General features: G+C 38.5%; 35 protein-coding genes (1 of these 35 only partly in view). 16 read left to right on the top strand and 19 right to left on the bottom strand.

From position 1 onward, the window contains the following. Window positions 1–85: 85 nt before the first annotated feature. From H7U17_RS11865 to H7U17_RS11835, 7 genes are all read right to left on the bottom strand, one after another. Window positions 86–1828: a RagB/SusD family nutrient uptake outer membrane protein gene (locus H7U17_RS11865; RefSeq protein ID WP_186756938.1), complete on the bottom strand. Its 1743-nt coding sequence runs from the start codon at window positions 1826–1828 to the stop codon at window positions 86–88. A gap of 11 nt (window positions 1829–1839) precedes the next feature. Continuing rightward, entirely contained in the window at window positions 1840–4989 is a 3150-nt protein-coding gene (locus H7U17_RS11860) for a SusC/RagA family TonB-linked outer membrane protein (RefSeq protein WP_186756937.1), read from the bottom strand. A 53-nt stretch (window positions 4990–5042) separates the two neighbouring features. Beyond that, a complete protein-coding gene (locus tag H7U17_RS11855) occupies window positions 5043–5471 on the bottom strand; it encodes a hypothetical protein (protein ID WP_186756936.1) in 429 nt (142 codons plus the stop codon). Window positions 5472–5673: 202 nt separating this feature from the next. Next, window positions 5674–8382: a hybrid sensor histidine kinase/response regulator transcription factor gene (locus tag H7U17_RS11850; RefSeq protein WP_230981376.1), complete on the bottom strand. Its 2709-nt coding sequence runs from the start codon at window positions 8380–8382 to the stop codon at window positions 5674–5676. Between the two features lie 547 nt (window positions 8383–8929). After that, window positions 8930–9448 carry a peptide-methionine (R)-S-oxide reductase MsrB gene (gene msrB, locus H7U17_RS11845; protein WP_186756934.1) on the bottom strand — a complete coding sequence of 173 codons (519 nt, stop codon included), beginning with the start codon at window positions 9446–9448 and terminating at the stop codon, window positions 8930–8932. A gap of 36 nt (window positions 9449–9484) precedes the next feature. Then, complete coding sequence (msrA, locus tag H7U17_RS11840; RefSeq protein WP_222439201.1) at window positions 9485–10066, bottom strand: peptide-methionine (S)-S-oxide reductase MsrA; 582 nt, start codon at window positions 10064–10066, stop codon at window positions 9485–9487. A 170-nt stretch (window positions 10067–10236) separates the two neighbouring features. Further along, window positions 10237–10821: an RNA polymerase sigma factor gene (locus tag H7U17_RS11835; protein ID WP_186756932.1), complete on the bottom strand. Its 585-nt coding sequence runs from the start codon at window positions 10819–10821 to the stop codon at window positions 10237–10239. A gap of 214 nt (window positions 10822–11035) precedes the next feature. Between H7U17_RS11835 and H7U17_RS11830 the strand changes: the two genes are divergently transcribed. The 4 genes from H7U17_RS11830 (at window position 11036) to H7U17_RS11815 (ending at window position 18302) form a co-directional block, all read left to right on the top strand. Then, the gene (locus tag H7U17_RS11830) at window positions 11036–12061 is read left to right on the top strand and encodes a FecR family protein (protein WP_186756931.1); all 1026 of its coding nucleotides are present in this window, start codon (window positions 11036–11038) and stop codon (window positions 12059–12061) included. 140 nt (window positions 12062–12201) lie between these two features. Next, window positions 12202–15723 (top strand): SusC/RagA family TonB-linked outer membrane protein, encoded by a 3522-nt coding sequence (locus H7U17_RS11825; protein WP_186756930.1) that lies wholly within the window; start codon window positions 12202–12204, stop codon window positions 15721–15723. Window positions 15724–15735: 12 nt separating this feature from the next. Then, window positions 15736–17493, top strand: coding sequence for a RagB/SusD family nutrient uptake outer membrane protein (locus tag H7U17_RS11820; protein ID WP_186756929.1), 1758 nt, complete (start codon window positions 15736–15738; stop codon window positions 17491–17493). Window positions 17494–17624: 131 nt separating this feature from the next. Then, complete coding sequence (locus tag H7U17_RS11815; RefSeq protein WP_186756928.1) at window positions 17625–18302, top strand: 3-keto-disaccharide hydrolase; 678 nt, start codon at window positions 17625–17627, stop codon at window positions 18300–18302. 62 nt (window positions 18303–18364) lie between these two features. On the opposite strand, the gene H7U17_RS11810 is transcribed toward H7U17_RS11815, so the two are convergent. Together H7U17_RS11810 and H7U17_RS11805 are read right to left on the bottom strand one after the other, a co-directional pair. Then, window positions 18365–18544, bottom strand: coding sequence for a histone H1 (locus tag H7U17_RS11810; protein WP_186756927.1), 180 nt, complete (start codon window positions 18542–18544; stop codon window positions 18365–18367). A gap of 388 nt (window positions 18545–18932) precedes the next feature. Then, the gene (locus H7U17_RS11805) at window positions 18933–20240 is read right to left on the bottom strand and encodes a DUF6600 domain-containing protein (protein WP_186756926.1); all 1308 of its coding nucleotides are present in this window, start codon (window positions 20238–20240) and stop codon (window positions 18933–18935) included. Window positions 20241–21603: 1363 nt separating this feature from the next. Between H7U17_RS11805 and H7U17_RS11800 the strand changes: the two genes are divergently transcribed. The 10 genes from H7U17_RS11800 (at window position 21604) to H7U17_RS11755 (ending at window position 40562) form a co-directional block, all read left to right on the top strand. Next, a complete protein-coding gene (locus H7U17_RS11800; RefSeq protein WP_186756925.1) occupies window positions 21604–24744 on the top strand; it encodes a SusC/RagA family TonB-linked outer membrane protein in 3141 nt (1046 codons plus the stop codon). A 26-nt stretch (window positions 24745–24770) separates the two neighbouring features. Beyond that, window positions 24771–26309, top strand: coding sequence for a SusD/RagB family nutrient-binding outer membrane lipoprotein (locus H7U17_RS11795; RefSeq protein ID WP_186756924.1), 1539 nt, complete (start codon window positions 24771–24773; stop codon window positions 26307–26309). 178 nt (window positions 26310–26487) lie between these two features. Continuing rightward, window positions 26488–27531 (top strand): LacI family DNA-binding transcriptional regulator, encoded by a 1044-nt coding sequence (locus H7U17_RS11790; RefSeq protein ID WP_186756923.1) that lies wholly within the window; start codon window positions 26488–26490, stop codon window positions 27529–27531. A 451-nt stretch (window positions 27532–27982) separates the two neighbouring features. Beyond that, entirely contained in the window at window positions 27983–31141 is a 3159-nt protein-coding gene (locus H7U17_RS11785) for a SusC/RagA family TonB-linked outer membrane protein (RefSeq protein ID WP_222439193.1), read from the top strand. A gap of 19 nt (window positions 31142–31160) precedes the next feature. Continuing rightward, window positions 31161–32750, top strand: a complete 1590-nt coding sequence (locus tag H7U17_RS11780) for a RagB/SusD family nutrient uptake outer membrane protein (protein WP_186756922.1) — start codon at window positions 31161–31163, stop codon at window positions 32748–32750. A gap of 260 nt (window positions 32751–33010) precedes the next feature. Beyond that, on the top strand, window positions 33011–35305 hold the full coding sequence (locus H7U17_RS11775; RefSeq protein ID WP_186756921.1) for a GH92 family glycosyl hydrolase: 2295 nt from the start codon (window positions 33011–33013) through the stop codon (window positions 35303–35305). A 57-nt stretch (window positions 35306–35362) separates the two neighbouring features. Beyond that, window positions 35363–36241 carry an ROK family protein gene (locus H7U17_RS11770; RefSeq protein WP_186756920.1) on the top strand — a complete coding sequence of 293 codons (879 nt, stop codon included), beginning with the start codon at window positions 35363–35365 and terminating at the stop codon, window positions 36239–36241. Window positions 36242–36277: 36 nt separating this feature from the next. Further along, a complete protein-coding gene (locus tag H7U17_RS11765) occupies window positions 36278–37684 on the top strand; it encodes a sugar MFS transporter (protein WP_186756919.1) in 1407 nt (468 codons plus the stop codon). A 3-nt stretch (window positions 37685–37687) separates the two neighbouring features. After that, on the top strand, window positions 37688–40000 hold the full coding sequence (locus tag H7U17_RS11760) for a GH92 family glycosyl hydrolase (protein WP_186756918.1): 2313 nt from the start codon (window positions 37688–37690) through the stop codon (window positions 39998–40000). 49 nt (window positions 40001–40049) lie between these two features. After that, window positions 40050–40562: a cupin domain-containing protein gene (locus H7U17_RS11755; RefSeq protein WP_186756917.1), complete on the top strand. Its 513-nt coding sequence runs from the start codon at window positions 40050–40052 to the stop codon at window positions 40560–40562. Window positions 40563–40613: 51 nt separating this feature from the next. Here H7U17_RS11755 and H7U17_RS11750 read toward each other — a convergent pair whose 3' ends face one another. From H7U17_RS11750 to H7U17_RS11705, 10 genes are all read right to left on the bottom strand, one after another. After that, a complete protein-coding gene (locus tag H7U17_RS11750) occupies window positions 40614–41978 on the bottom strand; it encodes a vanadium-dependent haloperoxidase (protein WP_186756916.1) in 1365 nt (454 codons plus the stop codon). A gap of 2 nt (window positions 41979–41980) precedes the next feature. Continuing rightward, the gene (locus H7U17_RS11745) at window positions 41981–45292 is read right to left on the bottom strand and encodes a VCBS repeat-containing protein (RefSeq protein WP_186756915.1); all 3312 of its coding nucleotides are present in this window, start codon (window positions 45290–45292) and stop codon (window positions 41981–41983) included. Between the two features lie 124 nt (window positions 45293–45416). Beyond that, entirely contained in the window at window positions 45417–46292 is an 876-nt protein-coding gene (locus tag H7U17_RS11740) for an ROK family protein (protein WP_186756914.1), read from the bottom strand. Window positions 46293–46375: 83 nt separating this feature from the next. Beyond that, window positions 46376–48703, bottom strand: coding sequence for a PIG-L family deacetylase (locus tag H7U17_RS11735; RefSeq protein WP_186756913.1), 2328 nt, complete (start codon window positions 48701–48703; stop codon window positions 46376–46378). 67 nt (window positions 48704–48770) lie between these two features. Further along, entirely contained in the window at window positions 48771–50009 is a 1239-nt protein-coding gene (locus tag H7U17_RS11730) for an ROK family transcriptional regulator (protein WP_186756912.1), read from the bottom strand. A gap of 331 nt (window positions 50010–50340) precedes the next feature. Beyond that, complete coding sequence (locus H7U17_RS11725; protein WP_186756911.1) at window positions 50341–51945, bottom strand: toxin-antitoxin system YwqK family antitoxin; 1605 nt, start codon at window positions 51943–51945, stop codon at window positions 50341–50343. Between the two features lie 88 nt (window positions 51946–52033). Continuing rightward, on the bottom strand, window positions 52034–52600 hold the full coding sequence (locus H7U17_RS11720) for a hypothetical protein (protein WP_186756910.1): 567 nt from the start codon (window positions 52598–52600) through the stop codon (window positions 52034–52036). Window positions 52601–52606: 6 nt separating this feature from the next. Then, window positions 52607–53605: a beta-ketoacyl-ACP synthase III gene (locus H7U17_RS11715; RefSeq protein WP_186756909.1), complete on the bottom strand. Its 999-nt coding sequence runs from the start codon at window positions 53603–53605 to the stop codon at window positions 52607–52609. 129 nt (window positions 53606–53734) lie between these two features. Then, window positions 53735–54433: an SOS response-associated peptidase gene (locus tag H7U17_RS11710; RefSeq protein ID WP_186756908.1), complete on the bottom strand. Its 699-nt coding sequence runs from the start codon at window positions 54431–54433 to the stop codon at window positions 53735–53737. 26 nt (window positions 54434–54459) lie between these two features. Next, complete coding sequence (locus H7U17_RS11705) at window positions 54460–55419, bottom strand: YheT family hydrolase (protein ID WP_186756907.1); 960 nt, start codon at window positions 55417–55419, stop codon at window positions 54460–54462. Between the two features lie 124 nt (window positions 55420–55543). Here H7U17_RS11705 and H7U17_RS11700 point away from each other — a divergent pair, with 124 nt between their 5' ends. Next, complete coding sequence (locus H7U17_RS11700; RefSeq protein WP_186756906.1) at window positions 55544–57208, top strand: pyruvate dehydrogenase complex dihydrolipoamide acetyltransferase; 1665 nt, start codon at window positions 55544–55546, stop codon at window positions 57206–57208. A 131-nt stretch (window positions 57209–57339) separates the two neighbouring features. Then, a protein-coding gene (gene hslV / locus H7U17_RS11695) for an ATP-dependent protease subunit HslV (RefSeq protein ID WP_186756905.1) crosses the window boundary here: on the top strand, window positions 57340–57671 show its 5' portion. The gene runs 208 nt beyond the window's last position; the window shows 332 of its 540 coding nt (coding positions 1–332); its start codon is at window positions 57340–57342; its stop codon lies off the right edge, out of view.

Below are 57671 nucleotides of genomic sequence, written 5' to 3'. Positions count from 1 at the left end.
CACAATTCCTCTATAATTCTTTTGGGATGGGCGCTTGCTTGTTTAAAAGGGCAGACCGAATTACCGGTCCGCCCAAACAACAGGTTTAATAGCCGGGGTTTTGCTTATAAAGCCCACCCGTAAAGTCAATTTCTCTTTGTGGAATTGGATAGTATTCATCCCTGCCAGCAGTAAATTCAGCACTTGACAAGAAATCCCGTTTGGTTTTTTCTTCATCTAAATAGGCATTCAGTACTTGGGCTGCTTCTCCCCATCTCACCAGGTCAAAGAATCGATCACCTTCCATGGCAAACTCTAATCTTCTTTCAAATTTTAATGCTTTCCAAGCATATTCTTTACTTGGGAAAGAAGTATAAAGTCCGACATTATAGATGTCCTCTGCTCCGGCATTAAGTGGCCTCGCGGTACTGGCAGCCGCTCTGGCTCTTACTTCGTTGATTAGTGGAAGGGCTTCATTCCATCGGTCCAATTGGATTAATGCTTCAGCTTTCCATAGCAATACATCTGCATAACGGATAAAATCTATGTTTTTGGAAGTTCCGATGAATGGGCCTTCTTTTTTGTAGCAAGAACAATCGGGCGCTTGCTGCTCTTTCATGTTTCCAAAATAGCCATATACTCCGGGATCTCTGGCCCAACTGAAATTATATACCATATCACCGCTTGAGTTCACTGTATTTCTATATTTAAACGGTCTGCCAGGAATGCCTACAGTGTGGTCTAGTCTGGGATCAACAGTAAGACCTGTAGCAGGTGGAGTAGTGCCATCAGGCAACAAATTATTGAAAATGTCCTCACTATTGAATTCGTCCAATAAAGGAAGGCCATTAGCATCAGTTTTAAAGGCGTTGACCATATTTTGGCTAGCAAGATGGAATCCACAGCAACCATAAAGTCCTGTGCCATGAGGGGAGTTAAGTCCGGTTACAAAACTTAATCTACCAACCGTAGTACCATCATTGATGGAAAACTGCACTGCCCAAATTGATTCAGGACCATTATCAAAACCATCTAAGAAATTATTGCCAAAATCATCTTCCAAATTGCCCGTTACCTCATCAGCATATTGAATTACCTCCTGAAGTCTTGACTGGTTGATATTGGTTACTTCATGTTGGTCATTTTGTTCATAGGCTTGATATAACCTCACCTTGGCCATATATGCAGCAGCTGCATTTCTATCAGCTCTACCAACTTCATCTTGGGATTGGGGTAGGTTTTCATAAGCAAATAGAAAATCATCCGCAATTTTGTTCCAAAGCTCATCATTGGGGATGTCATTGGTCACCTGAGCGATTTCTTCCTGACTCAGCTCTTCGGTGATATACGGGATTTTCTTGAATAGTATTTTTAGCATAAAGTGGGAATGAGCTCTCAAAAATCTCAATTCAGCTTGCCTGATTGTTTTATTGGCATAATCAGCGTCAGGAATTTCATTGATCACTTGAAGGGCAAAATTAGCCCTAGAGATAGCTTTATAGTAATTGGTCCAAGTCCTTGGAGCCATAAAGTCTCCTTGGTCAGGAATAGTCAAATTATATTGCTCATACCGATCAATTTCGCCAACATCAGAACGCCCACCACCTCCTTTGTAGGCATCATCTGAGCGAACGCTTCCAAAGACCCACATATGGGTAAGTGGACCAATCATTTCATCGTTGCCGATCCCGGCATAGGCAGCTATTACCAAGCCTTCTGCATTTTCTGGAGTAGCCACATTATCACTTGAGAGTACACCCTCAGGTTCATATTCAAGGAAGTCCTCAGAACAAGAAACCAAAGAAAGCCCTAGAATAATAGCTGTAATATAATATTTGTAATTTTTCATGATTTCCAATTTTAGAAGTTTACATTAAGTCCTAGTGAAAGCGTGGTAGGCACCGGAATTCTGTTTGAATCGGTACGCTCTGGATCTGAGCCGATATAGCCACTAGGTGTAAAATACAATAGGTTCTCACCTTGGAAATAAACCCTCAATCTGGACATCCCAGCCCATTTGTTAATGATGGATTCAGGTAAAGAGTAACCGATTTGTAGGTTTCTGATTTTGAAATACGAATTGTTTCTGAATAAATAGTCAGAAGTTCTTTGATCATTGAAGGCTAGGGATAAAGAAGGAATATCCGTATTAGTGTTTTCAGGGGTCCAAGCATTCAAAACACCTAGACCTGCGTTTTCCCGTCCTTGGACGAAGTTGTTCCAGAAAATATAGGGGTCTTGTCCAATTCTTCCAGTAACACCTGAACCAAAAATGGAGAAATCGAAATTTTTATAGGAAAGATCTATACCTACACCGTATTCCAAGGCAGGAAGTGTGGTGCCGATGAAGTCCCTATCATCAGAATCAATTACCCCATCGTCATTGATATCCTTAAACTTCAAACCTCCTGGTCTAGCACCTACTTGATCTGGGCTATTGTCAACATCTTCTTGGCTTTGGAAAAGTCCATCATACTGGTAACCAAATATTGAAAATTGAGAATGGCCAATGATCGAGTTTTGTGCAGTTCCTGGAAAAGCTGCTCTTACTTCTTCAGGTAAATACGTTATCTCATCATTAAAGGCCCCAAAATTGGTATTGATTGTAAAGGTCAGGCCATTATCAAAGTCTTTGGCATAGTTCAATGCAAGCTCCCAACCATTGGTTTTAGTAGTTGCGCCGTTTAATACACGCTGTTGTCCTTCTCCTATTACCGAGGCAATTGGAGGGGTAGTTAGGATATCGCTGGTTTCTCTGGTAAAATAGTCAAAGGAGCCATTGATGGCATAATTGAACAGGCTGAAATCTAAGCCAAAGTTCCATTCTTTGGTGGTTTCCCATTTCAAATCAGGGTTTTCAGCTTGTATGGATACGAAGCCTGAAGGAAGGTTTCCTGTATTGTTCCCGTTAATATCATAGGCTGTTCCTACATTATAGTAGATTTCAAAAAAACCACCGATATATTGGGCTTGGTTGGGGCCATATCTGGACTCATATAGACCAAACCTGGCCAAGTCTCCAATTTCCTGATTACCAACTTCACCATAGCCAACTCTTAATTTCAAATCAGAAAGAGTAGGGTTGTCTTTAAGGAACTCTTCGTTACTTATTCTCCAACCGACGGTAGCAGCTGGGAATACACCATATCGGTTATTGCTACCGAATCTGGAAGAACCATCACGTCTAAGCGTGAAAGAAGCCAAATAACGATCGTCAAAAGCATAGTTCAGTTTTCCGAACTGGGATAATAATCGATTGCCTGTTGACCGGCCATTGGAAGTTCTTGCTCCCGTGGCAGCATCCAGGACAAAATAGGATTCAGTTTCAACCGCAAAACCATCTGCAGTGGCAATTAGACTATTGAAGTCATCTTTAATGGATTCAACTCCTAAAAGTGCTTCAAATCTGTGTGGACCTTTAGTTAGTTGGTAGTTTAGGGTATTGGAAAATACCAAGCTGGTGAACTTATTGGTGTCCCATATTAGCCTGTTATTACTTCTGGTAATAAAGCCATTATTGACTTTAGGCTCAATATCTTTTTTCTGGAAATCACTATAGTCAAGCCCCAAGCTGGTACGGAATTTCAGGTTTTCCAAAATATTGATTTCAGCAAATACATTACCATAAAAATTATTCTTTCGAGTGTTGTCCCATCTGTTGATGTACTGCATTAGTACAGGGTTATTCCTATCGGAATATCCAGCTCCAAGAGGACCAGCAAAATTACCGTTGATGTCATAGACTGGGATAGTAGGAGCCATATAAATGGCCAATCCCGGGGTAGGAGCACTACCTACATCAGGGGTAGCCAGTGTTTCATTTGATGAGCTAAACTGGGTGTTGATTCCAAATCTCACAACATCCTCGAAGAGCCAAGTATTGGCATTTATCCGGGCTGTATTTCGTTCATAATTGGTGTATTTAAGCATCCCTGTATTTTTGTAATTGCCTAAATTGACCATTAGGGATGATTTTTCTGAATTGGTTGCTACTGTCAACTCATTATTGAAAGCCCAGCCTGTTTCATAAGTAGCGTCTTGCCAATCGGTATCTCCAGCAGGGACGGTTTCGTCTCCACCTACGAAAGGTTGAACTGTAACACTGTTCAAAACTGGATTGTCAAAATCCCCATTCCAGTCAAAATTGTAGATTTCTCCATAACCACCTGCCGGATCAGCCCCGTCATTGACAGAAGCGCGCCAAAGCACTTCACCTCTTTGAACTGCATTTAGCATGTCGTACCGTTGTGGCTTTTCAGATAGTCTTGAAACATTGGTGTTAAAGGTTACGCTAAACTTATCTCCACCAAGACTTTTGTTTTTAGTGGTAACTACAATTACTCCATTGGCGGCCCTGGAACCATAGACAGAAGAGGCAGATGCATCTTTTAAGACTTGCACAGACTCTATGGCCTCGGGATTAAGACTGGCAAAAACCTCTTGTCTTTTTGTTGGAACTCCATCGATCACATATAATGGATCGTTATTTCCCAAGGTGGTTATCCCACGGATCAGAATTCTACTATTTGAACCAGATGGATCACCTGATTTTTCTACATATAAACCTGGAACACGGCCCTGTAAGGCCTGCATGGGATTACCGGTACTCATACTTTGTCCTTCTAATGGAGCCAGGTCAACAGCCACGATAGCTCCGGTCATATCGGATTTTTTCTGTGAACTATATCCTACGACTACCACCTCTTCCAAATTGGAGATGTCTTGACTTAGGATCACATCTATAATACTTCTGTTGCCGACTGTTTCTGATACTGATGCATATCCAATAAAGGAAAATACTAAAATTGCATCGGGACCAGCTGTGATGGAATAGTTTCCATCTAAATCGGTGATGGCACCTTGAGTGGTGCCCTGTACTTGCACAGTCACTCCAGGAAGTGCTTCTCCTGTGGACTGGTCGGTTACTTTGCCCCTGATTTCACTGGTTTGAGCCATTAGTGGCAAAACAAGTAAAAGAGCAAATAATAGACTTAATACAATTGTTTTCATAGGGTAAATGGGTTTTTCATTTTGTTATTTTAGTTATTGTTTAGGTTGATTTTTTAAAGCATAGATTTACCTGCCGGAATTAATGTTCCTGTTTTTTCAAAGGCCGGGTTATAACTTCTTTTTGTGACTTTATTGAAGGATTCAAATAGGTAGTCATGGTGGATAATAGCAGAAGCACAAATAGCTAGGCTACTGATAAATTCAACAGAGAAATGAAAGGAGAGAATAGTGTCTGTTATATAAATAAGGGGGATTGCCATAAAAATATATATGGTCCGGAATGTGTGGTCTTGATTCTCCCTGTTTATGGTTAGTTTACTGGCATAAACAGTTTTAAGAACTTTATAATATAGATCTACATAAACCATAAATAGTTGGCAGAACCGTTTATGGTTTTCTCTTACAATCACTTTTAAAGGGTGTTTAAATAAAAGAGAGGATGTAAGGTTTTTTTCGAAATAATATATGGTTATTTTCTTCATGGCTTATTGTTATGTCTAAGCTATGAAGTAGGAGTGGAGAAAAATTTTAATTCTGTTTCAAAAAATTATAATTTCAGCGTAAAGGAACTTGATAAATAAAAAATCAACGATTAAAGGTGATTTCAATCGATTTCGGAGTGGTTTTATAGATTTTTATACTTTCAATTTTGTGTTAGGCTTTCAAATTTGTTTCAAAAATAGTTCAATTTTGATGTTGTTGATCCCTGAACTCAGAAGGAGTAATGCCAAAATGGTTTTTAAATGCAGTAGAAAAATAGGCTGAAGTAGTAAACCCTACCTGAAAGGCAATGTCTGCAATGGGAGAATTTTCCGTAAGAAGAAGGTGTTTAGCCTTCTTTAATCTTACTTTATTAATATAATCATTGACACTATATCCCAAGAGTGACTTTAGCTTTCTGTAAAGCTGGCCTCTGGAAAGGCCCATTTCCTGACAAATTTCATTTACACCAAATTGGGAATTGGATATGTTTTTCTCTACCAGTGAGGTGAAATTACTTACAAACTTTTTATCTGGAGACTGTTTGGTCTGGGCGGTGTTTTCGACAGGTAATTCGTGGATATAATGTTCTCTTAACTTTTGTCTATTGGCTAAAAGCATTTTTATTCTTTCCAAAACCAATTCAAAGCTAAAGGGTTTGGTAATATAATCGTCTATTCCCAATTTGATTCCCTTTATTCGTTCTTCAATGCCTTTTTTGGCTGTTATTACGATGATAGGTATATGTGAAGTCCTGATATCATTTTTTAATGCCTTGACGATATCAAAACCATTTTTTTGTTGAAGCATCAGGTCAATGGTGATCAAGTCGGGAACTTGATCGAGGGCTTTGCCAATACCTGTTTCAATATTTTCAGCCTGGATGATATTAAAGTATTTCCCTAGCTGTTTACATAAGTAATCCCTTATAGGCTTTTCATCTTCGATGACAAGTATTGTGTTTTCTTTAGAGTCAGTGCTATCCTCAACAATTGGTACAGGTTCAAAGTCTTCAAAACTTATACTCTCCTCTGAAAAATATTGCTGGAATTCTCCTTCTATTATTTCGGAGGAATTAAAGTGAGCTTTTCCATTTTTTAGGTGTACGGTAAAATTAGTTCCCTCTCCTGGCTGGCTTTCCACCTTAATATATCCATGGTGCAGTTCGATCAAATCCTTGGATAGGGCCAAGCCAAGTCCGGAACCAGATTGCGAAAAATTTTCTCCTTGATAAAAGCGGTCAAAAATATGTTTTACAGATTCTTTGGACATGCCTTCTCCTGTATCCTCTACTTTTATGAGCACTTCATTTGCTAGAGCGTTTTGTTCTACTTTAATGATAATGCTTCCTTTTTCATGTGTGAATTTAAAAGCATTAGAAAGTAGGTTGAACATTACTTTGTCCAGCATCATGGGATCAAACCAAAGCTTGATGTTTCTGTCATCAGCTATTAATTTGAAGGTTATGCCATTTTGCATTGCCAATTTTTTGAAAGAAGACATGATTTCTTCCAAAAAAGGTATGATTTCATGTTCGGCTGCTTTTACAAACATTTTTGATGAATCCAATTTTCTCAGATCCATTAATTGATTTACCAGTCTAAGTAAGCGCATTGAATTTTTTCGAATCAATAATAGATCAGGCTTAAATGGAGCAGCCTCTTTGTTCTTCAGCAGGTCTTCAACGGGAGCTTGGATTAGGGTAAGAGGTGTTCTGAATTCGTGAGAGATATTGGTGAAAAACTCAAATTTCTGTTGTGTGGCTTTTTCAGCTTTTTGGGAAAGTTCAAGTACTTTGTCTTTTTGTTCTGATACTTCCTTGTTTTTGTTTTTTAATTCCTCATTGATTTCTTGTTTATCCCTTAGTGATTTGAAAATATAGATAAGTGAAATGATGGCTATCAGTAAGGTGAGGCCAAAAACAAATAAAAAAGTTCTTTGGTTTTTGTATATCTCCATTTGGATATTGATCCGGTCCCTTTGTCGGATAATATTATCCTGCTGATCTATTATTTTATCTGTTTGCTGTTTGATAATGCGGACATTTGAAGAATCTACCACAGCTGTTTGTAGGATATTTTCCTTTTCAAAGAAATCACCTGTGAGGATTTTATGGGCCACCTCTATAGACTTGTCTCCGCCGGTGGGATAGAAGAAAGTAGCATCAAGAACATCATCTGTTACTGCTTGGATACCACCGTATGGTCCAGGAAGGGCATCTACACCAAGGAACTTTTTATTATTGATGTTTAATGAATTACATATTTCATGTGCTCCAATGGCCATTACATCATTATGGCCAAATATTAAGTCAAATTCAGGAATGTTTTCTTTTAACAGATGTTCACTGAGTTGGTTTTTAGCAGTGTCTTTTTCCCATTGCCCATTGATCTCAGTGACAATATTGATGTCTGAACCTTGAAAAGCATTGAGCAGCCCTCTGTGTCTTTCTACAGCCGGGGAGCTGCCTCTAAGCCCCCAGATTTCCAAAATATTTCCTTTGCCATTCAGGACATTTCTAATGTACTGGCCTGCGGTATAACCTACTTCATAGTTATTGCCCCCCACATAGGCAGAATATAGGTTTGAGGAGGTTTTTCTGTCAACGACAATTACAGGAAGACCATTTTGAAAGATTTCTTCTATTATGGGGGTAATGGGAGAGGATTCATTGGGTGAAACGATTAATAGGTCTATCCCAGATGCTACCAATTCTTTTATTTGTTGAATTTGGGTAGCACTGTTTCCTTGAGCATCCCTGATTTCCAGGCTTAGATCAGGATAAAAGGAAAGTTCACGGTACATCTCGTCATGCATGGCTTTTCTCCAAGCGTCGTTGCTGACACATTGGGAAAAACCAATTTTATATTGTTTGGCGTCTTCTTCAGGACCACAAGAAAATAGGGTGGCCATTACAAAAATGTATAGAAATATTAAGCAGGGGGATTTCATTTTGTCACAAATGAGTTTAGTTATCTGGGCTAATGAATTGCTAATCTGCATTCATTTAATTTAAACAAATATGCACAATTAAAACTTAAGGAAACTGAAAAAAATGATTGGTATTTTCTTGTTCACTGGGGCTATATTGAACTAGAAATACAAATTAGAATGTTTTTAAGGTTAGAATTGCTTTAAATGACTATTAGTGCTTGTGTTTTGCCCTTATCTCATAAACAGTCAGATTTACTTCAATGGTGCTGGGAAAGCGTTTCCAAACTAACTGATTTCCCTTCCTCTTTCATACAATGATATGGCTAACAAGTCAGGACTGGTATTTAATGGATTTATGAAAGGTATTCCATGGCATAAATTGAAGAAGTATAAGTGATAAGCAGTGTTTAATGGCCTGAGGTCTAATTCAACTTATACTTAATCCATAACATTAGTAAATTGGTATTAACAGAAAATTTGTTAAAACAGGATTGTACAATAATTTATGTATTGAGTGGTTCTATATTCATTGGGAAATAGCACCTAGGAGCGGTTCGAAGTCTAGGGAAATGGAGTTCATACAAAAACGCTTATGGGTAGGAGGCGGACCGTCATTGAAGATATGACCAAGGTGGGATTCGCATCTACCACAAAGCACCTCGATTCTCTGCATACCATGACTGTTATCCTCTTTATAGATTACACTGTTTTTTCTCACCGCTTCAAAGAAGCTAGGCCATCCACAGTCACTTTCAAATTTTGCTTCTGAAAGAAAGAGTTTATTGCCACACACCGCACAGTAGTAGGTGCCTTTTGCATCTGCATTCCAGTACTTTCCGGTGAAGGCCCTTTCAGTTGCTGCTTCTCTAGCTACAGCATAAAGGAAGGGAGGAAGTATCTTTTTCCATTCTGTGTCAGCAACCTGAAGTTTGCTGGTGTCGGTTCTGGAATAGTAGGGGTTTTCAACTTTTTCTGTATTGCTTTGTCCCATACTGCAGTTATAAATAACAGTTAGTGACAATACCAAAAGGATTAATTTTTTCATGACTGATCAGTTTAAATGCTTACTTGTCAAAAAGACCTATTTAAGCTTTTCTTTGAATACTTTTTTGAATTTCTCCAGTTTTGGAGTAATTACAAATTGGCAGTATGGCTGGTTTTTATTGAGCGCATAATAGTTTTGATGGTAGTCTTCTGCCACATAATATACACCAGCGGGAGATACTTCAGTAACAATCTTTTTAGGATAGATGTTTTCTTCAGTCAGTTTTTTGATATAGTAATTGGCTTTTTCTTTTTGTTCTGAATTATGATAGAATATGGCCGATCTGTATTGGGTGCCTACATCATTTCCCTGTCTATTCAACTGGGTGGGGTCGTGGGAAATAAAAAATGCTTCCAATAGCTCATCATAGCTAATTGTGTTTGGGTTAAAAATGATTTGGATGGCTTCTGCATGTCCTGTTTTTCCCGTACAAACCTGTTTATAAGTTGGGTTTTTGACAGTTCCTCCTGTATAGCCAGAAATGACCTTATTGACTCCTTCAAGTTGTAAAAATTGCGCCTCAGTGCACCAAAAACAGCCGGCGGCAAAGGTTGCTGTGTCTCTTTCTGCTTGAAAGGATGAATCTAGTGCGTTGGCTTTGCTAATGATTGCCACCATAAAAAATATAGAAATGATTGAGAATATGGTTTTCATATATTGACTTTTGGGGTGAATTGTCTTGGATAGGGTTTGCATACCTTTTACAGTTTACTTCAGTATTCTACTATTTAGTACGACTAAAAGGCCTTAAATGGTTCCTTTTCTAGAAATATAGGCTGTTTTTTAACTTAATGCAAAGAGGAGAAACTAATTAATATTAAAGCGAGGGATATGATTTTTGATTCTTGAAAAACCTCCCTGAAATTCTGTAAAGCAAGGTTAAGATGGTTTTCAACTGTCTTAGTTGAGATCCCCAGTTGTTCAGAAATTTCTTTATGGGATAATCCTTTCATTCTGGACAATTCAAAGACCAATCTCCTTCTTTCTGGCAAACAAGTCAGTGTTTTTTCTATTATTCCCATTAATTCATTGTACTCCACCGTGGATTGGGTATTGTTATTGGGAATAATAAGCTGCATTTGATATTCTTTGGTGGCCTTTAATCTAATTTGCTTTTTGAACTCATCCATGATGACGTTTTTCGCAATGGTATATAAATAGGATTTAATGCACTTGTCTGGATTTATGGATTTCTTTGAGCACCAAAGTTTAACAAATGTTTCTTGAGTGATTTCTTCAGCATTCGAAACAGATAAGCCATACTGAATACAGAAAAAGTATATTTTTTTATGAAATAGAGCGTATAAGCGATCAAAATCCTTTTGATTTCCTTTCTTAATTCCGTCTGCTATTTCATTTAGTTTTAAGTTCATTTTATATAATTAAAAATTTATCCATTATAGCTCTAGTGTAAATATTTAAAATATATGGTGGATTAAGAAATAAAAGTTGAATTTTTGATAAAACTACATTGTGATAGGTTATAAATTCCATGAATCTAGTGATATGAAAAATTTTTTTTAAAATTTAACTTATCGCTTGGGGGATGAATGGACTTTTTGAGTATAAGTATCAAATCAAAAATAAATGAGTCGGGAATTATTAAATAAATTTTTCAAAGGCGATTGTTCTCCTGAGGAAGTGCATAAAATATTGGTTTGGATAAACTCCGAAACTGGGAAACAAGATTTGGATAGGGCTTTCGAAGCTTTTACATCAGATCATGAGGGGGATAATAAGGTTGATAGTGCAGAAATGCTTTTGAAGATCAAAAGTAGAATAGAAAAGGAAGATAAATTAAAAGAATTAGCTGAGTATACCAATAATAGGTCAGTACGGACTAATTCCTGGTTATTGAAAGCGGTAAAAGTAGCTGCTTCAATTGTGTTAATAGCCTTTTTTACTTTTGTGTGGTATAATAACTCACAGGTAGAAGAGTCAGTGTTAATTAAGGATGATTCACTTGTAACGAAACAGACGAAGTTGGGACAAAAACTAAAAATTGTTTTGTCCGATGGAAGTTCCGTTCATTTAAATGCAGGAAGTAAAATAAGTTTTCCTAAGAAATTTTCCGGTGACATGAGAGTAGTGCACTTGGAAGGAGAAGCATTTTTTGATGTTTATCGAGACCCAGAACATCCATTTGTAGTTCAATCAGCCAATATGATTACCAAGGTCTTGGGGACTTCATTTTTAGTGAGAGATATACCCAAGGAAGGAAATACCAAAGTGGCTGTATTGACAGGAAAGGTGCTTGTTAGCGATGAACTTAATGATCTTGGTGATCAAAAGGATAATCATACATTATTGCCTATGGAGTCAGTTGAATTTTCCACAGTTTCGAATAAATGGGAGCTGAGTAAAGTGAATTATGATGAGGTGTTTGCTTGGAAGGACAATATTATATATTTCAATTCTTCTAATTTGCATGAAGTGATCAATGTACTTGAGCGGTGGTATGGATGTGAATTTAAGGTCAGAAAGGATTTTTCTTCGAGAAAGGATTTTACTGGAAAGTTTGAAAACCAATCACTTGATAATGTCCTTGAAGGCCTGAGTGTGACTTTTGATTTTAAGTATAAAATTCAAAAAAAACAAATAACAATTTACTAATTAATATTTATGCCTATGTAAAAAATCCATTTTAATCATAAGCAAATAGATCATCGAACAAAGCTGTATTTGGCGGTTCAGCAATGTCCAATGATCTGATTGTGTTTTAGACAAATTTATTATCATAAAACAACTTAAACATGAAAACAAAGTTACTAAAAAAAATTGTAACCGTGGGAAAGTATGCCTTTTTCGGAATGGTGATCCAATGCTTGTTTCTCAGTAGCTTATTGGCAAGAGAAACCAGGGGTCAGTCCAGTCTGGAGGAAGTCTTCGTTACCCTTAAAGGAAATGAATCTACTATTGAGGAGATATTTTCTGAAATTGAATTAGAGACAGAATTTAGTTTTAGTTACCGAAAGAGAGACATCAACCGAAAAGGTTTTAGAAAGAAGAATATTCCAGATAATATTTCATTAGCGGATTTGCTAAGAAAAATCTCAATGGATTCTGATTTGGAATTCAAAAGGATAAACGATGTAATCCATGTTGGTCAAAAAAAGAATGTTGGAAATGCGATATTAACAGAAAATATATCCATAGATGTGGAAGTGAAAGGAACTGTGTTGGATGAGACAGGACAGCCTGTACCCGGAGCAACGATTACTGTTCAGGGAACTAGTACAGGTACCGTGACTGATATTGATGGGAAATATGCTATTTCTGTTCCAGAGGGCGGTGTATTGATTTATTCCTTTATAGGATATGCCAGCCAAACGGTTGAGGTAAATGGTCAATCCATCATTGATATCACCCTTGTGGAAGATGCCAAAGCCTTGGAGGAATTTGTAGTCGTGGGGTATGGTACCCAGAAAAAGGTAAACCTAACAGGGGCGATTACCTCGGTGAAAGCTGATGAACTGAATCAAATTCCAGCCAACAGCCTTTCGAATACCCTTGCTGGGCGTGCTCCAGGGGTGAATGTGACTGGGACTTCAGGTTTATCAGGAGCCTCTTCCTCCATAAGAATTAGAGGAAGCTTTGGAGATCCCCTTTATGTAATTGATGGGATTGTAAGGGATAAAGAAGCTTTTGATGCTTTGGAAGCAAATGAGGTTGAGTCTCTAAGCTTTTTGAAAGATGCTGCCACGGCTTCGATTTACGGTTCTAGAGCTGGGAATGGGGTGGTTTTGGTTACTACGAAAAAGGGTGTCGAGCAGAAGCCCATGTTTAATTTTCAAACATCTTATGCTTTCTTTTCACCCACACAAACCTTGTTGTCGGATAAGACTACTGCTACAGATGAGTTGATTTATCAGAACAGGGTGGCTGAATTTAATGGAACTACTCCTCCAAATGGTGAAGAAGAGTTCGCTTATTTTAGCAATAGAAGCTATAATGTGAATGATTTTATCTGGCAAAACCCGTGGAGTCAAAATTACTCTTTGAGTGTCACTGGTGGTACTGAAAAACTGACTTATTATTCCTTGTTAAGTTACAGGGGAGAAGAAGGTAGTTATAAAGGCTTGGATCATGGGAAATTTAACCTTAGAACCAATGTCAATGCACAAATTTCTGAACGAATCAAGTTAGGTTTAAATGTGGCTGCGACCCAACAGAACCATAATAGGTTTTATTGGCCTTTTTCCCCAGATGATGATTATGATGTGTCTGATTTGTATAGAGTTACCTTTAATTGGCCAAAAGTATATCCCTACTATTTAGAAGAAGACGGAACTCCTGCTGATTATGTCACAGATTATCCGGTTCAAACTCCCATGGGAAGTTGGTTAGCCTGGAGTGTGATCGATCAAATTGTTGGTGATCGTTATATCAGAACCAAGAAAAGACAGTTGAATTCTATTCTTACTTTAGATATTGATCTAGGGGATGTTATTCCAGGCCTTAGTACTAAGGTGGTAGGGAATTACTTAGCCAAGGATTATATGAGAAAGAAATTCTTGACTTTTCAGAAAAATTATGTGTTCAATCAGGCTGATCCAGATGGCAACCGGTTTATCCCTGCAGCACCAGATCCGGATAAATATAATGTATTTACTTTTAGCCAAAACCAAGAATTTTTGAGTTACGAGATCAATACTTATTGGTCTTATCAATTTGATTGGTTCTTGAATTATAGCCAAAATTTCAATAAGCATGGTATTAATGCCATGTTGGTGTATGAGCAAGCTGAGAATGGTCTTTATGGAGCCACAGCTAGGATGGAAGACCCTGTTACCAATTATGATCAGTCCTTTGTTTATTCAACAGATGCTGAAAGGAGATATGGGTCAGGTTATGAATCTATTGGAGCTAGACAGTCATTGATAGGTCGTGCCAATTATAACTATGCTGAAAAATATATTGCAGAATTTTCTTTCAGGTACGATGGCAATACTCTTTTTCCAAATGAGGGAAGATGGGGTTTTTTCCCTTCTGTTTCAGCGGCATGGAGAATTGGTGATGAAGGATTTATGGCTAATACAAAAAGCTGGTTGGATGATTTGAAATTAAGAGTTTCCTATGGAACCACAGGTAATGATTTGGATGTAAATAACAATAGAATTCTGCCATTTTCTTTTGTCAAAACCTACAGTAATAGTGGAAGTTATATTTTTGGAAACGATCTATACAGAGGGATAGGCCCGGGAGCAACTCCGAATCCTAATTTGACTTGGGCTACCTCTACCACCTTGAATGGAGGGTTTGATTTTGAATTGATGGACACTAGACTGACAGGTTCAATTGATGTGTTTTACAAAAAAGAAGTCGACATTCTGGGTTCAAGATTAGTGACCTTACCGGATAATTACGGTCAGTCTTTGGCTCCGGAAAATTATGCAGAGCGCTCTTGGAGAGGGGGCGAACTTTCTCTGATGTGGAGAGATATGGCAATGGACGGAAAGGTAGACTATTCTATTTATGGAAATTTGGGATTTGCGAGGGACCAATGGGATGTTATTGATGAGGATCCAATTTATCAAGAGGGAGGAAATAGACAATTTGAGTCAAAGATTGGTCAGCCTATCAACAGAATTTTTGGATTAAGGGCTTTAGGTATAATCCGAACCCAAGAACAGCTTGATGAATTATTGGAGCAAGGCTTTAAGCAATATGGCAGGGACCCTTACTTGGGTGGATTGTATTTTGAAGATGTAAGGGGAGATGGATTTTCTCCTGGGCCTGATGGGAAAATTGATGGTAATGATTTCCAATTATTGTCAAAAAATGCAGCTCCCAGAATTAATTATGGCTTTGGATTCAATGTTAATTGGAACAACTTTAGTCTAAATAGCCACTTTCAGGGGGTAGGTGTATATGATAGAATCATCAGCAACCAAGAGGGAGCAGGTATGAGGCAACATGGCGGATCTATTCGTCCTTATTATCCAATTTGGGCTGATGATGTATGGACGCCAGATAATCCAGATGCAAAATATCCTAGGCCAATTGGAAAAAACTGGTATGAATCAGGCACAGGGTCTACTTCTTTTTGGATAAGAAATGGCGCGTATTTAAGGCTTAAAAACCTCAACCTAGGTTATTCACTACCGCAATCATGGGCTTCGAGTCTCAATGTGGCCAGTGCACAGATCTTTTTCAATGGAACCAATATTTTCTCTATTTCTGATGTGAAAGAATTCCATGATCCTGAGCAAAAGAATTATGATTCTTTCCCATTGATGCGCTCATTGACCTTAGGTCTTAACGTTAAATTTTAATCCAGCAATAAGATGAAAAAGATATTATATACAATAGCAATATTAGTGTGGATGTCGGGTTGTTCAGAGATTCTGGATATTGAAGATATCAACAATTACAATCCGGAAGACGTTTGGAACGATGAAAATCTTGCCAATGCCTATATGGCCAATTTATATGGCATGTTTGGAAATTGGAGTTCTGGAGCTGACCGTACCAGTCAGCAAATAGCAGGTATCGTATGGTATGAAGATAGAATTACCATCTCGAACGGAAATTATAAAAACTGGAATTATAATAGGATTAGATTAATCAATCAGGCTATAGTAGATGTTCAAAGTGGAACTTTATCCGATGAGGTGAAGGATAATATTCTTGGCCAGGCCTATTTTATGCGCGCATATACCTATTTTGATATGGTCATGTACCATGGTGGGGTGCCTTATATCAAGGAGCCACAAGATAGGTATGAAGATGATTTGTATGTCAGCAGGAACAGTACCGCTGAATGCTTTGATTTTCTTGAGGAAGATTTGGATATGGCCATTAGCCTATTACCAGAACATATATCAACCACTTCAGGAGACTATGGGAAAATAGATGGTAATTTTGCAAAAGCATTTAAAGGGAAAGTATTATTGTACAAAGCTTCTCCCCAGTTTAATCCCTCTCAACCATGGGACAATGCTTACTGGGATGAGGCTTATGAGGCCAATAAGCTGGCTTATGAATCGCTTTTATCGCAAGGATATGGCCTAGTAGAAGATTATTCTAACATCGCCTTAGAAGAGAGAAATAGGGAAGTCGTATTTTCTGTTATCAATAGTTATCCTAATAAAACAGCCAGTTGGGATCATGGGGTAAGACCTGGTTCAGAAAGTAGGGGGCCCGCTTCAGCAACTCCTACTTGGGAATTTGTTAAGGATTTTCCAATGAAAGATGGAAAGCTATACAATGACCCTACGGGAGCCTACTATATGACAGAACAGGAATTTCTTCAAAACTACTGGATGAACAGAGATCCAAGGTTTGATAAATCCATAGTTTGGAATGGGAAAGTTTATGAAGTTTCCAATAAATCAGGGAAGAGGCAATACACGTCTTTGGGCATAGCACATGAATTGGATGATTTTGGAATTAACCCTGCAGCCCAGACGAATTCCACTAATCTGGATAGATATACAGGCTTTTTTATCATGAAAAACAGTCTTCTCAACCTGACCCAGGCAGAAGTACAGCAATATGACTTAGATTTTGTATTGATGCGATTTGCTGAAGTAATGTTAAATTATGCAGAGACAGCGAATGAAACGGGTGATTTGACAACAGCGATGGATATCCTTAAGCAGATCAGAGAAAGAGCAGGAATTGAGCCTGGGAATAATGGTAATTATGGAATTACAGCCAGTACAAGAGAACAAATGCGAGAAGCTATCCTTGCCGAAAGAAATATCGAGTTTTGTTTTGAGGGACATAGGTTTTGGGACCTAAGAAGACTTAGGATGCTAGACAGGTTGAATGGTGCGGCAAAGCATGGAGTGGAGGCGATAGCCATCAATGAGAACGGTACTGAAATGCCATTATCGGAAGCTAGGGATTTGGCAGATGATTATGAATTAGTTCCTGAAAACTTTAAATACTCTGTATTGCAGGTACCAAGGTCTGGCGTACAGACTAGTGTCTTACCAGAAAACTATTATTTCTTTCCAATCCAGAAAGCTGTTTTGGATAGGAACCCAAACTTAGAGCAAAACGAAGGATGGGGTGGTACATTCGACCCAAGCCTTTGATAGGACTTCGAAGGAGATTTTGAGTAGTTGGATTATAGATTTTTTTAAAAAGGGTCTCTTCCCTAGAGAGACTCTTTTCTATTATATTGACATGATATAACACTTGTATTAACTAACAATAAATACTGATCATGAAAACAAATCATGAAACCCTCAGAAGGGATTTTATCAAAAAAAGTACACTAGTGCTTACAGGCCTGAGTCTACTACCAAATTTAGGGGAGGCCAAGCCAAAAGAATTTACGCAATTATTTAATGGCAAGGACCTTACTGGATGGGTAGGGAACAAGACCGACTATATAGTTGAAGATGGTGTTTTGGTCATTCGTCCCGATAGAGGAGGAAGCGGGAATTTATATACGGAAAAGGAATATGCGGATTTTCACTTTAAGTTTGACTTCCTATTGACTCCCGGAGCGAATAATGGTTTGGGAATTAGGGCACCATTAAAGGGAGATGCTGCTTATGCCGGTATGGAATTACAGATTCTGGATAATACTGCAAGCAAATATGCTGATCTAAAAGAATATCAATATCATGGTTCTGTATATGGTGTGATACCTGCAAAAAGGGGGTATTTGAAACCTGTAGGAGAGTGGAATAGTGAAGAAGTTATTGTAAAGGGAAATAAAATTAAAGTGATCCTTAATGGTAAAACTATTCTAAAGGGGGATATTAAAAAGGCCAGTGAAGACGGAACACTTGATGGAAAGAATCATCCTGGACTATTAAGGGAAAAAGGGCATATAGGCTTTCTAGGCCATGGCTCAGTAGTGAAATTTAAGAATATTTCAATTAGGGAACTGTAAGGTCTTAGTTTGTCCTAAATGAAAAATGCCGATAATAAATATTATCGGCATTTTTTGATCAATTATTTTTCTGAATTCTTGATCTCAGTAATTTCTTTTCTGATGTCCTGAGCAAGGTTTTTAATTGCCTGCATGCCATTTCTTACACGAGTACCAGCGGCTTTGTTTCCTTTTTCGTAGAACTTTTCGAAATCATCTTCTAAAGAATCAATCAAATCCTTAACTTCTGTGAATCTGCTCATAGTGTTAAATTTTTTAAGTTTATGCTATTAAAAACGTGAATATAGGGAGATTATTTAGTTTTCAAGGATTTTGACCAAGAGATTTAACCTTATAAATAGGATTGAATTTTGGCTGTGATAGATTTGTTCCTGTAAATCTGGTACTTGTGGTGATACAATATGGATTATTATTTTGAAGGAATTCTGTAATTAATTGCATTAGATGCCCCTAGAAGGTGTTTTAAGGCTATATTTTACTGGATATCAAATACCTTAAATATAGTCCTTTTATAAAAAGACCATTGTGATAGATGAAATTTGTATTTTAAGTTTTAGTTGAAAAAAGCTTGCCAGAACATCTGACAAGCTTTTAATAATCTATCACCTAACATTAATCTTTTCTCACCAATTAATTATTTGAACGGCCTCTACTGCCACTTGAGGACCTTCTGCTATTGGTACTTGTATTCGAACTTCTAGAACTGCTTCTTGTGGCAGGAGCTCTTCTGATTTGAGTACTTTTGCTTACAGAAGTTCTACTTCTAGAAGGTTGGCTTTTTACTTGCCTATTTGTTTTTGAAGGACTTGATACCCTGCTTGGACTATTTCTTTTTCTTGTGTTTGGGCTAGCTTTTGTAGCCTTGGTTCTGTCAGAATAGGTCTTTCTTTTAGATTCGTATGTACTTCTAGAACTTCTTACCTTGTTGTTAGTTCTGCTATTTGGATAAGGAGTTGCTTTTATTGTTTTGGGTTTTCCGGAATAAGTGTTTCCAGATCGACCTGAGGAATTACCTCTGTAAGTAGAAGATGGAGAAGCAGTTCTTTTTGTATTATTGCTTCTGTAGGTTCTGGAATTGGTATTATTTCTATTGCTTCTGACAGCAGCGTTTCCTCTAATAGATTTTGCTCTATTGACTCTTGCATTTTGACGACTAGTGATTTTTCGTGGCTTGATGCTATATCTATTGTTCCCAGAAGTTCTGCTTACTTGTGGTTTGTAAACGTTTACCACATTCCTGCTGACATTTGTTCTTCCTGGTCTACGACTGGAATTCACTCGATAAACAGGTACGCTTCTTCTACTGTATCGTTCGATATGATGCTTTTTGGGTCCACCTATATATTTGTGGTTATTATAAATCACCGTATTATTGATGACAGTCGTGCGGTTGTATATATTCACTATATTCCTTCTAGGGGCATAGTATCGGTATACATGTCTATGGGTAAATCTTCTATGAGGAACAAATACCCAATGAAAACTAGGAATCCCGATATTTACACTGATTGAAACATTTGGGCCTAAAGGTGCCCAACCATAATATCCGCCACCATTTCTCCAACTTACCCAAGCAGGAGCCCATTCGTATCCAGGAACCCATGCCCATCCGTAATAATCATCATATAGCCATCTTCCATAATGAAAAGGGGCCCATCCCCAGCTATAATTGGATACCCAAGTGTTTCCATACTCGGTCATTACCCAGTGTCCATTTGTCCCATAAGGATGAAAGTTTTGATCTACATAAGGCAACCATATATACCCATATCGAGCATCTTCTACCCAATCACCATGTGGGGATAATTGATCGTAAAATACCTGGAATGATACTCCAATAGGAGCTTCTGCTTTAGCTTGATTTGGGCTTACAATTGTAATTGTTAACCACATCAAAAGGGATACACCCAACCATTTATTTAGTTTCTGCTTATTCATAACTCTGTGGTTTAGTTTAATAATCTGAGGTAGTAAAGTTGGTTTGGTAGAATTTTTGGGTTTGATGATATTATGTAATTATTACATAGTTAATTCAACTTTTTTGTTTATGAATTGATTTGTAAGGTGTAATGCCAAAACCATTCCAAACTTTTGAAGTTATCAATAGGATGCTTTTGCATTTTGGTTACTAAATAGTTTTAATGGTCAGTTTGCGTTGGTTTTTTCTAGAAAAAATAATTTATAATCATGTTATTAAATGTGTTCCCCTACAAGTAAATAGGTTGTTTAACCTAACTAAATGGAATAATTGGAGCGTTTAGGATGTAGCTGTTCCTTCAGAATGCTTCTTTATAAGTCCAATGCTACAAATTTACATGGTGAGAATTAAGGCCTATGGGTTCATCGAAATCAGGTATAGGAAAGAAAATCTTATCTGAACAATCTAATGCCCAAATCATTCGAAAAATCAAATCAGCCCCTCAACTCCTTTATAGTTGAAGGGGGATTGCCCTATCATGGTGATATGAAAAAGGGGGCTCAAGCTTCTTATAGCTAAAATACTGGAGGGTATGTTCCCTTACTATTCTAGGAATTAAGGTGAGGGCAAGCCCAAGATGACCCTAAGACAAACCTAAGTTTCTAATAAGAGAAACACGGCTAAAACACGGGATAAACACGGCTTAACTAGGGGATAAAGACGGGTTAATGCAAGAACGTTAAAAATGTTAAATTCATTAATATTGGATTATTTTCACGCCAGTCATCTGGTTTCCCAAGGCCTGCCCTTCCCGCGGAGGAGATTTCCCGGAGCTTGGGCAATTGTTGAATGAAGATTAGGTTAAGGTATTTGATTAATTGAATTTTCTATATTTTTCGAATTAGGATTTGTCTTGTCTTATTTTTCGTAATATGATTATCCGTTATTACACCAGTAAACTTGTTTCTCACAGCCTGTCCAGATTTATCGGGAGATTCCACAGATCTACCTAGCGGAAGACAGATTTGCATGGAATAAAATATCGTTTCTTTGCACTTTTGTGTTCTTACTGAAAGAATATCTTATTTACAAAAAGCTACTGGTATCTTTGCGGATATACAGATTTTGTAAAATTACAGATCATATGTTTTGTGTTTTGATTGAAATTCCTATATTTATTAGGACACATCCAAGAAGGTCAAAAAATCGTTAATGGATGTATGCGATAGTAAATAAAAGAAGTATTTCTAAAGTTTACCCCAGTTAAGATTACCCAGCACATTTAACTACCCACCTCAGTGCACCCGGAAAAACACATTGTTGTTTTGAACTTGATTATGCAAGTGATTATTACATCTTAACCTTAACATAACCCAATAATTCATGAGAAAAATTTTACTGGCCATATTTTCTATGGCACTAATGATCAACCTGGAAGTCCAGGCGCAAGATAGAGTACTGAGTGGAACCGTGATAGGCTCCTCAGATGGACAACCCATACCGGGGGTAAATGTCCGGAATACAGCTACTAATACGGGTACTGTGACAGACCTTGATGGTAGGTATTCCATAAGTGTTACCAATGAAACGGTAATTGAATTTTCATTTGTCGGTTATATATCCCAACAGTTTACAGTAGGTAATCGCAGCAGCCTTGATGTGACGCTAGAGGAAGATTTAGCGGATTTATCAGAGGTGGTGGTGACCGCATTGGGTATTGCCAAAGAAAAACGATCCTTGGCCTATTCAGTGACTGAAGTAGGTGGAGAGGATTTGATTGAAGCCCGGGAAATAAGTTTGGGAGACCAAATTCAGGGTCGCGTTGCCGGGGTAAATGTAAGTAATATTGGATCAGGTGTTGCTGGTTCCAGTAGGATAGTTATTAGAGGTAATTCTTCTTTGAGTGGTCAAAACCAGCCTTTGTTTGTGATTGATGGGGTTCCGATGGATAACTCCCAGTTAGGAAGTGCAGGTATGTGGGGTGGTGTTGACTGGGGAGATGGATTGACAAGTATAAATCCTGATGATATCGAGTCCATGAGTGTGCTTAAAGGTAATACTGCAGCCGCACTTTATGGTTCCAGGGCTTCTAACGGTGTTGTACTGATTACCACTAAGAAAGGGGTAAATAGAAAAGGAATAGGGGTAGAAGTAAATTCCCAGTTCACGGCCGATAGGATTATCAATAGATTTGATTTTCAACGTGAATATGGACATGGTAATGCTGGCTTAAAACCAGCTAATGCAGGGCAAGGATTTTTATATGGTAATTCTGCTTGGGGAGGTCAATTGGATGGATCGATGGTTTATCAATTTGATGGTGAGCAGCGCCCCTATGTTTATGCTGGAGATAATTTTGACAGGTACTACAGAACAGGAACTACTTGGACCAATACCGTTGCCTTGAGCGGTGGTAATGACAAACAGACTTTTAGGTTTTCAGTATCCGATTTGAGAAATCAGTCAATTACTCCTAATTCGGGCATGAATAGGCAAACAGCTACCTTGTCTACTAATGCCAATTATATTGAAAAATTAACCCTTTCTGCTAAAGTTCAATATTCTCGAGAAGATGTAACCAATCGAGCTAGACTATCTGATGCACCTGGTAATGGAAATGCAACACTTTCTGTCTTGCCTCCAAGTATCAATGTATTGGATTTGAAGGGTGATCCCAACAAGCTGGGGGCAAGGCCTGATGGCTACGAGCTTCAGTATGTCGATAATACCTTTACCCAAAACCCTTATTGGGCTGCCTACCAATTTGAAAATTCTAATATCAGGGACAGGGTAATTGCCTCAGCGATGGCAAGATATGATTTCACTGATTGGCTGTATTTGCAAGGTAGGATAGGTTCGGATTTTTATACTTCTAGAAGAAGAAGTCTCGAGCCTTATGGTACTGCTTATATTCAATTGGGTGCCCTAAATGAGGAAGAACATCGGGTAAGAGAAATTAATATGGACTGGATGTTAGGTTCTGACCATAAGTGGGGTGATTTTGGCATCAGCGCATTTGTAGGAGGAAGTACGATGACCAATAAATATGAGGTCCTTGGTGGTCGGGCCACGAACTTCAATGTACCCTTCTTACATACTTTGCCAAATGGTGGACAACAATCCATTATTTACAGTATCAGGGAATTTGGGATAAATTCGCTGTATGGTTCAGCAGAATTTTCTTATAAGGACTTATTGTTCATAAATGCTACAGCCAGAAATGACTGGTATTCTACATTGCCAACTGACTCCAATGATCTGTTATTCCCAAGTGTTGGGGCTAGTTTTGTTTTCTCGGAAGCATTTGAATTACCTGATTGGATTTCCTTTGGTAAAGTAAGAGCGTCTTTGGCAGGAGCTGGTGGAGGTACCGATCCCTACCAATTAATACTTAATTATAGTTTATTTGGTCAGGGGCATAATGGTGCAGCATTGGGTAGAATCGATCAGACCAGTGTGCCTAATAGTCAGTTGAAGCCATTGAGGACCAATGAGTTTGAGGTAGGTATAGATATTCGGTTTTTTGAAGATCGTTTAGGTATAGATTATGCCTATTATAATAGGGAGACGAGGGATGATATTATCCAAGCGACCATTTCACAAACCTCTGGATATGGAAACGCTACTGTAAATGTAGGTAAGGTGTCCAATTCGGGTCATGAAGTATTGGTGACTGGATCTATTTTGGAGAGTAGTCAGCTGAGATGGAATACGAGCTTGAACTTCTCCTATAATAAAAATGATGTGGATCAATTGTTTGGAGATTCAAAAGTGCTTTCCGTGGAATCGCCAAGAGGTGGTGGAGCGAGTATACAGCACAGAATTCCTTATGTGGATGAAGAAACCCAGATGTACATGGAAGGAGGCTATGGTGTGATTGTTGGTTTGAAACACATGACTTTAGACGGCGAAAAAGTGTATGATGCCAATGGACTTCCCGTACAAGAGACTGGAGCTTTTTATTTGGGTGATGGAGTAGCGCCATGGGCCGGTGGATGGAATAACAATTTTGCCTTCAATAACTTTACCTTAGGATTTTTGGTAGACTTTAAGTTTGGAGGTTCTCTATTTTCAGGTACCAATGCCAACTCTTATTCCAACGGTATGCATAAGGCTACCTTGGAAGGCAGGGAGAATGGCTTGACCATTTCTGGTGTTGATGAAAGTGGTGTTCCTACCACTTGGGAGATTGCCGCAAGCGATCCGGATAACCAGGGTATCACTACTGTCCAGAACTATTATAGCCGCTTAGCTTCCATTACTGAGTACTTTGTTTACAGTGCTGATTATATCAAATTAAGACAGGTTTCTTTGGGTTATGTATTTCCAAGTAGCCTTTTGAGGGATACGCCTTTTACTGGTGTGAGTTTATCCTTGATTGCCAGAAACCTTTGGTTGATCCATAGTAATGTGGATAATATAGATCCAGAGTCCACTTATAGTTCATCCAATGGACAGGGACTAGAGTGGTATGGTGTTCCTCAGACGAGGAGTTATGGTTTTAACCTAAGTGTGAAATTCTAATTGAAGGTTCCAAAATTATGAAAACAATGAAGACGATATATATAAAAATTACAGCTTTGTGCCTCATGCTTATGGTGTCCTTCAATGCCTGTAATACTGATAATTTAGCAGAGCTTAATGTAGACCCAAGAGTTGCTAGTGAGATTGACCCGGGCTTTATTTTGGCCTATACACAGCTTCAGACTTCTGGCGAGCGATATGAAAACTGGAGAACAGTGATGATTTTTCAGTCTGTGATGATTCAACATTTTGCTGCTTTAGCTACCTATTGGGTAGGGGATAAATATTTGCACAATGATTCCTATTCCGCTGCATTATGGGATAGGGCCTATGTAAATTATGTGAAGGATTTGGTGAATTTGGCAGATATCACAGATCCCACGAAAGAGGGGAATGATGGTTCAAATGTCAATTACCATGCTATTGCTAGGATCTGGAAAGTTTTTGCTTTCCAAAGAATAACTGACATCTATGGGGATGTTCCCTATTTTGATGCTGGTAAGGGATTTATTGATCAAAACTTCTTCCCAACTTATGATCCTCAGGAGGAAATTTATCCTGATTTAGCCAATGAATTGGAGGAGGCGGTGGCGCTATTGGATGAGTCTCAGATTAATCCAGGAAGTCAAGATTTAATCTATGGCGGGGATTTGGACAAATGGAGAAAATTTGCGCATAGCTTGATGTTAAGAATAGGAATGAGAATGAGCAATGTGGCCCCGAATATAGCCCAAGAATACGTTGGAAAGGCTATTGCCGGTGGCGTAATGACCAGTAATGATGATATCTGTTATATCTCACATACTGATGGGCCAGCTGGTATTAACCGAAACGGTATAGGCGATGTGTTTAATTATGACGGAACAAACTATACCAATGATGACCAAGGCGTGCTTAGTAAGACTTTTGTAGATTGGATGATCGCAGGTGATGATCCACGTTTGGAAAAGTTGAGTTGGGTTAGGAACGGAGGAGAACCAATGGGACTTCCTAATGGCTATGATGGTAACACCATTGAAAATTTCGATCCTTTATATACTTCTTCTGCAAGAAGAGATGATTACAGTAGAATCAATCCGCTGTTTGTATTAAGAGAATCTCCCATGGTTTTTCAGACCTATGCGGAAGTAGAATTTCTAATAGCAGAAGCGATTGAAAAAGGCTGGGCAACCGGTAATGCAGTAGATCACTATAATGCTGGTGTTACAGCTGCTATGAAACAGTATATGGTCTATGATGCCAGTCTTGAAATAGCTGATGCAGATATAGCGGCTTATTTGGCTGCCAATCCATATAACAGTGCCGAATGGGACAGGATATTGGGTGAACAATATTGGGCTGCAACTCTACTCAATGAATATGAGGCTTATGCCAATTGGAGAAGGACTGGTTTTCCTGTCTTGACGCCTGTAAATTATCCTGGAAATCAAACCAATGGAACTATTCCAAGAAGGTTGAGATATCCAGGTTCTGAAGCAGCCAATAATCCTGAAGGTTATAATGCTGCGGTGGCAAGACAAGGCCTGGATCTTTATACTACCAGAATATGGTGGGATGTAGAATGATTTCAATTATGATTCTTATTGCAAAAGGCTGTTCTTCTGAATGGCCTTTTGTTTTATGAACATATAAGCTTAGATGGGAAAGTCTCTTTAATTTTTCAGAAAATAGATTATATTTGGTATTTAACAAACTCAAATGGCGCTATTTTATGAGCCATTTTGCTTAGTATAAATCCCGCAAATGCAAAAGAAAAAACACTCTATAAAAGCCATAGCCAAGGAGCTAAATGTTTCTGTCACAACAGTTTCGTTTGTGCTGAATGGCAAGGCGGAAGAAAATAGAATTAGCCAGAAATTAATAGATAAGGTTCAGGCTTATGTCAAAGAAATAGGCTATTATCCCAGTCAGCTGGCAAAAAGTTTACGGACAGGAAAGTCCAATATTATTGTTTTTATGGTAGAGGATATTTCTAATCCCTTTTTTGCTACCATTGCTAAGCTTATTGAAGATCAGGCATTTAAAGATGGTTATAAAATCATCTATAGTAGTACGAATAATGATCCGGAAAAGACCATGGGATTGATCAGGGTTTTCAAGGATTTACAAGTTGATGGGTACATCCTGACACCTCCAGTAGGAATGGATCCAAAGTTAATAAAGGAATTGTCTAATGACAGAAATCCAATGATCCTGTTTGATAGGTATCTACCCGATGTGGAATGCAGCCATGTAGTGATAGATAACTTTCAGGGTGCAAAGCAAGGTTTGGATTTATTTTTGGAAAATGGATTGAAAGAAATTGGATTTGTTACTTTAGATAGTAATCAATCTCAAATGCAGGACAGGAAAGAGGCTTATGATCAAATGTGTGAAACATTGGGAATCAGCCCCAAAGTATTGAAAGTTCCCTTTGGCTCATATTCTTCTTTAGATGCTGCTAAGGCATTAAAAGGCTATTTTTTAAATAATAAAGAACTTGATGCCATATTTTTTGCAACCAATTATTTGGCAATGAAAGGAATGCAAGTAATGAAGGAGTTAGGAATAAAAATACCTGAAGATATGGCCGTGATTGCTTTTGATGATAATGAATTTTTCAAATTCAACACACCTACTGTAACGAGTATTGTTCAACCGAAAGAAGAAATAGCTCAAAAATTAATCAGCACTATGCTAGAACTGATTAATACAGATGTGGAGGAAAGAAAGGTAAAGAAAATAGTCTTACAAGCCTCAGTAAATGAAAGGGAGTCTTCCAAGAAGAAAGTAGGGATGAGTAAATAGCACATAGGTTAAAAAAAGAAATAAGAACTCACTAATCTATTAGATATGATCGGTGAGTTTTTTTTATTAGTATCCTAATGGACTGATTAGGTGTTGCTAATTTTTCAAGATATCATATTTATAAAGTGATAATTTTGTTTGTTGTTCTAGGCCAATAGTACAATTAATTAATATAATAGGAATAATTTATTAAAAAAAATGTAGATGTTAATTTCTGGGATTTTGTGATTATGGTCTCATTTTTTTGTTTGAATAACGTTATTTTTAGGATGACCTGTGTTAGTTCAATAGCCCTGCTTTTTCATTGGAGTCAAATGAGATAAAACGATTTTGCATTTTTACTAAATGGGTTTAGCTTTATGGCTTGAATGAGGTGGTTCCAGCCATTATTTTTTGGACGGACAGCCTTTTTTAGTCAAAATTATTTTCAAACCCAAATCCAGAATTTCGCATGAAAGCAAAGTTTAAAGATACTACCATTCTAGATGGTAGATCTACTTCAAACTTTCGGGGAATGAGAGGAGGTCTAATGACAATGCTTCTCTCAGGTGTATTAGGATCTTTTTCCTATGCCACTGCAAGTCCTACAATTTTACCCGAAAACAATGCCCAACCTCTGGTGGCATTTTCAGAAATCAAAGCAAAGCAGATCAGTGGAACAGTAACCGATGAATCGGGAGAACCGCTTCCAGGAGTATCGATCTTGGAGAAGGGGACGACCAATGGGACAATAACGGACCTGGACGGAAAGTTCAATATTTCCGTGGCGTCCAACGAATCTGTATTGATTTTTAGTTTTATAGGGATGGAATCCAAGGAGGTTTCCGTAGGAAGTCAATCCAGCCTTAATATAGTGCTGTCATCAGATACAGAAGCACTAGATGAAGTAGTTGTTGTCGGTTATGGTATTCAAAAGAAATCAGATTTGACTGGTTCTGTAGGTGTAGTAGGAGGTGAAGACCTGCTCAAAGAACCAGTGATGAATGCACTTCAAGGCCTCAAAGGTAAGGTAGCAGGGGTGAATGTATTCCTTAATTCTGGGGCACCCAATAGTAGTCCTCGGGTTGTAATTAGAGGCTTAGGGACCATCAATTCTGACTCTTCTCCATTATATGTGGTAGATGGTGTTGTGATGGAAGATATTAGTTTTGTCAATCCTAATGATATCCAAAGCATGGAGGTGTTGAAGGATGCTTCTTCTACGGCCATTTATGGATCTAGAGGTGCCAATGGGGTGATTTTGATCACTACCAAAAGAGGTGCTAAAACTGAAGGTGTTGTCATCGGATACGATGGCTTCGTGAGCGCAGGTGTTCTTGCTAGAAAAATGGATGTGATGAATTCACAGGAGTTTTTGGAAGTAGTCAAAACTGGCTTCGAAAATTATCCAAAATACAACGATGGTACTCCTCCTGTATTTACCACTGATGATCCTAATCTATTTGATGCCAACGGAAATCCATTATATGATACTGACTGGCAAGATGAAGCGACGAGAACTTCTTTTTCCCAAAACCATCAGCTATCTATTCAGTCAAAAAGTGAAAAGTCTTCACTCGGAGCTTTTGTAAATTATGCAAGACTTCAAGGAATCATGCATGGAAGTTGGCTAAATAGACTAAATGCAAAAATAGCTTATGATACTAAGCCGAAAGACTGGGTGTCAATGGGATTCAACTTAATGGTAAACAGGACCTCTGAGAATAATGTAGAAGAGGGTGGAGGTAGTCAGGTGCCAAGGAGGACGATGTTGGAAATGCCTTCAATTTTTCCTGTGAAATTTCCTGATGGTACTTGGAGTAATTCTTCTATGATCTCTGATCCTTATAACCTTGAACCAATGGCCAACCCTGTTCACGTGTTGAAGACTCAGGAAAGGTTAAGAGATAGAAACCAGTTGTTCGGAAATGTTTATACTACTTTCCATCTATTGGAGGGATTGGATTTAAGAACACAGTTTGGGTTTGATCTTCATGATAATAATTACAGAAATTATTATCCTACGGATTTATTGAATATTTCAAGTCCAAATGGTTTTGCTTCCATCGAAGATCAGCGATCCAGTTATTGGCAAGAAGAAACCTATTTGACTTATATAAAGGATATAGGTAAGCATAGAATCAATGCCGTCCTTGGTCTTAGTTGGCAGGAAAGGGTGTTTGAGGGGAATTATATGGATGCCAGAGGCTTTTCAGATGATTTTTTCAAATATGACCGTATCCAAGCAGCAAGCCAACCCGGTGCACCTAGTTCCAGTTATAACAAATGGAGCATGAACTCTTATTTCTTAAGGGGAAGTTATACTTATGACGATAAATATTTGGTGACATTAACCACTAGAGTGGATGGATCTTCAAGATTTGGAGAAAATAATAAGTATGGGGTATTCCCTTCTGTAGGTTTAGGCTGGGTTTTGAGCAATGAAGATTTCCTTCAGGATGCCAGTTCCATTAGTGAATTGAAATTAAGGTCTAGTTTTGGTATCACAGGTAATACTGAAATCCCCATGTACCAGTCTTTGGGTACAGTATCTGCCGGTACGGTATTAATCAATGGTACGAGGGTATCTGAAAGTTATGTAAACCGTTTGCCAAATCCTGATTTGGGATGGGAAAGAACTAAGCAGTTTGATGCAGGGTTTGATCTTTCTTTGATGGAAGGTAAGGTATCTTTTGCTTTTGATTATTACTATAAGCTAACCACAGATTTGCTTTTGGATAGGCCAGTGCCCTATACTTCCGGTTTCTCAGCGGTAAGGGATAATATCGGCTCTGTATCCAATAGAGGTATTGAAGCATTGGTAAGAGCATTCCCAGTATCAACTAGGGATTTTAATTGGGAAACTTCCTTGAACTTCAATTATAATAAAAACAGAATAGAATCATTGGGTGAAAATGATGAAGATATATTCCCTGGACCAAACTGGGTGTCAGGTAGCCAAACTATTCTAAGAGTTGGAGAGCCTTTAAGTTCTTTTTGGGGCTACAGAAGGTTAGGGACTTGGGGTACCGATGAAGTGAGTGAGGCTGCAGAGGTAGGTGCCGTACCGGGTGAAGCAAAGCGTTCTGAAGAACAGCAGATCATTGGCAACGGGCTTCCAGATTGGACTGGTAGTTTTACCAATAATTTCAGATATAAGAATTTTGACTTGACATTGGATCTACAATTTGTTTATGGAGTGGATATTCTTCAACAATATTATCACTCTATAGAAGATAGATCAGGTATTGCCAACGGTTTGACTAGTATTTTATATGATGGATGGACTGAAAACAACCAGGATACCTTTGTTCAACAAATCAGAAACCAAGCATACAGTGGACAAAATAGCCAAGTGGATGATCACTGGGTAGCTGATGGGTCTTATTTGAGAGGTAACTTGATTTCTCTTGGATATACATTTGATAACGAAGTGCTTTCCCGTCTTCATTTGAGAAATTTAAGAGTGTATACCAGTGTCCAAAATGCATTTTTGATCAGCTCTAAGGACTTCAAAGGTTATGATCCAGAAGGTAGTTCATGGGGAGGGAATCAATGGGGGCAGAATATTTTCTTCTTCCAGTATCCTAAGCCTAGGACTTTCACTATGGGCTTAAGTGTTCAGTTTTAAAATCCAAGAATAAGAGAAGATGAAAAAAATAGCTTTAATATTAATAAATGCACTTCTACTGGCTTCTTGCTCAGATTTTCTGAAGGAAGAGCCTAGAGATGAAATGTCATCAGGGCAGTTTTTCTCTGTGCCTGAGCATGCCTATTCAGCGGTGAATTCCCTATATAGAAATGGCGGCCCCCAGATTGTTAATTCAGCCTCTTCTTATGGAGGTTCTAGGTCCATGTTGGGAGGCTATATGTCAGGTTATTTTGATAATGAATACAAAGGTCAAGAGCCACATGTTCAAAATTCTCTGCAATTGACTTTGGACGGAAGAAATACTTCCACCTATTTGACCAGTCTTTGGGGAGATATGTACAGAGGTATTTCAAGAGCTAACAATGCTATCAAGTACATACCAGAAACTCCAGGTTTGTCTGCCGAAGAAGCCAATAATTTGTTGGCCGAAGCAAAGTTCTTCAGGGCCTTTACATATTTCTATTTGGTAAAGATGTTCGGAGGTGTTCCAGTGATCACGGATCCTTATGAATCTTTAGAAGACTTGTATATCGCAAGAGGAACTGTAAAAGAGGTTTATGATTTGATTGTAGAGGATTTGGAGTTTGCTGCAAATCAAGACGGATTGGGGATGGCTTCTATGGGTAATAATGAGAAGAGGATTTCTCAGAGCACAGCTGCAGCATTGTTGTCGGAAGTTTATTTGACCATGAGTGGTTACCCCCTTCAGGAAGATCATTATGAAGATGCTGCTTTTTGGGCAAAAGAAGTAATTAACAGTGGTGCCTATGCACTTGAGCAACATGATTATGATGCCCAGGACAATTTGATTGCCAATAATTCTGCTTATAACAAAATCAGGAAATCTGATGTTTCAGCAGGGGAGTATGTTTATTTTATTGAATATCAGGAAGGTATATCGACCAGTTCCTATCCTGTATATTGTTATCCCACTTCTGTGACTTCAGAAGTAGCCTACAGTATTACCAATGGAGGTTATCTGCCTATGGATGAGTTTTATTGGGCCTATGATCCAGATAGTGATTTGAGAATTCAAGAGAAGCAATTCTTCCACTCTCAAATTACGGGTGAAGATGGTTCTACTATTGACTTCCCCAAAGCTCCTTACTATTGGCATGATGACTTGGCATTGTCTGAAACGGCCAATTCAGGAAAGGATATTCCTGTGATGACCTATTCTAATGTTTTGTTGATTGCTGCAGAAGCCATTGCACAAAGTGAAGGAGTTACGGATGAGGCTATCAATTACCTTTCAGCTGTAAGAGGAAGAGCTTACTGGGAAATGGATGAAAATGATATCAAACAGTCTTTAAATGGTCTTTCTGTAATTGATTTTACAGAAGAAGTTTGGAAGGAAAGATTCAGGGAATTAGTTTTTGAATTCACTTTATGGGATGATGTTCAGAGAACGAGAAAATTCCCTGTAACTTCTGCATCCAATCCTGGTGAAATAAGCTTTGTAGACGCTGTTGGGGCAAATAATATTTTAGGAAAGATAATTGAAGAGAAACATTTGTTATTCCCGCTTCCTGAAACAGAATTACAAAGAAATCCAGAACTTGAGCAAAATCCAGATTATAATAATTAATTAAAATTTACAATTTTGATTAAATCCCGTCCTAATCAGGATGGGATTTTTTTTGCTTATAAGCCGTAAAGTTAATTTTAGAACAGGTATGGGGATCACCATCAGTGAAAATAATTCCTAAATAATACTAAAAGGGTTTAGCTTTTTGTGTCTCAGATAATATATTTGTGTTTTGAAAGTTAATTATTAAACGAACTCCCTTTCTTTATCACTTCAGTGCAAAAGCAGGAATTCCTTTAAACCCTAAATAAAAATATAAAATGAAGAAAATTTGGACCAATGTCATTGCTTTAATGACGGTTGCTCTGACGGTCAATGGACAATCTTACCTTGTCGAAAAGGTGGAGAATCCTGTTGATTTTGTTAAACCCTTGATGGGGACAGACTCTAAGCCCAGTATGTCCAATGGAAATGTTTACCCTGCAATAGCCTTGCCCTGGGGAATGAACTTTTGGACACCACAGACCGGTAAAATGGGTGACGGTTGGGCTTATACTTATAATGCTGATAAGATCAGAGGCTTCAAGCAAACTCACCAACCTTCTCCATGGATGAATGATTATGGCCAATTTGCGATCATGCCAGTAACTGGAGACCTTAAGTTTAAGGAGGATGAAAGAGCTAGCTGGTTTTCCCATAAATCAGAAATTGTAAAGCCACATTATTATAGTGTTTACTTGGCCGATTTTGACGTAACTACTGAAATTGCTCCAACGGAGAGAGCAGCCAGATTCAGATTTACCTTTCCTGAAAATGACCACTCTTATGTAGTATTGGATGCTTTGGACAGAGGATCTTACGTGAAAGTCATTCCTGGAGAGAATAAAATCATCGGTTATACCACTAAAAACAGCGGCGGGGTACCAGATAATTTCAAAAACTATTTTGTTATCGAATTTGATAAGGCTTTTACAATCAATAAAACCTTTAAAGACGGTGAACTTCAGGATGAGCTGGAAGCAGAGTCCAATCATGTTGGGGCTGTTATAGGTTTTTCTACCCAAAAGGGTGAAGTGGTCAATGCCAAAGTTGCGTCTTCTTTTATTAGCTATCAACAGGCAATGCTCAACCTTAAGGAGATAGGCAATGATGATTTTGAAACAGTAAAAGAAAAAGGCAGAGATGTATGGAATGAAGAGCTTGGAAGAATCAAGGCTGAAGGTGGTACTGTAGATCAAATGGAAACTTTTTATTCTTGCCTTTACAGATCTCTTTTGTTTCCAAGAAAGTTTTTTGAATATGATGCAGACGGGAATGTAGTGCATTATAGTCCTTATAATGGGGAAGTATTGCCTGGTTATATGTTTACGGATACTGGATTCTGGGATACCTTCAGGTCGCTATTTCCATTCCTGAATTTAATGTATCCTGAACTAAATGCACAAATGCAGGAAGGCTTGGCCAATGCTTATAAGGAAAGTGGCTGGTTACCAGAATGGGCAAGCCCTGGTCTTAGAAGTGTGATGGTAGGGAATAACTCTGCTTCTGTAGTAGCAGATGCCTATTTGAAATATGAGGGCGACTATGATTATGATATAGAGACTTTATACGAAGCCTTGATCAATGGAGCCAATAATGCGGGGCCTTTGACGGCTGTCGGCAGAGCTGGAGCAGAATATTATAAGGAATTGGGCTATGTTCCTTATGATGTAGGTATCAATGAAAATGCTGCCAGAACTTTGGAGTATGCTTATGATGATTTTACCATATACCAATTGGCCAAAGCGCTAGGAAAACCCAAGGCAGAGGTGGAACTGTATAAGGAAAGAAGTATGAACTATAAAAAGCTCTTCGATCCTGAAACGAAATTGATGAGGGGTAAAAATGAGAATGGGGAGTTTATGGCGCCTTTCAATCCTTTCAAATGGGGAGATGCATTTACAGAAGGAAATAGCTGGCATTATACCTGGTCTGTATTCCATGATATCAATGGCTTGATGGAATTGATGGGCGGAAAAGAAGGATTTATTAGCCAATTAGACAAGGTGTTTTCTTTGCCCCCAGTTTTTGATGAAAGTTATTATGGCGGAGTTATCCATGAAATTCGTGAGATGCAAATCGCCAATATGGGGCAATATGCTCATGGTAACCAGCCTATTCAGCACATGATTTACTTGTACAATTATGCAGGTCAGCCGTGGAAAGCCCAGCATTGGGCAAGAGAGACCATGGACCGAATGTATCGTCCAACCCCGGATGGCTACTGTGGAGATGAAGATAATGGACAGACATCAGCCTGGTATGTATTCTCAGCAATGGGATTCTATCCTGTTTGTCCGGGAACAGACCAGTATGTTTTGGGAGCACCATTGTTTAAGAAAATCACCCTTGATTTACAAAACGGCAACAAGGTTACCATTAATGCTCCTAAAAACAGTACTGAAAACAAATATATCGATGGGCTAAAGGTCAATGGAAAAAAATATTCCAAAAACTGGTTGAGTCATAAGGAGCTGTTAAAAGGAGCCCAACTTGACTTTGATATGAGCTCATCCCCAAATAAGAAAAGAGGTACTAAGGAGGAGGACTTCCCTTATTCTTTATCATTGGAATAATTTAAAAGTTCTCTTGGAATGACATGCACCAATGGGTGTTAGTTTCAAAATGTATTTATGAGTAGTAATAAAGTAATAGGCATAGATATCGGTGGTTCTCATATCACTGCAGGAATGGTCAACTTGGATGATTATCGATTGGATGAATCCACAGTGGTCAGGAAAGCGGTGCACTCCCAAGGTGATGCTATGACTATCATCCAGGAATGGAAAGAAGCAATATCATCAGTGCCAGGTTATGATGCTGCCGATGTAAAAATCGGTATCGCCATGCCTGGTCCTTTTGATTATCCCGAAGGGATCTCTTTTATTAAGGATCAAGGGAAATATCAGTCCTTATATGAGCTGCATGTGAAAGATATGTTGGCTGAGGCTTTGGGGATTCATGTGGATCAGATCCATTTTGAAAATGATGCAGCTTGTTTCTTGCAGGGAGAGGTGGCCAGTGGCGCTGCTCAATCAGTGAACAGCGCCATTGGACTTACCCTGGGGACTGGACTCGGAAGTTCAAGGTACCATGGGGACTTTGCCCAAGATGCAGCCCTTTGGTGTAGCCCATTTAGAGGTGTTATTGTGGAAGACTTCGTTTCGACGAGATGGTTTGTAAAAGCCTATCGAGAAAAGACCGGTCAGGTCATCAGGGAAGTAAGGGAATTGACCCAAAAGAAAGAAAACCAAGCTATAGCAAAGGAAATTTTTAGGGAATTTGGTGAGAACTTAGCAGATTTCCTTAAAATTTTCATCCAAAAAGAAAACCCTGAAGTCATTGTGATAGGGGGGAATATTACTAAGGCCGGAGACTTATTTATTCCTGTGGTACAAGAGGAATTGGCCAAATCAAATTTGTCCACTCCAATTCGAATTTCTGAACTTGGCGAAAGCGCTGCACTGATAGGAGCGGCTAGTAGTTGGAACCAACATCAGGAAAAAATTTAATAAACAATTCATAAACCTTTATAACCTTTCAAAGTAATGGCCTCAACTAATGTAACCCAGCCAGTTGACCAAAATGTAGAATTTGACGCAGGTCAAAAGTTTTTTGGTCCTTTGTTTCTAGTAACGATGTTATTCTTTATGTGGGGATTTATTACCTGCATGAATGATATATTGATACCTCATTTGCAGCAGGTATTTACCCTTCAAAATTGGCAAGCCATGCTGATTCAGACGGCTTTCTTTGGTGCCTATTTTTTTATCTCCTTATTGTATTATATTATTTCCGTTACCAAAGGTGATCCCATTGGCAAAATAGGTTATAAAAATGGCATCATTTTAGGACTTATTATTTCTGCAGCAGGATGTCTGTTTTTCTATCCAGCGGCTAGCTATAAAAGCTATGCGTTTTTCCTTTTTGCTTTGTTTATCTTGGCCTCGGGAATTACGATTTTACAGATCGCAGCCAATCCTTATGTGACCATTCTGGGCAAACCATCGGGGGCTTCGAGTAGGTTAAACATGACTCAGGCTTTTAATTCTCTGGGTACAACCATTGCACCTTTAATAGGAGGATATTTGATCTTTGGGGCCATGGGAGAGGTTGAAATAAGTGCGGATGCTGTAAAATTGCCATATATTGGCCTGGCATTGACATTGATCTTTATTGCCTTGATCTTTAAGCTATTCAAATTACCAGAGGTGAATGCTCAAGGAGTGATCGTTTCGGACAGTGGGGCATTGAAGCATAAGCATTTGGTTTTGGGAATCGGAGCCATTTTTGCTTATGTAGGAGGAGAAGTAACCATAGGTAGTAATTTGATTAACTTTGCCAGATTACCAGAGATAGCAGGTTTGGATGAAACCGAAGCTAGTCATTACCTTGCCCTATTTTGGGGAGGAGCTATGGTGGGAAGGTTTTTTGGAGCGGTTGCCCTTGCGGATTTTAAAAAGGACATGAACAGGTTCTTTATTATTGGCGCCATCACGATGTTATCTTTTGTAACAATTTATAATGTTTATGGAATGGATATGGCCCTGTATGCACTTGCCTTTATTGCTCTGAATGTAGTGGTTATCATCCTTGGGCAATTTATTCCTAATAGGACCTTATGGTTGTTTGGTCTTAGTGTAATTGCTTTATTGACTATTGGATTGTTAACAGAAGGAGAGTTGGCTTTATGGTCGATTGTAGCAGTGGGTTTGTTTAATTCAATTATGTTTCCAACTATTTTCAGCCTGGCCATTAAAGGCTTAGGAAAATATACTGCCCAGGCCTCTTCTTTATTGGTAATGGCCATTGTTGGTGGAGCCGTAATTACCCCATTGCAGGGTTTGTTTGCTGATCTGTCAGGGAGTGTTCAGCTGTCCTTCTTGGTCCCAATGGTTTGCTATTTATATATTGTTTATTATGGTTTGGCAGGCTATAAAATCAAAAAAACGTAATTGATGACAAATAGAATAATAATTTCATTTTTTCTGTTGGTATTAGCTTATCCTGCAGTATCACAGACAAAGAACCTTAGCCAATATGTTGATCCAATGATCGGAACAGCAAAAATGGGCCATACCTACCCGGGGGCTACGGTTCCATTTGGGAGCGTGCAACTTAGTCCTGATACAGATACGATTCCCTATGAGGTCAACGGTCGGTATAATCCTGAAGTTTACCGTTATTGTGCAGGTTATCAATATGATGATGCTACTATAGTAGGCTTCAGTCATACTCACTTTAGTGGAACGGGGCATTCTGATTTAGGAGATTTTCTGATCATGCCCACCAGTGGCCCTCTCCAACTTAATCCAGGCACATCCGAAAATCCCGATTCAGGGTACAGGTCTCGTTTTTCACATGAAAATGAAAATGCTTCACCGGCATATTATCAAGTGGGATTGGAAGATTATGGCATAAATGCTGAGCTGACAGCTACTACTAGGGTCGGTGTTCATCGTTATACTTATGAACAAGGCGAGGATGCCCATATTGTTTTGGACCTGATGGCAGGGATTTACAATTATGATAATAAGAATCTTTGGACCTTTATGAGGGTGGAGAATGACACTCTGGTCACAGGATATAGAGAAACATCAGGTTGGGCAAGGACAAGAAAGGTATATTTTGCCCTGTCATTTAATAAGCCTATCAAGAATTATGGGCACCAAAAGTATGATGATAAACAAGCTTACAAAGGTTTCTGGGGAAGATTTAAGGAGACTGAAAATTTCCCAGAGGCAGCTGGTAGAAAAATAAGGGCTTATTTTGATTTTGATCTTGAAGATGGAGAGGACTTGGTTTTAAAATTGGCTATTTCCCCGGTAAGTACAGCTGGCGCATTGAATAATATGAAGGTGGAAACTCCAAATTGGGACTTTGATGAGATCCATCAGGCAGGAGTAGACCAGTGGAACAAGGAGTTAAACAAGGTGCAGGTAAGTACTATTGAGGAAGAAGATATGGTCAATTTTTATACGGCCATGTATCATGCCTTTTTAGGTCCTACTGAATATATGGATGTAGATGGAGACTATATGGGATTGGATATGAATACCCATCAAGCAGATGGTTTTACCAATTATACCAGTTTTTCTCTTTGGGATACCTATAGAACTCTACACCCTTTATTTAATATACTTCAGCCCAAAAGGAATCGGGACATGATTAAGTCCATGTTGGCACATTTTGATCAAAGTGTTCATCCAATGTTGCCGATTTGGTCCCATTATGCCAATGAAAACTGGTGTATGATCGGTTATCATAGCGTTTCGGTGATCGCTGACGCAGTAGTGAAGGGCAATGTGGACTTTGATACAGATCATGCCCTGAAAGCAGCAGTAAAAACTGCCAAGACCAGTTATTTTGATGGTATTGGAGAATATATGGAAAAGGGCTATGTTCCAGAAGATGTGAGTGGAGCATCAGTTTCGAAAACCTTGGAATATGCCTATGATGATTGGGCAATCGCTCAAATGGCTAAGAAGCTGGGCGAGAATGATATTGCAATGGAGTTTGAAAATAGGGCAGAGAGTTATAAAAAGGTTTTTGATTCCAAAACAGGGTTTATGCGGCCTAAGCTGAAGGATGGTACTTGGAAGGCTGGATTTGATCCTTTGGATACACATGGACAGGGATTTATAGAAGGTAATGCCTGGAATTACAGTTTGTACGTACCACATGCTCCTGAGGAAATGATCAAAATGATGGGCGGAAATAAGCAGTTTGTTCCTCATTTGGACTCCTTGTTTTCCATGGATTTGCCTGATAGATATTTTGCCAATACAGAAGATATTTCAAGAGAAGGGATTATTGGTAATTACGTACATGGGAATGAACCTTCTCACCATGTGGTTTATTTATATAACTGGACTGATCAACCTTGGAAATCACAGGATAAGATAAGAATGATCCTGAAAGCCATGTACCAAAATGGTGAAGATGGACTTGGGGGGAATGATGATTTTGGACAGATGAGCGCCTGGTATATATTCAGTGCATTGGGCTTTTATCCCGTGGCTCCAGGATCTGTGGACTATGCTTTAGGTAGTCCTTTGGTAGCAAATGCGAAAATTAATCTGGAAAATGGCAAACAATTTGAAGTGGAGGTGAAAAACCAATCACTAAAAAATGTTTATGTCAATAAAGTGTTTTTGAATGGAGAAGAACTGCTTATACCTTTTATCAAGCATGATGATATCATGAAAGGTGGAAAACTAACTTTTCATATGAGGTCAAGACCAAATAAAAACTTATTTTTCAAGGATTAAAGTATAACAATTTATAATTTTAACTAAGAGAATAATAACAGTTAACCATATGAAGATAGAAAAAAATGCCTCCAAAGAGGAAATCTTTAAGCAAATAAAAGACTGGTTGGATTTTAATGGATATCAAGTTGCAGCTGAAGACAGAGAAAGGCCATGGGGTGGTTTTTTTGTTATAGATGAAAGTCAAATTGGTAAATTCAGGTCTCAGTTTTTTTCCAGTGTGGAATTTTCTGAGGCTCAATTAAAGCAAAAACTGAGTCCGAAGATTTTAATTGTTGGTCCGGAAAAAAGACTATCATGGCAATATCACCACAGAAGGGCTGAAATATGGAAATTAGTTGGTGGTGAAGGTGGTATTGTGACCAGCCCAACCGATGAAGAAGGTGATTTAAAGTCATTGGTATTAGGCGAAGTAGTTGAATTGGCCAAAGGAGAGCGACATAGATTGGTAGGAATGGACAATTGGGGTGTTGTAGCAGAAATATGGATGCATACAGACCCTGCAAACCCATCTAATGAGGATGATATTGTGAGGGTTCAGGATGACTTTCAAAGGAAATAAAAATTAATTTTAAGGATAAAAAAAGCCTTTCCAATTATGGAAAGGCTTTTTTTATTTCTGAGTAAGTGTAGCTTTAGGTTCAATTCTGTCCAGAATGTGTGCAGCAATTTTATTGCCTTGCTTGATACCCTCTTCTATGGCATCCCTATAATGAATGCCACCATAAAGTCTTGAAATAGCTGCTTCATCAGAAGCCTGAATGAATGATTTAAACTTTCTAGGAGGGAGTCCAAAGTACTCTTCTGAAGTGTCTATATAGGCGAAATTATCCCCAAAATAACTGGTTAGCAAAACTGCGCTTGTTCTGGAGATAACACTGTGTCCACTTGTATATTCAGGAAATGGAGGTGTCTGAAGGATAGGGCGCCATTTCTGGTCCAAATGTCTATTGATAACGGTTTCCGGCCGAATTCGGTCACTGTCATATTTTTCTTCCCAACAACTTATAAAAGCATCATGAAGCCCAAGGGAAACCATAGAATGCACCTCAACAGTCTGAAAGAAATTCAATTTGGCTTTTTTACTGGCAATTCCTGTGATATTTACCCAGTGACCTCCTGGAGATATTTTTTTAAGCCCAATGGCCATATGACCAGAATAGGAAACCATAAATGGATTGCAATCCCAAAAGTTGGCTATCAGCCTTTTTTCTTGGTTTAATACCTGAGTGGTATCATACACTTCCTTTACTTGTTTATAAAAGGAACTGTTTTTTTCCATAGAAAATGGCGCTGGAGGAATGGGTTTGAAACGCTCTAAATCTTTAATATAGAATGTTCTAATAGTTTTCCATTCTGGGTCAATGGCCATAAGGTAGGCTGGGGGGGTAGGGTACCAAGTTCCTGGCTTATTGGCAGGGGTATATCTAGGTAATGCACTAAGTTGACCGTAGCCATCTGTTTTTGCGTAGGCAAGAATTTGTTGGGCAATCTCTTGGGCATAAACCATACTAGTTTCCAAAGTTTTTTTATTTGCCCAGCGGTTTGATTTGAATTGCTGAAATAATTCTTCTTGTGTTTTGCTCAATAATTTTCCCGAGGGCATGATCCCTTTGCCCACTTCCAGCATGCAATAAATCGCGCTGAAAGTACTGTCAATATCTGAAGTAGTAGGATAATTGATATCCAAGGGTTGATTGAATTCTCCAATAAAAGAATCTTTTATTCCTTGTTCTCCAACCATGATGGCATAAGCTCCCAATGTGCTATAGGCATAGAATCTCGAAGCTCCAGTAGGTGGAGTAACATCGGACACCATTATCTCAGTAATGGAAAATAGATTTTTGACATAGAGGTTTACCTTTTGCTCCCTTGTTTGTGCATTGAGGTCAAGGGGAGAAAGAACTAAGCCTATTACTATCAATATGGCTGGCAATGTTGACAGTGCATATTTATTTTTACTTATATAATAAATCATAATTATTTACTTTTTTGATAGGCTACTATTCCTTGGTTATTTAATCCAAATAGGAGCACGTGACTGTTGTTGATAGTCAATGGAAGGATGGATTTGACATCTCCTTTAATGGATAGACCAGATTGTTTTTGAGGAAGGTAGTTGAAATCTCCTTGGCCATTTCCTAGAAAGACTTCACCGTAATTGGCATCAATGACCCCAATTCTCAAGCGGGTATAGGTTTGGTTTCCACCAAGGATAAAATCAAGATTCCCATCTTCATTAAAGTCAAAGCTTACAATGCTGTGAACAGGAGCAAATTGTGCTTCGATAGGAAGCTCATGAGTTATAAAGGATGATCCGTTATTTTCCAAATAAATGGTTCTCAGTTCATTAACGGTTAGTTTCTGGGCCTCGTTCAATTGCTCTTTGGAAAGTACATCTTCAATCTTCGCGTCAGAATAGGAATCATAATCAGTGAATTTGCTTCTTAATCCATATATTTGGTCCAAAAGCTCATCCCTACTGGCAAAAGGGAAGGGCTCATCATTGAAGTATTTAACCATTAAAGGATCCACAGAACCGTTATTGTCAAAGTCACCATAATAGAGGGTCATGGGCTGGTCTTTGCTAGCGCGAAGTTGGGAGTTTAATCCATAGTTTCCGACAATAAGGTCTACATCTCCATCATTATCAAAATCCCCCAATGCCAAACTGGACCATAAGCCATGAGGAGAATCCTTTAGCCATTGATTGGTGAGGTTTTTAAATCCATTTTCTTGTTGGTTGATATAAACTTGAATAGGTAGACATTCACCTACAACAATTATATCATCAAAGCCATCGCTGTTGAGGTCTGTAATCTGTGCATCGGTTACCATTCCAAGATGGGAAAGCTCAGGTAGAAGGCTAGCTGTTTGGTCAATGAATTTACCTGTTCCATCATTGATGAGTAGGTAACTTTCTGGGCTTTCTGGATACTTTCCAGGTATAATTCTACCTCCTGAAAACAAATCAGGGAAGCCGTCATTATTAAAGTCAGCACTTTTTACTACAGATGTACTGGTCAGCATTTTAGGCAACATTTCAGAGGCAAGACTGAAGTTATTGGTACCATCATTCATGTATAGCCTATCTTGAAGAGCTTCATCGGTGGCTGTATAATTATGGTAACCGCCACTTGCTATATAAAGATCAGGATGTCCATCTTGATTAGCATCTATAAAAACTGCATCAGCATCAGAATAGCTGTCGTCCAGACGTAGGGAATTGATCGGTTTAAATTTCCCGGATTCATTGCTTAAGTAGAGTTTACCAGGATTGCCTTTCGAGCCACCCACATATAGAAGGGTATGGCCATCAAGGGTCTTAGCTTCAGCCATAATAGGTCCTAAATGACTGGGCATTTCAACCAATAAAGGTTGTCTTTTAAAATCATTATAATTGGATCTTTGGTGTTTGTATGGAACAGGTGATTCCATACTTTGGTATACAGGTTTTGCTACCGGATCACCAGTTGTAGGGGCTGTATCAGCTTTTTCTTCTTCTAAAATGATAAGCTGATCAGCTTGAATATTTTTTAATATTTGTGTCTTGTCAGAAGGCCATTTAACTTTTATCGAGTCCACAGATGGATTAGCTCCAAGTCCAAAATGAAGTGTGTAGCTCACTGTAGACTGAAAGCCCCTTGTAGGCATCATTTCCAAGGTTTGTGAAGCCCTTTGGGTAAATACCGAAACTTGGGCTCCTATGCCAAAAGTGTTTTTATTTTGGCCTTTTAATTTTATTTGGAGATAATGTCCCTTGTTTTTATTTGAACTTTTGTTTTGGTAGACAGACGCATAATCGTTCAGGTTATTGACCACGAGGTCTACGTCCCCGTCATTATCCAAGTCCCCATAGGCTGCACCATTGGAAAAGCCTGGTTCATCTATACCCCAGTCTGCAGATTTATTGGTAAATGTTAAGTCACCATTATTTTGGAAAGCATAATTAGGGATAGGAGTGGAGCTCATGGAAGTCACCAAAAATAAGGTGTCTGCCTGCTCTCTGGCAATGGCCTTTTGGAAATAATAATCCCCCTTGTATTTAAGGAAATCGCGATTGGTATAATCTCTGTAATAGCCATTGGTTACAAAGAGATCTTTGAATCCATCATTGTTTATATCAAAAAATAAAGAAGACCAGCTCCAGTCCGTATTGGAAATTCCCGCCAACTGTCCGATTTCACTGTAGGTTTCATTTCCATGATTGATATGCAACATGTTCCTCATGTTTTGATGGTGAAAACCCTCAGATATCATCAAGGCATATTGTTCATAGTTTTCAGGCCCATAGAGCAGTTTTTGACGCTTATTATCTTCTGGAAGCATATCCAAGGTAAAGATATCTTTAAGGCCATCATTATTAATATCAGAGATGTCCAATCCCATGGAGAAATGGCTGATATGCTGGAGTTGCTCGTTGAGTTTTTCAGTGAATGTCCCATCTCCATTATTTATATAGAGATAATCTGACTCTATATAATCATTGGAAACATAGATGTCAGGCCAACCATCATCATTGAGGTCAGAGGAAATGACTCCTAGACCAAAGCCAAGGGCATTGCCATAAATGCCTGCTTCCTCGCTTATGTCTTTGAAATGTCCATTATCATTTCTGAAAAGCTTGTCACCTGCAAATTCGTGTCTTGATTTTTTTGCTTCTTGAAATTCAAAATCATGGATGACTTTTATGTGGTGATTAAGGAGGTAAATATCAAGGTCCCCATCTTTGTCAAAATCAAAAAACAGGGCCTGAGTACTGTTGGAAGGGTCATCGAGTCCATAAGACGCTGCCTGTTCCGTGAAGACCCAATTACCTTCATTAATATAAAGTTCATTTCTTCGACTATCTGTATTTCCTTCACCTGAAAAGGAAACATAAATATCCAATAGACCATCCCCGTTGATATCAGCCATGGCCACACCAGTCGACCAGCTATCCTTGCCGCTGATACCGGCTTTTTTACTTATGTCTTTGAATTCAAAATTCCCTAGATTTTGATATAGCTTATTGGGGCCCATATTGCTAGTAAAGAAAATATCATCCAGCCCATCATTGTCTAGGTCTCCAATGGCCACACCGCCGCCATTGTAGAAATACTCATAGGTAAGGATATTGTGTTTTTCATCCTCATTGAGCATATTCTTGAACTTGACTCCTGATTTTCTATGAGGAATGTCTTCAAAACCTGATCTATCCTGCCCTTGAATAAAATTGGGGAAGATAAATAATAGACAAAGACTGTAAATAAATGAGGTTAAAGTACTTCGGGTAATTATTTTGTCATGCATTTTATACTAAATATAAGCCGTTAGTTGAGTAGCCCAACCGAATATAATATAAAATGTTATTTTATTATTACCAACTAATATTCTCCTAAAAAATGATCCCCCGATGGATTCATCGAGGGATTTTTTATTTTATAATATTAACTTCAGAAACATTACTTTCTTCTACTAAGGCTGTCGCGCCCATTATGGCAGCATCCTCGACGGTAGAAGTATAGATTTCTAAGTGATCACTAATGGATTTGTATGGAAAGGTATTGACCGTTTCGTGCATGCTTTCTGAAAAGTAAGGGTATGCTTTGCTAATTGAACCGCCGATTACCACCGCTTCCGGCGCATAGGTGAATAGGATATACTTAATTAAGTTTCCTAAATGCATTCCGTATTGTTTAAATATTTTCAGGGCCTTTTTATCACCTTTTGCAGCTTTCTCAGCCAAATCTTTTGCAGTAGATTCATGGAAAGTATTGAAAAACTTACTACCACAGTAATTCTCAAAATTACTATCCATATAAGGAACTCCACCCCATTCTCCAGCTCCACAGATGAAACCAGTATATAGGGAATTGTTTGTTATAATACCTGTTCCGATTCCTGTTCCTAATGTTATACCGACTACATGGCTGTATTTGCTTACATCGCCAAATTTATATTCGCCCAATGCAAAACAGTTGGCATCATTATTTATGAAAACAGGTTTATTAAGCTTTTCTTCAAGGTGTTTTTTAAGCGCAACTTTGGTAAAAGCAGGAATATTTTCCAAGTTATATACGATACCATTCTTGGAATCAATAAGTCCAGGAATACCTATACCTATTCCTTCTATATCATAAGAAAAGTAGGAAGAGATAAATTCGGCAATGGTAGATAAAATTACCTCTTGAGGGGCATGAGATGGAGTTGGGATTACCTTCTTGTCAATCAGTTTACCGTCCTTTAATAGTCCGGCATTGATAGAAGTCCCACCAATATCCAGTCCCAAAATAAGCCGACTTTTTTTCATATATCAATAATTATAAACTAAAGATATCCGAAGACAGCACGCCTTCGGATATCTCAATAATAGGCGTAAGATTTAATTTGAGATTAGATCATACCTTCAATAGACTTCTCTAATTCTCTCGCGTGGGCGATGAATTCTTCTACATTCATGTCCTTGAAGAAAATCAAGCCGTGACTTGCTCTAACTTTGGCCATATCATGCTGATAGAAGTAATCTTTACCTAATAAGAACTGAACATCATTTAGTTGGTCAACCCAAGTACGCTTGGCAATGGTACTGAATTTACCATTGTGTGCATAACTAGGGAAGGATGCATTTACCTGGCTTAGGTAGCAGTTGGCAAATGAGTCTTCCATTACAGAAAGATCACCTAATGAAACAGGAACAATTACATTGGATTCTGCTGCATCAAATTTAAACCAAACGTTTCTATAACCGATAATTCTAAGTTCGCTTAGATCTTTTTCTTTACTCCATTCTTTAACCGCTGCAGCTGTTGCCTGAAGTACTTTATAGTGAGTGTCAGGTCCACTACCTTCTGGGTCAAGTGTCAAGCTTAGCTTAGTAGGATTGACTTTTCTGAACATCTCGACTATTGGTTCTACGTCACGAGCTTTTTCAGGCTGCTCGGTGAAGATGTCACCTGTATAGAATCCAAGTCTCAAGTGGTGTACATTCTTAACTTTCACACCAAAGTGAGCCCATACCAACTCTTCCTCGAACTCACGGATCATACCTTTAAGTTTCTGGATTTTTGGTGGGTTTTTCTCACCATCATAAGAGTTTTTCAGGATGCTTAATACATCATTGATAGTTTCTCTCAATTTGTCTTTGGTAGGCACTTCGAAAATTTCTACCAAAGCCCTAACTACTCTGTGGCAAAGACCTCTTTTCTGTTGATCAGGATCTTCAGAAGCCACATTGGTCAAATAATGATAAACATCCTTGTCCTTCTTAAGCTTGAATCCAGCCTCAAAGAAATCTTCATAATCAACCATCTGGATTTGGTTTTCATCCATTAGTTTTTTGGTATGAAGCAAGGTGTCAATAACGAAGGTGTTGGTTACTGCCGTAAATCCGGAAGTCAATACGGAGAAATGTGCTTCGTTTGTTTTTTCACTCAACTGATTGGTGATATGAGGCAAGATACCCAGAGATATATCATCATGGTGAGGACCAGTATGAAGCAATACTTCATTTTCTTCCTTAACCAATCCGTTATTCAATTTGGCTACGGTACTTTCTTTTACTGAAGCAACGGTGTTTTCAGAAAGGTTAGGAATAAGGGAAGTATAAGGATCAGCTTTAAGTTCGTCCAAAGTCAATCTATTAGCATACTTGCCTAGCTTTTTACAAAGCTCAAGAACTGCTTTTTCAGTTTTAGCTTGCGTCCACTCACCCTTTTTGTAATATGTGTTTACGCTATCGGTAAGTTTGGAAGCTGCACCTTTTGTAAGGTAAAAACGTCCATTTTTCAATTTTTGAAGAACTGTTCCAGGGAAAACATTGTCCAATGGCGTTTCCAAAGAATCCTTTACAATTTGAGCTTTAGCTTCACCAGCAGCGATAATGATACCTACAGCCTCAGGATTATAGACAATAGTGTCTAGACCTATGGTGATAACCAATCTATTTGCAGAAACTTCGATTCCACCAAGGTCACCAGCTGCCACAGCTTGAGTTTCAAAATTGGTCTCAGTCAATCTAGTTGTAGAGAAAATATCAGATCCTCTAGTGTTGAAGGCAATGTGGCCGTCAGGGCCAATGCCACCCAAGAAAAAGCCAATTCCGCCTTTTTCACGGATTTTTTGCTCAAATTCACCACACCATTTGTCAATCAAGAAGATAGACTCCTGCTGTAATTTTTCCAGTTTAGAGGTGGCTTCTCTAAATCTTAATGATAAATCTACTTTATAATCTGGGAAGATTTCCGAGAAATGCTTTCCTTCTGCTAAAGGTATTTCATCGGAATTGATCAAAAGTGCCTTCTCAGGATCTAGGCCAAATCCCTCAATGTAGAATTTGTTTACGTAATGGTAAAAGCTGTTATTCTGAGAAGAAGAAATTGGGTAAAACTCATCAATTTGAACAAAATGAAGGTTTTTCAATTCCGGCTTCTTGGTATCAAGAAGTCCATACTGCTTTCTGATTTCTTTTCCTTTTTTACTGTCCCAGTTTTCAAGTAAAAACTGAGTCCACTTAATGAAAAACTCAGGAGTTTTTCCTGTAGGCAAGCTGATTACACCATCAGGGTTGTTAGCTGCCCACTCTAAAAATCTACATGCCGTCAATAACCCTAATTTAGGGAAATTGTCTACTGTCAGGTAAGGGATCAATGTAGTGATCTCTTCAACACCTGATTCTTTTAAGAAACATTCTTCTACTTCCGATAAAGGATAGTTACTAAGCATATTTAGAATTGTTTTATGTTAATGCTTTTATATTAAAGTCACGGCAATGTGATTTGGATACCGTGGTTCAATTAATAATGTCTTCGAAAATATTCTCTATGACTACCGCTACTCCTCCGAGTAGACCAACTTCTTTACCTAATTTATAGAGTGCCAATTCAGACTTTTCCCTTGATTTGGCCATACTGAATATATTCAAGGCTTGCTGTATTGGCGTGATCAAATATTGTTGGGCCTCAGCTACGGATCCACCTACTATGATCAGATCAGGATTCAATAATTGGATAAGGATAGAAATACCTCTACCCAAGTCCAAACCTACATCTGAAAGGATGGTGATGGCTCTTTGATCACCGGCCAGTGCTGCTTCCACAATTAGAGAAGGGTCAATACTTTCTCCCTTTTCTTTTGCTAAGCGGCTCAGAATTGAATCGCTATCTTTAAGAATAGCCTCCTCGGCCATCCTTACCATAGCTGTTCCAGATGCCACAGCCTCCAGGCATCCTTTTTTACCGCAGGTACACGAGATATCCCTTGATTCAAAAATAGGAGAGTGGCTAAATTCACCTGCAAACCCTGCTCCACCTCGGTACAGTTTGCCATCTATAATAATTCCAAGGCCAATGCCCCAGCCTACGAAAATGCCCAAAACATTATTGTATTTTTGGCCTTGGCTGAACTTAAATTCTGCTAAGGTCATGGCCCTTGCGTCATTTTCTATAAAGACTTTTTTATTGAATTTGGCTTCAAAATTTTCCACCAAGGTTTTCTTTCCAAATTTCAGATAGGTGTGGTTGATTCCACTTAATGAATCTACTAGTCCTGGCATGGAAATACCTATGGCTATAATTTTATCCTCAGCAATTCCTGATTCTTTCATATAAGTAGCCATGAAATCAGTGATTCTTTCAAAAGTTGCCTTGTCATTGTTCAAGGTAATCTTAAAAGTGCCTGTTTCAGTTACAGCGGTATTGGAACTGTCGTAAATAGCTGCACGGACAGTGAATTTGCTGATGTCTACTGATAATACATAAAAGGAATCTGAGGCCAACCTATATAGGTCTGGTTTTCTTCCGCCTTGTGATTCAGCTCTGCCTTGTTTGACAAGTTTTCCGCCTTGAATAAGGTCGGTAAGCAGTGAGTTTACGGTTGGCAAACTAATGCCTACTTCATTGCAAATCTCACTGGCTGTGTTACTTCCGTTGGTGTAAAGATTTTTGATGATTTTTATCTTGTTGAGGTAGTTTTTTATTTCAACTACTCCCTCTTTTTCATCTAAGCTCTTTTTTGGATTTATTAGATTCATCTTGTTTTATTTATTAGGGTATTCAAATTAACAAAATATAGCTCAATATAAAAAATACTTTTATAAAAAAATTAAAAAAGAATAAACTGTTTTTACTAAAATATTGATTCGGTGCCACTCGATAAAATGGGGAATTTTAAAATATATAGCTTAAAAGGCTTTATGAAATGAAAGATTTATGGTACTTCCTTCTGTGACTGTACTTATTTTTTAGCAAAAAAGCGAATTATTTATCGAAATGGATAGCATTACTTAAAATCTGTGATATTGATTGCTATCTGTGAAAAATAAATGACACCCTTGATCAAAAGGTGTCATTTAGGACATTTTTCTAGTTAAAATCCTGAAAGGGTAGTTCTGGTTCTGGAAGTTTCTCAGGGACAACTTCGTCATCTTTGAATACAATGATTTCGGCGAGTTTTCCAGATCGGGAATAATAACTCCAACGTCCCTCTTTTTTACCATCCTCCATTAATCCGGAAGATGCTATTTTACCGTTATTATGATAATAGGTCCATTTTCCTTGAGGTTTGCCTTCTCTGTAGTTCCCTTCAGATTCTTTGGTTCCATTTGTATAATAGGTAATCCTAGTTCCTTCACCTTCTTTTAGGGTCCCCTTCTCTAAGGTTGTTGTACCGTCATAGGAATGGTAATCACTTATGTTCATTAATCGGCCATTGCTCCAAGTTTCTTCTTGTGTGAGATTTTTGTTGTCGTAGAAAAGTCCCCATTTTCCATCTTCAAAACCATAAAAGTAGCTTCCTACAGATTTAAGCTGGCCTCCATCATAATAATAGAACCATTGGCCATGTTCTGAGCCCAGTTGATATTCACCTTCTGCTATGAGGATTCCTATTTTATTAAAGTATTTCCAAAGGCCAGACTTGACACCATTTTTGTATTCTCCAATACTGTAGAGTTGTCCGTCCGGATAATAGCTCTTCCATAATCCAGATTTTACACCTCCTTTGTATTGTCCTCTGACGGATTCACTTCCGTCAGCGTGGTTTTCTATATATTCTCCTACTGGGACTCCCAGTTCATAGGTCTTTCTTTTAGACAGGTTCTTTCTTTTAGACAGGTTCTTGTTAGGGAAGTATTCTTCCCAGGTCCCAACTGCGATATTGTTTTCATAGTGTTCAATACGGGCAATCCTTTTGTTTTCATAGTAATATCGCCAGGTGCCTGTTTTATTTCCATTACTGTCATATTCTTGTTCTTCTGAAACCACTTTGCTGTCTGGAAAATAACTGACCCATTTGCCTACTTTGTTACCACGGTCATATTCGCCGGTCTGTTCAATAATGTTATTAAATGAATATCTTTTGAAAGTGCCGTGAGGTTCTCCATCTACGTATTGTACTTCTACGATTAATTGGCCTCCTCTAGAATATTCCAGATAAGGTCCATTTAAGATTCCATTCTTATAGCTATTTTTTATGGCTAGTTGGCCATTTTCATAATATGAAAGCCAGTCTCCATGGGGTTTACCTTCCTTAAAGGTGCCTTCTCTTTTGACTACTTTACCAGCGTTTTGTTCATATAAGACCACATTGCTGCCATAATATTCTTTGTAATCACCCACAGCTACGCTGTCTTTGTAGATTGCATCAATGATCAGAAAACCATTGGAATCGTATTGGTTTAAGTTGCCATTGAGTTTGTTGTTTTTATATTCAGCAACAATAGCTGGTTTTCCGTTAGCATGGTAGGTCGTCCAAACGCCATCTTTTTTTCCGTCGCTTAGATACCCTTCTTCAATTAATTTACCGTTTTTGGGATTTTTCAATTTCCAAAGCCCATTCATTTTACCGTTGAGAACCACACCTGTGGCTACTACACTTGAATCGGCATTGAAAATTCTAACGGTTTGGCCTTGCCCAAATGCAAGATAAGCATGGCTAAAAATAAAGAACAGTGCAATTAGGTACTTCATTGGTTTTTCTTGATTTCTTTCAACTGTCTGTAAGTAGATCAGATTTTATTTATATTCTTTTCCTAAATTATCATTTATTCTCATAAAATCATTCACCACCCTTAAACTTCTTTATTGTCCTCCATTCCTTCATTATTGTTTTTTCTAATTCCTCTATGGTAGCTTTGTAAGCTATTTTTTTTATCAACTGCAGATGCTTTAGTTTATTGATATGTGTAGGAATCCCTTCGAAGGGAACTTCATTGGTTTGCATCTGGTGGATGATCATTCCTTTATAATCCCATGGAGAGCCAGTAAGGCTGATATTATAAGCATTGGATAAATAGGAATGGTATTGATCTGATGTTGGAATTTTTTCAGCGCCATGATAAATGAAAATATAAAGCCCATGTCCCCACCAATTGAGCAACCTGATATTGAATCCGCTTTTTTTATCAAAGTCCCTGACTATATCCAGTACTTGATAGGGGCAATGTTGGAGTTCATTGCCCTTGCTGATTTTTTTTCCCTTATGATGAGGATGTAATAAAGTGAGTTCCGCATCAGGAATTTGATTGGCTACTGAAGTGAATAGACCAATAAATTGTTCTTTTAGTAGATGGATTTGATTTTGAAGGGATTGATTTTCTAATAATTCAATATTGATTTCCTCCATAACAGATTACCAATTTAATAGTGCAGAGGCCCATGAAAAGCCACTTCCAAAGGCAGCAAGACAAATAAGGTCTCCATCTTTAATTTTGCCTTGTTCCCAAGCTTCACTTAGGGCTAGCGGAATGGTTGCTGCCGTAGTGTTTCCATAATGCATGATATTATTAAAAACTTTCTCGTCAGGTAAGTGAAATTTCTGTTGAATATATTGACTGATTCTTAAGTTGGCCTGGTGAGGAACCAATAAATCAATATCGTTTTTGGTCTTTCCATTGGCGTCTAGGGCCTCGTTAATAACTTCTTGGAATCGAACGACCGCATGTTTAAAAACTACATTTCCATTCATTTGCATGCGGAAACTAGGGTCATTGATGATTTCTGGGGAAAGTCTAATTTCTCTACTGCTACCAGGATCTTTAAGATAAAGCTCTTCAGCATAATCACCATCTGCGTGTAGGTGGGTAGATAGTATTCCTGATTGAGGTTGATCGGTAACCTGTATCACGGCTGCGCCGGCACCATCAGCAAAAATGACTGCATTGGACCGGCCTGCTGTACTTTTGTCCAAAGCGCTGGATTGAATTTCAGCTCCTATAAGAAGGATATTTTTGTACATGCCTGTTTTGATAAACTGATCTGCAACAGACAAGCCATAAAGAAAGCCTGAGCAAGCATTTCTGATATCCAATGCTCCAATTCCCTGAAGTCCCAATTCTCTTTGGACCAAAACACCATTTCCAGGGGCAAAATAATCGGGTGTACTTGTGGCAAAGATAATGAAGTCAATATCCTCCATGGCTATTCCCGCTCTTTCAACAGCCATTTTAGAAGCTTTAGCAGACATATTTGCAACAGTGTCCACGCCGGGGGTAAACCATCTCCTCTGCTTTATTCCTGTACGTTCAATGATCCATTCATCACTGGTGTCCATGATTTTAGTAAGATCATCATTGGTGACAATATTGTCAGGCACATAATGCCCAACACCTGCTATTTTGGATTTTTTCATAAAAGCTTAATTAATGGTAGGATAAATATCCTTCAAAATCTAACTGATTTGAAGGCTATAGGGTTGCAAAATTGCATTCTTTGAACAAAAATACACAGGAAGTGCCTTGTTCAAAAGAGAAAAGGTGATTTATCCAAAGAGTGTATAGTTGCCAAACTGGTCCATTGGGCTGGTCCTTTTAATAAGGTATTCAGCATCAACACTGATTTGGTTTACTGCTGGCGAAACAGGGTAGGTCAGCATTTGTTCCGTAGGGTAGGGAAGCAGTGTTTCCGTAAGTTGGTCTAATGAACTGTATTTGTCCAGCCAGATTTTTTCTTGATCCTTAGTGAAAATTACCGGCATCCGATCCCCAAACTCCTTGTTGATTTTATTAGCGGGCACTGTAAGTATCAAAAATGTGTGGTTAGTGCCTCCTTTATCATTTTCGAATTCTTCCCAGATTCCAGCAAATGAAAATAAGGAATTGTCTTCTAGGGTGAAACGATGGGGGATTTTTGTTTTTTTTCCCACTCTTTTCCAGGAATAATAGCCATCAGCAGGGATGATGCAGCGTCTTTTCTGAAAGGCCGATTTTGTGGAAGCTTTGGTGGGAGCTGTTTCTGAAGGTGCATTTATGAACTTTGGAGAAACAGGCTTGTTTTTGGCAAAATCAGGAGTGATTCCCCAATAAAAATGAGAAAAGCCCTTAGGGCTGTCTGAAGTAATGACAGGGAGTAGTTGTGTTGGAGCTATATTGTATCTTGGATGAAATTCATCCAGTAATTCTGCTTCATACCGCGACTCAAGATCCTGTTGGGTCTTGCCTAAGGAATATCTTTCACACATAATTTTGGTCCATAAGTTGTTGTAAATTAATCATCCGAACTGATAAATTCAAATGCTCTTTTTTCAGACCAATATATTTCTTTTCTTTTTCTTGGGCTGAAGCCTACATGTCCCCCAACTTCAGGGAATTCCATATAGATTTGTTCCAATGAATGACCTAATTCAAAAGGGAAGCATTTTGTGCTCAGGAATGGATCGTTTTGGGCATTTAGGATGAGTGTAGGGATTTGAATTCCTTCCAAAAAGTACAGGGAAGAGCATTTATCATAGTAGTGGTTTGCATCATTGAAGCCATGCATGGGACCAGTGTATTTATCGTCAAATTCATGCAGGGTTTTGATGTTGTCCAAATTGGAAATATCTATGGATTCGGGAAATACTTGGGATTTTAATCGCACCTTTTGCTTGAGTGTCCTGAGGAATCTATTTGAATAGATGATGTTTTCTCCCGTAGATATTTTTATACAGCTGCTTTTTAAGTGAAGAGGAACGGAAATGGCGACGGCTTTTTTGATTTTATTGAGTCGCTCTATTGGCTCTCCCAAGTATTTTAAGGTGAGGTTGCCTCCTAGGCTAAAGCCTATTAGGAAAATTTCCTGATAATCTTTTTCTATATATTTGATGACTTCATCCAGGTCATAGGTAGCTCCCGAGTGATAAAAAAAAGGTTTGTTGTTAAGCTCCCCACTACATCCCCTAAAGTTCCAGGTGAGTACATCATAACCATGTTGAAAAAAATGTTTGGCCATACCGGACATATATGGTCTCCTGCTGTCACCTTCCAATCCATGAGTAATAATCACTATTTTATTGGCGCCATTTTTTAATAAGTCCAGGTCAAGAAAATCCCCGTCATCTGTAGTAATTCTTTGTCTTTCAAAGGGTAATAGAAGCGGTTTTCTGAAAAGTCCTGGGATGATCGTTTGCAAATGACCGTTAAATAATATTGCTGGGCCGCTGTAACTGGTATTTTTAATTAATGGCATTTTTTAACTGAGAGATTCGTTTTCCTACTTAATGATATTGAAATTACTATTATTAAATTTGAATATGGATATTTTAAGAACTATTTTTGACTTGCTGAAAAATTGAATTCGATATAGATAACTTATGGCCGAAGTAATAAGAATGCCCAAAATGAGCGACACCATGGAAGAAGGTGTAATCGCTGCTTGGTTAAAGAAAGTAGGAGACGAAGTAAAAGCTGGAGATATTCTCGCTGAAGTAGAAACTGATAAAGCGACTATGGAGCTGGAGTCTTATGATGAGGGAGTATTGTTGCATATTGGTGTTGAAGAAAAAGATGCAGTGCCTGTTAATGGAGTGATTGCCATCATAGGTGAAAAAGGGGAGAATATCGACAATCTTTTGAAAGATATTGAAGGTGGTGGAGGAACTACTACCTCAGATTCAGCTAAAGAAGAAACCAAAGAGGAGCCAGCTGCTGAAGCTGCTTCTGAATCAACGGAAGAAATAGATACTTCAGGAATCAATGCTACCCTGATCACCATGCCTAAAATGAGTGATACCATGCAAGAGGGAACCATTGCTGCTTGGTTGAAGAAAGAAGGAGATGAAGTGAAATCTGGTGATATCCTTGCAGAGGTAGAAACCGATAAGGCAACGATGGAGCTTGAGTCATACGACGATGGTGTATTATTGCATATTGGTGTTCAGGAAGGTGATAGTGTGGAAATTGATGGAGTGATCGCTGTAATTGGTGAGAAAGGTGCGGATTATGAAACATTGTTGAAAGCTCATGCACAACAGTCTGCTCCAGCCCAAGAAAAACCAGCTCCTAAAGAAGAAAAGAAGGAGGAAGCTCCAAAAGCAGCATCAAAGCCTGCCGAAAAAGCTGAAGCTCCAAAAGCAGCTACGAGCACTGGTAGCAATACAACTGATAATGGAAGGGTAAAAGCTTCTCCTTTAGCCAAAAAGATGGCTGAAGAAAAAGGTGTTCAGATTTCCTTGATCTCAGGTTCAGGAGAAGGTGGAAGAATAATCAAAAGGGATGTAGAGAACTTTGATCCAGCATCTGTACAAGCTGCTTCAGCCACTGCAGCACCAGCTGCTGGAACTGCAGCAATTGGCCAGGAGTCTTTTACTGAGGAGAAGGTTTCCCAAATGAGAAAGACCATTGCCAAGCGATTGGCAGAGAGTAAGTTCTCAGCTCCGCACTTCTATTTGACCATGGAAATCAACATGGATAAGGCAATCGAAGCACGTAAGAGCATGAACGAAATCGCTCCAGTGAAGATTTCCTTTAATGATATGGTGATCAAAGCTACGGCTGCAGCACTTCGTCAACATCCAAAGGTTAACTCTAGTTGGTTGGGAGATAAAATCAGATACAATGACCATGTCCATATAGGTATGGCTGTGGCTGTGGAAGAAGGCCTTTTGGTACCAGTGATTAGATTTGCTGATGGAAAGACCCTTTCTCAGATTTCACAAGAAGCTAAATCTTTGGGTGGGAAAGCAAAAAATAAAGAATTGCAGCCTAAGGATTGGGAAGGAAATACCTTCACCATTTCTAACTTGGGAATGTTTGGTATCGAAGAATTTACTGCAATTGTAAATCCACCAGATGCATGTATCCTTGCGGTAGGTGGCATCAAGGAAACCGTTGTCGTTAAAAATGGTCAGATGCAGGTTGGGAATGTGATGAAAGTGACCCTTTCTTGTGACCATAGGGTAGTGGATGGCGCTGTCGGTTCTGCATTCCTGAAAACCTTGAAAGGACTACTGGAAGATCCTGTTAGAATTTTGATTTAATGAAAACTCCCTAAAGCTATGAGCTAAGGGGAACAAAATATGTCAAAAAGTCCTGTTTGGTATTTTCCTGACAGGACTTTTTCTTTTAGTATGGTTTTTGTCGATTTGGCAAGCAAACATTTTAATACGCTATGGAGAAATTAAGATCAACCACAGTAGTGGCGATTAAGCATAATGGAGAAGTGGTTATTGGAGCTGATGGTCAGGCTACTTTAGGTAATACCATCGCCAAGAGCAGTGTCAAAAAGGTGAGAAAGCTTCAGGATGGTAAAATTGTTACGGGCTTTGCTGGTTCTACTGCAGATGCTTTTACACTTTTGGAAAAGTTTGAAGAGAAATTGGGAGCTTTTGGGAATAATATGAAAAGGGCGGCAGTGGAGTTGGCCAAGGAGTGGAGAACGGATCGTATGCTGAGTAAACTAGAAGCAATGATGATCGTTGCAGATGCTGATGATGTATTGAT

This window comes from Echinicola salinicaeni, from assembly GCF_014280965.1.
GTDB classification, from domain to species: domain Bacteria; phylum Bacteroidota; class Bacteroidia; order Cytophagales; family Cyclobacteriaceae; genus Echinicola; species Echinicola salinicaeni.
The sequence above is the reverse complement of the archived record's forward strand: the minus strand, read 5'-3'. Positions and strand labels throughout refer to the sequence as shown.

Bases quoted from the DNA above. Each gene is read 5' to 3' on its own strand.
- H7U17_RS11720 (WP_186756910.1), bottom strand. From the start codon at position 52,600: ATGGAGGAAATCAATATTGAATTATTAGAAAATCAATCCCTTCAAAAT.
- H7U17_RS11780 (WP_186756922.1), top strand. From the start codon at position 31,161: ATGAAAAAAATAGCTTTAATATTAATAAATGCACTTCTACTGGCTTCT.
- H7U17_RS11865 (WP_186756938.1), bottom strand. From the start codon at position 1,828: ATGAAAAATTACAAATATTATATTACAGCTATTATTCTAGGGCTTTCT.
- H7U17_RS11790 (WP_186756923.1), top strand. From the start codon at position 26,488: ATGCAAAAGAAAAAACACTCTATAAAAGCCATAGCCAAGGAGCTAAAT.
- H7U17_RS11755 (WP_186756917.1), top strand. From the start codon at position 40,050: ATGAAGATAGAAAAAAATGCCTCCAAAGAGGAAATCTTTAAGCAAATA.
- H7U17_RS11770 (WP_186756920.1), top strand. From the start codon at position 35,363: ATGAGTAGTAATAAAGTAATAGGCATAGATATCGGTGGTTCTCATATC.
- H7U17_RS11725 (WP_186756911.1), bottom strand. From the start codon at position 51,945: ATGAAGTACCTAATTGCACTGTTCTTTATTTTTAGCCATGCTTATCTT.
- H7U17_RS11785 (WP_222439193.1), top strand. From the start codon at position 27,983: ATGAAAGCAAAGTTTAAAGATACTACCATTCTAGATGGTAGATCTACT.
- H7U17_RS11730 (WP_186756912.1), bottom strand. From the start codon at position 50,009: ATGAATCTAATAAATCCAAAAAAGAGCTTAGATGAAAAAGAGGGAGTA.
- H7U17_RS11855 (WP_186756936.1), bottom strand. From the start codon at position 5,471: ATGAAGAAAATAACCATATATTATTTCGAAAAAAACCTTACATCCTCT.
- H7U17_RS11860 (WP_186756937.1), bottom strand. From the start codon at position 4,989: ATGAAAACAATTGTATTAAGTCTATTATTTGCTCTTTTACTTGTTTTG.
- msrB (WP_186756934.1), bottom strand. From the start codon at position 9,448: ATGAAAAAATTAATCCTTTTGGTATTGTCACTAACTGTTATTTATAAC.
- H7U17_RS11750 (WP_186756916.1), bottom strand. From the start codon at position 41,978: ATGATTTATTATATAAGTAAAAATAAATATGCACTGTCAACATTGCCA.
- H7U17_RS11705 (WP_186756907.1), bottom strand. From the start codon at position 55,419: ATGCCATTAATTAAAAATACCAGTTACAGCGGCCCAGCAATATTATTT.
- H7U17_RS11805 (WP_186756926.1), bottom strand. From the start codon at position 20,240: ATGAATAAGCAGAAACTAAATAAATGGTTGGGTGTATCCCTTTTGATG.
- H7U17_RS11715 (WP_186756909.1), bottom strand. From the start codon at position 53,605: ATGAAAAAATCCAAAATAGCAGGTGTTGGGCATTATGTGCCTGACAAT.
- H7U17_RS11825 (WP_186756930.1), top strand. From the start codon at position 12,202: ATGAAAACAAAGTTACTAAAAAAAATTGTAACCGTGGGAAAGTATGCC.
- H7U17_RS11745 (WP_186756915.1), bottom strand. From the start codon at position 45,292: ATGCATGACAAAATAATTACCCGAAGTACTTTAACCTCATTTATTTAC.
- msrA (WP_222439201.1), bottom strand. From the start codon at position 10,066: ATGGTGGCAATCATTAGCAAAGCCAACGCACTAGATTCATCCTTTCAA.
- H7U17_RS11815 (WP_186756928.1), top strand. From the start codon at position 17,625: ATGAAAACAAATCATGAAACCCTCAGAAGGGATTTTATCAAAAAAAGT.
- H7U17_RS11800 (WP_186756925.1), top strand. From the start codon at position 21,604: ATGAGAAAAATTTTACTGGCCATATTTTCTATGGCACTAATGATCAAC.
- H7U17_RS11795 (WP_186756924.1), top strand. From the start codon at position 24,771: ATGAAGACGATATATATAAAAATTACAGCTTTGTGCCTCATGCTTATG.
- H7U17_RS11835 (WP_186756932.1), bottom strand. From the start codon at position 10,821: ATGAACTTAAAACTAAATGAAATAGCAGACGGAATTAAGAAAGGAAAT.
- H7U17_RS11850 (WP_230981376.1), bottom strand. From the start codon at position 8,382: ATGGCCACCCTATTTTCTTGTGGTCCTGAAGAAGACGCCAAACAATAT.
- H7U17_RS11700 (WP_186756906.1), top strand. From the start codon at position 55,544: ATGGCCGAAGTAATAAGAATGCCCAAAATGAGCGACACCATGGAAGAA.
- H7U17_RS11760 (WP_186756918.1), top strand. From the start codon at position 37,688: ATGACAAATAGAATAATAATTTCATTTTTTCTGTTGGTATTAGCTTAT.
- H7U17_RS11740 (WP_186756914.1), bottom strand. From the start codon at position 46,292: ATGAAAAAAAGTCGGCTTATTTTGGGACTGGATATTGGTGGGACTTCT.
- H7U17_RS11830 (WP_186756931.1), top strand. From the start codon at position 11,036: ATGAGTCGGGAATTATTAAATAAATTTTTCAAAGGCGATTGTTCTCCT.
- H7U17_RS11710 (WP_186756908.1), bottom strand. From the start codon at position 54,433: ATGTGTGAAAGATATTCCTTAGGCAAGACCCAACAGGATCTTGAGTCG.
- H7U17_RS11810 (WP_186756927.1), bottom strand. From the start codon at position 18,544: ATGAGCAGATTCACAGAAGTTAAGGATTTGATTGATTCTTTAGAAGAT.
- H7U17_RS11735 (WP_186756913.1), bottom strand. From the start codon at position 48,703: ATGCTTAGTAACTATCCTTTATCGGAAGTAGAAGAATGTTTCTTAAAA.
- H7U17_RS11820 (WP_186756929.1), top strand. From the start codon at position 15,736: ATGAAAAAGATATTATATACAATAGCAATATTAGTGTGGATGTCGGGT.
- H7U17_RS11765 (WP_186756919.1), top strand. From the start codon at position 36,278: ATGGCCTCAACTAATGTAACCCAGCCAGTTGACCAAAATGTAGAATTT.
- H7U17_RS11775 (WP_186756921.1), top strand. From the start codon at position 33,011: ATGAAGAAAATTTGGACCAATGTCATTGCTTTAATGACGGTTGCTCTG.